Genomic DNA, 57,039 nt, shown 5'->3' on the forward strand with positions numbered 1-57,039 from the left:
TCGCGCCGGGACCGGAGGTGGCGATCGCGACGCCGACTCGGCGGCCTGCGGTCGCGTAACCCTCGGCCGCGTGCCCCGCACCCTGCTCGTGGCGCACCAGGATGTGCCTGATGGCGTTCTGCGCCATGAGCTCGTCGTAGAACGGGATGACGGCGCCGCCGGGGATGCCGAAGACATCCTTGACGCCGAGGTGGGCGAGCGACCGCAGAATGGCGGCCGATCCGGTGATGAGGTCTGGTTTCTCTGAAGAACCGCCGGCCCCGGCAGCACGCGCTGCCGAAGTCGGCACGGCTCGAGGTTCCGTTGTCATGGGGGACGACTTCCTTGAGATGCGTCGAATGGAGGAGCTGAACGAGAACGCGAGGACTACCCCGTGATCGCGCCCTCGGCGGCCGAGTGCACGAGCTTGGAGTACTTCGCGAGAACGCCACGGGTATAGCGCGGAGGAAGGGGCGCCCAGCCTTCACGGCGGGCGGCCAGCTCGGACTCGTCGACAAGTAGGTCGAGGGAGCGAGCCGCGATATCGACCCGTATCAGATCACCATCGCGCACGAAGGCAATGGGACCACCGTCCACTGCTTCGGGTGCTATGTGGCCGATGCACAGACCGGTTGTGCCGCCTGAGAATCGACCGTCTGTCAAGAGTAGTACATCTTTTCCGAGCCCTGCGCCCTTGATGGCGGCGGTGATCGCGAGCATCTCGCGCATGCCTGGCCCGCCCTTCGGGCCTTCATAGCGGATCACCACGACGTCTCCGTGGTCTATGGCGCCGTTGGTCAGGGCGTCCATCGCCTCCCGTTCGCGTTCGAACACCCGGGCGGGTCCTTCGAACACAGCGGCGTCGAATCCCGCGGTCTTCACCACAGCACCGTCCGGGGCGAATGTGCCCTTCAAGATGGTCAGTCCGCCGGTGGGGTGCAGCGGGTTGTCGAGCGAGTGCAGCACCTCGCCGTCCAGTGGCGCCGGGTCGATCTCGGCGAGGTTCTCGGCGATGGTCTTGCCGGTGACCGTGATGCAGTCGCCATGCAGCAGGCCAGCGTCGAGCAGCGCCTTCATGAGCACCGGGATTCCGCCGTGCCGGTCGACGTCGTTCATCACGTACTTGCCGAACGGCTTCATGTCGGCGATGTGCGGAACCTTGTCGCCGATGCGGTTGAAGTCGTCGAGCGTGAGCTCCACCTCGGCTTCACGCGCAATGGCGAGGAGGTGCAATACGACGTTCGTGGACCCCCCGAGCGCCATGGCGACGGTGATGGCGTTCTCGAACGCCTCCTTGGTGAGGATGTCGCGCGCGGTCAGCCCAAGTCGCAGCATGTTCACGACTGCCTCGCCGGAGCGGTGCGCGTAGTAGTCGCGCCTGCGATCCGCGGAGGGCGGAGCGGCGGATCCGGGGTAGCTCATGCCGAGCGCCTCGGCGACCGACGCCATGGTGTTGGCGGTGTACATGCCGCCGCACGCACCCTCGCCCGGCGCGATCGCGCACTCGATGCGCTTGAGGTCGTCGAGGCTCATCGTGCCGGCCTTGCAAGCGCCGACGGCTTCGAAGGAGTCGATGATCGTGACATCCTTCTCGGTTCCGTCGCTGAGCTTCACCCAGCCGGGAGCGATGGAGCCCGCGTAGAGGAAGACGGATGCCAGGTCGAGTCGTGCCGCCGCCATGAGCATGCCCGGGATCGACTTGTCGCATCCGGCCAGCAGCACGGAACCGTCGAGTCGCTCGGCCATCATGACCGTCTCGACGGAGTCGCAGATGACCTCGCGGGAGACCAGCGAGAAGTGCATGCCTTCGTGACCCATGGAGATGCCGTCGGAGACCGAGACGGTGCCGAACTCGAGCGGATAGCCGCCACCCGAGTGCACGCCCTCCTTCGCCGCCTGCGCGAGGCGGTCGAGCGAGAGGTTGCACGGCGTGATCTCGTTCCAGGAGCTGGCGATACCGATCTGCGGCTTGTCCCAGTCCTCGTCGCCCATGCCGACCGCGCGAAGCATTCCACGGCTCGTGGTGGCTTCGATCCCGTCGGTGACCACACGACTGCGGGGCTTCATGTCGATCTCAGGCATGAACTCGAGTTTAGAGGCGCCGCGATTCGCCTGCGCAGGATGCCCGCCGCCGCGTCGAATGCTCAACGCTCGGCGCGCGCGACGGCCAGGCGTGCCAGCAGAGCGGCGACCGCGTCCGGGTCGGAGACCCGATGACCGGCTTTCGTCTCCCCTGGGCCGACCTTGACACCCACATCTCCCCGGTGCAACGCAGCGAATGCGTCTTCGTCGGTGACATCGTCGCCCGCGTAGAGCACGGCGGTCGCACCGACGTGCTCTCTCAACCGCTGAACGCCGTCGCCCTTCGTCGCGTCGCGCACCGCGAACTCGAGGATGTCCTTACCCGCTCGCTCGAGGAATCCTCCGCCAAGCGACGACGCTGCCTCCCGTGATGCTCGGTCGGCGGCTCTCGCCTGCTCGGCAGGCACACCTCGCGTGTGCAGGCCGAGGCCGACGGGCTTGCGCTCCAGCTTGGAGCCCGGCGTTACGTTGACAATGCGTTCGAGCTCGGCGGCAAGCGCCTCCAGCCGTGCGCTTTCCTCTTCGGTGAGTCCGACATCCACCGCACCGCCCGTGAGCCGCACTTCCACCCCGTGCGAGGCGATCAGAAGCGCCTCGTCGTCGGCCTCGGTCACCCGGGCCAGTCCGGCCAGTGGACGACCGGAGACGAATGCGATCCAGGTGTCCGGCATCCGTTCGAGCTGGTTGAGGGCTGCACGTGCGGCCGGCAGCACTCGCGAGTCACGCGGGTTGTCGACCAGGGGACTCACGGTGCCGTCGAAATCGAGCGCGACGAGCAGGCGCGGTGTGGCGGCCAGCCGTGCCATGGCTTCCGCCAGGCCCTCGTCGACGTCGACCGAACCGGTGGGCCGTGAAGTGCTCACGACTCCGCCGGCCCCTCCGAGCCCGGCACCGACCGCGCGACCTGCGGGTTCTGCGCTGCCTCGTGCGCACCGAAGTCGTCCTCTTTGGTGACGTGCGTCAACGCATCGAAGAAGGTCGCCGACCAGCGCTGCACGTCGTGCGTGATGACCCGCTTGCGCAGGGCGCGCATGCGCCGGGAGCGCTCGCGCTTCGGCATCTCGATCGCGCGAACCATGGCATGCTTCAGGCCCTCGATGTCGTGCGGATTCACGAGCAGCGCCTGCTTCATCTCGTCTGAAGCGCCGGTGAATTCGCTCAGCACCAGGACGCCGTCGTTGTCGATGCGGCTGGCGACGTATTCCTTGGCCACCAGGTTCATGCCGTCGCGCAGCGCGGTCACGAGCATGACGTCGGCCGCGAGGTAGAGAGCCACCATCTCCTCGCGCGGATACCCCTGGTGCAGGTAGCTGATCGCGGTGTGCCCGATGGTGGAGTAATCGCCGTTGATGCGGCTGACCGTGAGCTCCACCTCGTCGCGCAGCTGCTTATACGTCTCCACCCGCTCGCGCGACGGGCTGGCCACCTGCACGAGCGTGACGTTCTCGACGTCGATCGACTGATCGCGCAGCAGTTCCCCGTACGCCTTCAGCCGGTGCCCGATCCCTTTCGTGTAGTCGAGCCGGTCGACGCCCAGCATGATGGTCGCCGGGTTGCCCAGTTCCTCGCGGATCTGCCGTGCCCTGGCCTGGATGTCCGGCCGCGACGCGAGTTCCTGGTAGCGCGCGGTGTCGATGGAGATGGGGAACTGCTTGGCCAGTACCGTGCGCACGCGGGTGCCTCGCCGGTTCGTCTTCACATGCCGGTGCCCGACGCCCTCATCGTCGTCGAGCGGCACCTCGATCACCGATCCCCGGGTCTCGTAGCCGAGCAAGCGTCGTACCGCGCGGGCGAAGTTGCCGGCGTCGCCCAGCCTCTGGAACCCGATGACGTCGGCGCCGAGCAGGCCTTCCACGACCTGCTTTCGCCACGGCAACTGCGCGTAAATGCCGTATGCCGGGAACGGAATGTGATCGAAGAACCCGATGACCAGATCCGGGCGAGCGTCACGCAACATCTTGGGAACGAGTTGGAGCTGGTAGTCGTGCACCCACACGACGGCGCCGGGTGCCGCCGACTCGAGCGCGGCATCCGCGAACCGGCGGTTCACCTGCACGTACGCCTCCCACCATTCCCGGTGGAAGCTCGGCGGGGCGATCACGTCGTGGTACAGCGGCCACAGGGTGTCGTTCGAGAAGCCCTCGTAGTAGTACTCGACGTCCTGGGCGCTGAGTGCGACGGGCTTGATGTCGATTCCGTCGGCCTCGAACGGCTCGAACTCGGCGTCCGGAATGCCCACCCAGCCGATCCAGACGCCGTCCTCACGTTTCATCATCGGCTCGAGCGCCGCCACGAGCCCTCCGGGCGACGGACGCCAGACGGCGTTCTCGCCCTCACCAGAGACATGGTCGACAGGCAGGCGGTTCGAGACGATCACGAGGTCGAACTTGCGAGGCCTCCTCCGGCCGGTCCCCGAACCCCGCCTGGGCTTCGGCGACCGGTTCGCGGCGGCCTCCCGGCCGCCGGATTCGGACTCGTCGTGAGCGGACTTCGGAAGAATGAGCGCCTCCTGAGTGAAAGCCTGGTCGGCCTCAAGAACGTTACCAGGCAGGGTAAGCAACGCGCCGGAGAGTCGGGTGGCCGTTGACAGTGCCGAGGGCGGCAGGCTAGGCCGGAGTGAATAGACCGAAACGCGAGGGGATTCGATGCGCAAGTACCTGTTGAACTGGGGCGTCGTGAGCACGGCGCTGGGAGTCGTGTCGGTCGTTCAGACCACGCGCAACGGACCGCGAGACTGGCGGGTGCTGCTGGCGTGGGCGAGTTGGGCGCTGTCGCTCGCCGTTGTGCTCACGAGCGTGCACGACCGCTCCAAGGAGCTCGAGAGCCGGCGATAGGACCGACGATCCGAGAGCCGCCGCACTCTGCGGCGGCGTGTCAGCGGAGGCCGGAGCCGAGCATCCGTCAGACTGTGTCGTGCGGGGTTGATCACGCACCACACGAGGGAGAAACCGGTCATGTTCGGTCGTCGGAGGCACGCTGCTCAAGCGGTGGCCCCCATCGTCGAGGTCGTCGAGACCCCGGCTCCTCTCCCTCGCCTCGCGGAGGAACAGATCTTCGAGCTCGTGCACACGCGCATCGCCGCAGCGATCGGCGAGGGCGGCGAGTGGGTGGTACGCAGGCGCACGCCGGATGACACGGACGACCTCTTCCGCACCGTGCTCGCACATCAGGTTGCCTTGGACGTGACGGCTGCTCTCCGGAGCGCTCAGCTTCAGCTCGAGGCCGGCGAACAGCTCACGGTCTCCACGCGCACGGGTCCCATCGCCCTGCGGTCGGGCACGCACGTGGATGTGGCCGACGTGACTTCGCACCCTGCCCCGCGCGTGGATGAAGACGACTACCGTGACGAGGTCGCGGCGATGGCGGAAACGCAGGCGAGTGCATCCTCGCCCAAGGAAGACGCGGATGCGGTTCCGTCAGCGACTGCCGTAGAGGGCGACGTCGCCGGCATCGACGACTCCGAGCGCGGCCCGGCGCACCGTCACGACGAGCCACAGGGCGACGAGGATGCCGTGCTCGATGAAGACGCCGTGGCCCTGCAGTGGGAGCCCGCACCCATTACGGTGTGGACCGACCTGAAGAAGCCGGTCACCGACTCCATCGCCCTTCAGTTCACCCGCATCTGACCACATCGCGGGGTCCACTCGTCACCTTCTCGATCAGCCGCGCAGCAACGCCCTCAGCGTCTGGATCGTGTCGGCCTCTGCCGCCGTCTTGTCTTCGCGGTAACGCTTGACGCGTGCGAACCGCAGCGCGATGCCTCCCGGATAGCGTGAGGATGCTTGCACCCCGTCGATGGCGATCTCCACCACTGTGACCGGCTCCACCCACACAGTGCCCGCCGTCCGTCGCACTTCCAGCTGCTGGAAGCGCTCGGTCTGCCAACGCAAGAGTTCGTCGGTGAGGCCCTTGAACGTCTTGCCGACCATGACGAACCCGCCGGGCTCACCGAACTCGCCGGTGGGATCGTACGCGCCCAGATGCAAGTTGGACAGCCATCCCTGGCGCCGTCCAGAGCCCCACTCGCAGGCCAGCACGACGAGGTCGTACGTGTGCACCGGCTTCACCTTGATCCAGCCGGAGCCGCGTCGGCCCGCGGTGTAGGGCGAGCCGATCGCTTTCACGACCACACCCTCATGACCCTTTGCCAGCGCCTCCTGGGAGAACGCCTCTCCCGCCTCCGGATCGCTGGTGATCAGGCCCGGAATGAGGAGGTGCGGGGCGACCTCGCTCAGGATGCCGCGACGCACCGACAGCGGCTCGTCGATCAGGTCCCTGCCGTCGAGATGCAGAACGTCGAAGAACCATGGGCTGAGCAGTGCCTCGCGCGACGCCTCCGCGCCGAAGCGCGACATCGTCTGCTGGAAGGGCCGCGGCGCACCCTCCTCGTCGAGCGTCAGTGTCTCTCCGTCGAAGATGGCATCGGTGAGCGGCAAGCGCCGGACGGCATCGACGACCTCGGGCAGGCGATGCGTGACATCTGCGAGGCTCCTCGTGAAGATGCGAACCTCATCGCCACGGCGATGCACCTGGATGCGCGCACCGTCGAGCTTGTACTCCACCGAGGCCTCTCCGGTCTCGGTGAGCGCGTCGGCCACCGTGGCAGCGGATGCCGCGAGCATCGGGCGCACCGGGCGCCCCACCGTCAGCGTCACGCCGGCCAGCGCATCCGCTCCGCCGAACAGGGCGAGCGCGGCCGTGTCGCCGAGGCTTCCGGACAGCATCACGGCACGTCGCACCACCCCGCCGGGTGCGTCGGCCGCTCGCGCTATCGCATCCACGAGTACGCCCTCCAGGGCACCGGTGCGCATCTCGCCGAGCATCGCCCGCACCAGGAACCGCTGCTCGGTCTCCGTCGCGCGGCCCAGGAGCTCGGCCAGAACGGACGCCCGCGCTGTCGCGGAGCCTGCGCCCTCGGTCGCGGCGAGCCGGTCGAGAAGCGCGTCCACCTCCGCCACCGTCAGAGTCGGATCGACCGCCGCCGGTGTAGTGGACGTCGACATGGCGCGCCACCCGACGCCGAGCCGGCCCTGCACCGGCGAGCCGATGAGCAAGCCGACGGCGGTGACCACCTCGTCGCGATCCAGCCGCGAGAGGAGCTCGGCAAGGGCATCCACCTTGGCCAGGCGCGACCTGGTCGACCCCACGGCGGAGTCGGTGGCGACCAGCTCGTTCAGCAGCACGGGTACAGTCTGCGCGTCACCGCCGACATCCTCACGGTATGGCGGGCCAGTCCGTCGGTCCGTCCGAGCCGGCCGCATAGTCCTCGAGCGGCACCTCGTCGTCGCCCCACGCCTTGAGCACGGGGGCAACGATGCGCCAGCACTCCTCGGCCGTGTCGCCGCGCACCGACAGCGAAGGATTCCCGTCGAACAGGTCGGCGAGCACCTCGCCGTAGGCGAGCAGGCTCCCCGGCCCGAAGTCGGCCTCGAGCGATGCCCGGCTCAGGTAGTGCGGGTCGCCGGGCCCATTCGTGTTGAGCTCGAGCTGCATGACGTCGGGTCCGAGGCGGATGCGCAGCCGGGTCGGGTGGGCTGCACCGCGCAGACCCTTCGGCACCCGTTGCGCATCGCGGAACGTGATCACGATCTCGTGGCGCCCACGACCGATCGCCTTCCCCGATCGCAGGGTGAAGGGCACGCCTGCCCAGCGCCAGGTGTCGATGCCGAAGGTGACCTGGGCGAGGGTCTCTGTGCGGCGGTCCGGATCCACGCCGTTCTCATCCACATACGACCTGAGCTCGCGTCCGTCGATCTTCCCCTTCGTGTAGCGGCCGCGGTGGCTGTTCGCGATCGCGTCGTCGTCCAGCACGTGAGTGGCGCGAATCACGATGCCCTTGGCATCGCGGATGTCCGCCGCACTCATCGTCGACGGCGGTTCCATCGCCGTGACGGCCAGCACCTGCAGCAGGTGGCTCTGCAACATGTCGACCAGGGCGCCCGCATGGTCGTAGTACCCGGCGCGGCCCTCCAGGCCCAGGACCTCGTCGTACACGATGTCGACACTGGCGATGTGCTCCGCGCTCCACAGCGGCTCGAAGATGCGGTTGGAGAACCGCAGACCGAAGAGGTTCTGCACGGTCGAGTTGCCGAGGAAGTGGTCGATGCGGTGCACCTGATCCTCGGGCACGAGCTTGGTCAGCCGGCGGTTGAGCGCAGCCGCGCTCCGTTTGTCTGTGCCGAACGGCTTCTCCAGCGCAAGCCGGAGTCCCGCCGGCAGGTCGAGTTCCGCGAGGCCGGCGCAGACCTCCTTGGTCACCGCAGGCGGCAACGCGAAATACAGCGCGGGCGTGCCGTCCGAGCGGGAGAGCAGCTCCCGCAGATGATCCGGATCGGTCACGTCGCCGGCGACGAAATCGGTGCCATCCAGCAGCGCGTCGACCGCGGGGCCCTCGGCATCCACGGTCTTGAACGACGTCTCCACGACGCTGCGCCAGTGCTTCGCATCCCAGTCATGCATGCCTGCACCGACCAGGGTGACCCTGCGGGTGTCTTCTTCGGTCAGCAACTGCCCCAGGGCGGGAAGCAGGAGGCGCGACGTCAGATCGCCGTCCGCGCCCAGGATGATAAGAGTCCGCACCGCCTCAGTCATGATCCTCACGCTACCTGCCAAGATGGCGAGGTGGCGTTGGCGATCGAGGACTATGCACTGATCAGCGACTGTTACACGGGTGCGTTGGTGGGACGAGACGGCAGCATCGACTGGCTCTGCCTGCCGCGGTACGACTCCCCCTCCGTCTTCGGGGCGCTGCTCGGCACGCAGGATCACGGCAGGTGGCTGGTTGCGCCGACCGATCCCGACGCCGTCGCGGAGAGGCGGTACAACGGCAGTTCGTTCGTGCTCACTACCCGGTGGACGACGCCGAGCGGTGTCGTCGAAGTGATCGATGCGATGCCGCGAACGGTGCACGGCGCGAACGTCGTACGGCGGATCCGCGGACTCTCGGGCGAAGTCGAGATGCGCGTCGACCTCCGTATGCGGTTCAGCTATGCGGCAGCAGTCCCCTGGGTGCGGCAGCTTCGCGACAAACATCACGCGCTCGTCGCCGTCGCAGGGCCTGATGCCATCGTGGTCCGAGGCGTCGAGCTGCACGCGACGGATCACGCGCACGAAGCGACCTTCACCGTGCGCGATAGCGACGTCGTGGATCACACCATGACGTGGCACGCTTCGCACAAACCGGTGCCGGAGCCGCTCGACATTTCGAAGGGTCTGCACGAAAGCGAGACCTGGTGGGAGGACTGGGCCGCCACGTTCACTCATCGCGGGGCTTATGCCGAAGAGGTGCTCCGCTCGCTTCTCGTGTTACGCGCGCTCACGCACGCCGATACCGGCGGCGTGGTCGCGGCCATGACCACATCGCTGCCCGAAGAGTTCGGTGGCAGCCGGAACTGGGACTACCGCTACGTCTGGCTGCGAGATGCCTCGCAGACGATCAGCGCTCTCCTGGCGCACGGCTATCGGGACGAAGTCGACCACTGGCGTTCTTGGCTGCTCCGAGCCCTCGCCGGGGACCCGGACGACGTGCAGATCATGTACGGGCTGGGCGGCGAGCGGTTCCTGCCCGAGTATGTGATCGATACCCTTCCCGGCTACCACGGCGCTTCGCCGGTGCGCATCGGGAACGCTGCAGCCAAGCAGTTCCAGGCTGACGTGATCGGCGAGGTCATGATCGCGCTTCACGACGCTCGCCTCGCCGGCGTCAAGGAGAATGACTTCTCGTGGTCGTTGCAGTGCGCCCTGATGGGCCGGCTCAACGCGGTGGCGCACAGAGCAGACCAGGGCATCTGGGAGATCCGGGGTCCCGCTCGCAACTTCACGCACTCCAGGGTCATGGTGTGGGCAGCTTATGACCGCGCGATCCGCGGTGCTGAGGAGTACGGCCTCGAGGGGCCCGTGCAGGACTGGCGCAAACGCCGGGCCGTGCTGCGCAAGGAGATCGAGCAGAAGGGTTTCGACCGCCGCCGCAACACCTTCACCCAGCACTTCGACACAGCCGAAGTGGACGCCTCGCTTCTGCAGCTCTCGCAGGTGGGGTTCATCGCGCCGGACGACCCGCGGATGCTTGGCACGGTCGAGGCGATCGAGAGCGATCTCATGCACAACGGATTCCTGCTCCGTTATCGCTCGCGAACCGATCTGGACGGGCTCCCGCAGGGCGAATACCCCTTCCTGGCATGTTCGTTCTGGCTCGTCGAGCAATACGCACGCTCGGGCCGGCTCGACCGCGCGAACGAACTCATGCAGCGCCTGTGCGCGGTGGCCAACGACGTCGGGCTGCTGAGCGAGGAGTACTCGACGGCGTCGGGTCGACAGGCCGGCAATACTCCGCAGGCGCTCTCACACCTCGCCCTGGTTCGCGCGGCCGACGCCATCGCGCGCGCCGAAGGCCACGGTGAGTCGATGGTGGGCGGCGGCAGTCCGTCGCGTGCTCTCGACGCGCCAGACGGCTGACGGCACCTCCTATGCTGGGGCGGTGCCTGACCCGATCATTCCGCCCTTCCGGAATCCGCACGACTACGACCACCGGCACTCGGATGTCTCAGGCGGCTGGCTGCGCGCCGCTGTCTTCGGCGCCATGGACGGCCTCGTCACCAACATCGCGCTGATCGCTGGAATCGGTGCTGCCGGGGCGCCGCGCGGCACGATCATCCTCACCGGGTTGGCCGGTCTCGTCGCGGGCGCGTTCTCGATGGCGCTCGGCGAGTACACGTCCGTCACCACTCAGAACGAACAGGTCGACAAGGAGGCGGCGGTCGAGCGCAAGGCGCTGGACCGCAACCCGGAGGGCGAGATGTATGAGCTCTCCGGCATGTTCCAGGAGATGGGCATGTCGCTCGAGACCGCGCACCGGGCCGCATCCGAGGTGCACGACAACCCCGACCGCGCGCTGCGAGTGCACGTCACTCAGGAGCTCGGCGTCGATCCCGATTCGAAACCGTCGCCGTGGATCGCCGCCTTCTCCTCGTTCGTGATGTTCTCGGTCGGCGCGGTCATCCCGTTGCTGTCGTTCCTGTTCGGGTTCGGCCAGCTGTGGCTGGGACTCGCCATCGGCGGTCTCGGGCTGATCGTCGCCGGCGCGTTCGCCGCCTACTTCACCGGTAAAGCCTGGTGGCGGGGTGCGTTACGGCAACTGCTGTTCGGCGCGATCGCAGTCGCCGCAACGTACCTCGTCGGCCTCCTGCTCGGCGTGCACGCCGGCTGAATCAGAACCAGGAATTGAACGTCGCGTAGGCCTTGCTGAACGCCCACGTGGGCTGCACGAGACCGTCGCAGGAGTTCGCGCCCTTCACGCCCGGGCATCCGCCGTTGTCCCGTTGCAGCGCCCAGAAGCTCATGGTCTGCACGCCGTGCGACGTCGCCCAGGCGACCAGCGGCGCCGCCTCATCGAGCGTGAACGTCTCCTGCGGCCCGTAGTCGTCGATGCCGATCATCTGGATGATGCCCACCGTGCGCCACAGCTGCCACGCCGGAGCGTGGGGCAGAATCGTCTGCTTCAGCTGTCCGGTGAGAGCCGTCGCGGCCTGCTCGGCATCGGCGAGCATGTCGTGCGTGGCGCCGTCCCAGTAGTCGAACGTCATCACGTTGACGTCAGCGATCTTCGCTCCGTACTTCGCAGCGGATTGCAGCACCGCAACCCCGCTCGGCGCGAGACCGGTCGGGAAGGTCGGCAACGTGTAGGAGAACGAGACCGGCCAGTGGTGGGCCCTCCCCCACTGCTCCACCTCGGCGATCGCCTGGTTGCGCCGGTCGACTCCCGCCTGGTTCGTGATCGAGTCGGCCTCGACATCCAGATCGATGCGGTGCACTTTGTAGACCGCGAACACGTCCTCGTAGGCCAGCGCGATGCTGTGCACGTCGGTGCAGCTGTCGGCGATGTCGGTGCTGGTGGTATCTGCCGCGTAACCGCCGAACGAGGGGATGACGTCGCCGCCGTGATTGCGGATGCGGTCGAACTGCGCACCGTAGACATCCGGAGTCACCGGCTTCGACGTGTCGCCCGCCCAGTACGGCGTGCACGAACCCGGCGCCTGGGTCTGCAGGAACGCGAGGCTGAGGAATCGCGAACCGGATGCCTGCGACAGGTCGGCGAGGTCGCTCACCGCCGTGACGTCGATATAGGGCGCCGCGATCCGCGCCGGCAATGGAAGGCCCGGGTACACGATGGTGTGGGAGTGCGGCGTCGGCAGCCATGGATCCGGGCCCTCCGACCCCGTGGCGGATGCCGGTGCTGCCGTGCCGAGCACTGCCAGCGCAGCGGCCAGACCGGCGCCGACGAGAACGGGCAATCGTTTCATCTGATGCTCCTTTGCATGGTCATGTCGCGATGCGCACGACACGAGATGAGGCGGCTGACAGGATTAGTATGTTTTCCTAACAAACCTGTCGCCCTCCAGCCTACCGATGGCGGCATCCCCCGGACAAGGGTCATGCTCGACGGCGGCCCAAGCTGCTGCTACCTTCGGAACATGCTTCGTTCCGGGCTCCTGCTTCTTCGCCGCCACGGCGGGGCCTGATAGACGACCGGCCTCCCGCCGTGGAGGTCGTCGCGTGCCGGTCGATCAGACCACGAGAAGCAAGGATCACCGATCATGTCCGGCACCGCATTTCCCACCATCTCCACGCCAACGGGCCCCGTTCCCGATGACGCCCCCTCGTGGAACCGTCAACGGCGTTCCCAGATGCCCTCGCACCGCTACACGGATGTCTACAACCGCGTGGCAGTACCGCTCACGGACCGCTCCTGGCCGTCCCGACGGCTCACGAAGGCGCCGCTCTGGGTGCCGGTCGACTTGCGCGACGGCAACCAGGCGCTCGCAGAGCCAATGGACCCCGCCCGCAAAAGACGGTTCTTCGAGCTGCTCGTCGCCATGGGATACAAGGAGATCGAGGTCGGCTATCCCTCCGCTTCGCAGACCGACTTCGATTTCGTGCGCCTCATCGTCGACACGGCCGAAGCCGGAGCGCCGATCGCTCCCGACGACGTCACCATCGTCGTGTTCACTCCTGCCCGGCGCGAGCTGATCGAGCGCACGGTCGAGTCCGTACGGGGCATCCGCAACCACGTCGTCATCCACATGTACGCGGCCACTGCGCCGACCTGGCGCAACGTCGTGCTGGGTCACGACCGGGACGCGCTGAAGCGGGTGATCCTCGGCGGCGCTGCAGACATCCTGCGCCTGACCGGGGATGAGCAGCGTGTGCGCTACGAGTTCTCGCCCGAGGTCTTCAACCTCACCGAACCCGACTATGTGCTGGAGGTCTGCGACGAGGTGACACAGTTCTGGGATGCCTCACCGGAGCGCCCGGTCATCCTGAACCTCCCCGCCACGGTGGAGGTGGCGACGCCGAACGTGTACGCGGACCAGATCGAATACATGCACCGCAACCTGGCGCGGCGAAACGCCGTCATCCTGTCGGTGCACCCGCACAACGACAGGGGCACGGGCATCGCGTGCGCCGAGCTCGCCGTGCTGGCCGGAGCGCAGCGGGTGGAGGGATGCGTGTTCGGCAACGGTGAGCGCACCGGCAACGTCGACCTCGCCACACTGGCGCTGAACCTGCACGCGCAGGGCATCGACCCGATGATCGACTTCAGCGACATCGACGAGGTGCGCCGCACCGTGGAGCACTGCACACGCATGCCGGTGCACGAGCGGCATCCGTATGTCGGCGACCTCGTGCACACGGCCTTCAGCGGCACGCATCAGGATGCCATTCGCAAGGGGCTCGGCGAGCATCGCGCCCGGGCGCAGGAGACCGGTGTGCCTGAGCGCGAGCTCGACTGGCGGGTGCCGTACCTGCCGATCGACCCGGCCGACATCGGCCGCAGCTACGACGCGGTCGTGCGGGTCAACTCGCAGTCCGGCAAGGGCGGCATCGCCTACCTGCTCGAGACCGAGTACGGGCTCTCGCTCCCCCGCCGGCTGCAGATCGATTTCGCGCGGCATGTGCAGCTGCACACCGACGCGACGGGCGAAGAGGTCACGGCCGAGCAGTTGTGGCGGCTGTTCCAGGATGCCTACCTGGCTGCACCCGGTGATCCCGGAATCGAACTGGCCGGGTTCGACGTCAGCGAAGGCGGACGAGGCGAGAGCGACGCCGCGTGGGACGCGGTGGAGAGCACACGCATCCGGTTGCGTGTCGAGGGTGTGGAGCACACGACCGAGCACGCCGGCGTCGGGCCCGTGGAGGCGCTGACGGAAGCGCTGTCGGCACGCGGCATCCGGTTCGAGGTGCTCTCGCTCACCCAGATGTCGACCACAGAGGGGTCGTCGAGCGATGCCGTGACCGTGCTCGAGTACCGCGGGGCCGACGGACCGCACTGGGCCGCGGGTCGTGACCGCTCGGTACTCAAGGCCACCGCTGCGGCAGTGCTTGCGGCGGCTGAGCGGGTGCGTGCATCGGATCACGTCGACCGGCCGGACGCGGACGCATCGGCCTCAGCGGCATAGCCTCGCGCCACCTTCGTGCGGCTTCTCGGTGCCTCGGAGCGATTCGCACCCGACCGTCGGCGGATGCTATCGTTGTGCTTCGGTTCGGCAGTTCTCGTGAAGTCGCACCATGCGCCTCTAGCTCAATCGGCAGAGCAACTGACTCTTAATCAGTGGGTTCAGGGTTCAAGTCCCTGGGGGCGCACTTTCTTTCTCTCCTCCCGTCGATGGCTCGAGAAAGGCTTTCGCCCGTGCCCGACCTCGAAGACGATCTTCGGTTCGCTCTCCGGCTCGCCGATGCGGCAGACGCCATCTCCGGTGCGCGATTCCGTGCGAACGATTTGCACGTGACGACGAAACCGGACCGCACGCACGTGACGGATGCCGATCAGGCCGTCGAGCGTGCAATCCGCGAACTGATCGAGACCGAGCGCGAAGGCGACGACATCCTCGGCGAGGAGTACGGAAGCGCCGGCGGCGACCCTCGAACGGCCCACCGCTTGTGGATCATCGATCCGATCGACGGAACGCACAGCTACGAGCGCGGCCTGCCCATGTGGGGCACCCTCATCGGGCTCGTCGTCGACGGCGTACCGGTGCTCGGCGTCGCCAGTTCCCCCGCGCTGGCCGGCACGGCGGGCAAGCGGTGGTGGGCATCCGTGGGCAACGGTGCATGGGCGAGCGAAGGCGGAGGCGAGCCGACGCGGCTGCGGGTGTCGGGCATCCGCAAGCTCGCGGATGCCGCAATCAGCTTTCAGAGCATTCAGCAGTGGGACCGCTCGGGGCACCTCGATCAGCTCATCGCCCTCAGCAGAACCGTCTGGCGGGATCGCGCTTACGGGGATGTCTGGGCCTACGCGCTGCTCGCCGAAGGCCTCATCGAGGCGGTCGCGGAGTTCGGTCTGCATCCCTACGACATCGCCGCACTGATTCCCATCGTCGAAGAGGCCGGCGGTCGCGTCACGGCGTCCGACGGCTCAGCGGCGCTCTGGGACGGCAGTGCGGTGGCCACCAACGGCGCCATCCACGAGGAGTTCCTGCACCTGTTGCGCGGCTGAACGTCGTTTCGCACGGCTGGCACCCGGGCGCGGGCGATCACCCGGAACCGGCGACGGTGACGGAGCGTGGGTCGTTGCGTTCGGCGCGGAGAGCCGCCCGAGAAGCGGACACGCGCTGACTCCGTCGCCCCGTCGTCTTCGCCTCCGATCGTCGGGACCACGGTGGTTCAGCCTGTCTTAGCTCAGGAGTTAGACTTGTCTAACTTTGCATGACAGGTCGTGAGGCGATGACGCGGGAGTCGGTCGAGCAGTCCACCGCGAGCATCCGCGCCGGCCGGCCTGCAGAACGCCGGCTTCTCTGGCTGATCGGGCCTGCGTTCGTCGCCGCGATCGCCTATGTAGACCCGGGCAATGTGGCGGCGAACCTGACGGCCGGTGCCGAATACCGGTATCTGCTGGTCTGGGTGCTGGTTGCGGCGAACGTCATGGCGGTCGTCGTCCAATACCTGTCGGCGAAGCTCGGCATCGTCACCGGCCGGAGCCTGCCGGAGCTCCTCGGGGAGCGGATGCCGCGCACCGCGCGCCTGCTCTACTGGGCGCAGGCGGAGATCATCGCGGCGGCAACCGACTTGGCCGAGGTGATCGGCGGAGCGATAGCGCTGCAGATCCTGTTCGGACTCCCGCTGCTGCTCGGCGGGGTCATCGTCGGGGTCGTCTCCATGGGCATCCTCGCCGTGCAATCACGGCGGGGGCAGCGCACGTTCGAGTTCGTGATGATGGGCCTGCTGGCCGTGATCACGATCGGATTCGTCGCGTCGCTCGTCGTGAGCCCCGTCGATTGGGGAGCTGCGGCCATGGGCGTCGTGCCACGGTTCGAAGGGGCACGGTCTGTTCTGTTGGCGGCCAGCATGCTCGGTGCGACAGTGATGCCGCACGCCGTGTACCTGCACTCGGCGCTCGCTCTCGACCGGCACGGGGCATCCGATGATCCGGCACGCGTGCGGCACCTGCTGCGCGCCAACAGATGGGACGTGATCTTCGCCCTCATCGTCGCCGGGTCGGTGAACATCGCCATGCTCCTGCTGGCAGCGGCCAGCCTGCCCGGGGTGAGCGGGACGGACAGCATCGAGGGAGCCCACACCGCGATCACGCATGCACTGGGCCCGGCGGTCGGCGTGATCTTCGGCATCGGGCTGCTGGCATCCGGGCTCGCGTCAACCTCCGTCGGCTGCTATGCGGGCGCCTCCGTCATGTCGGGGCTTCTGCGGGTGCAGGTGCCCATCCTCGTCCGACGCACGATCACCCTCGTCCCCGCTCTCGTGGTTCTCGGCCTGGGCATCGACCCGACCTGGGCCCTCGTCATCAGCCAGGTCGTGCTGAGCGTGGGCATTCCGTTCGCGGTGATCCCCTTGGTGTGGTTCACCTCGCGACGCGACACGATGGGAGCGTTCGCGAACCGCACGGCCTTGCGGCTGGCGGGGATCGCCACCGCCGCGGCGATCGTCACTCTGAACGGCGCGCTGATCATACTGACTGCCATCGGGGCGGTGTAGGGCTACTATCAGCGCGTGTCTTCCGTGCAAAGAAGCCTGACAGACGCCCAACGGCGTGAATTCCACGACGCACTCGATGTGCGACGCCGAGAGGTGCTGGCGAGACAGGGCAGGCTGGATGCCTCGCTCAGCGACGCCCGCGAGGCACGGTCGGGCGGACAGGCCGACGACGAGCACGACCCCGAGGGCCCGACGATGGCCGCGACGTGGTCGCAGCTGACCGGGCTGCACGACGATCTCGAACTGGAACTGACCGAGATCGATCACGCGCTCGCTCACCTCGCGGCCGGAACGTACGGTGTCTGCATGAACTGCGGAAAGCCGATCGGCGTGGCCCGGCTGCGAGCCCCGCCCGTTCGCGGAACTGTGCATCGACTGCGCGAAGGCGCTCGAGTCACATTGACACCAGCTCACGCGCCGATCGAAAGATCGGGCTTCGCCGAGATTCCGAATTCACGCTGCAGCGCCCGTAGCGCTGCGTTCCATCCGCCGAGACCATGTACACCGGGTCCCGGCCACGTCGACGCAGAGCACAGGTAGACGCCTCGCACCGGGGTCTGCCACGGGTAGGGCCCGAAGGTCGGTCGCGCGATCAGCTGTCCGAAGCTCACCGCACCGGATGCGATGTCGCCGGCCACGTCGTTCGGGTTCCGCTCGTGGAGCTGTTCGGCACTCTGACCGTTGCTGGCGACGATCGTGTCCCTGAAGCCTGGAGCGTACTGCTCGATGCGCTGCACGATGGCCTCGGTCGGATCGTCGACCGAGCCGGCGGGTACGTGCGTGTACGCCCAGAGCACATGGCGGCCGGGCGCGCGACCCGGATCGAGCAGGGTCGGCTGCGCAGTGAGCACATACGGATGCCTCGCGTGACGCCCCGCAGCGACGGCATCCTCCGCTTTCGCCAGCTCGGCGCGCGACCCGCCGACATGCACCGTCACGGCGCGGCGCAACTCCTCGTTGCGCCACGGCACCGGATCGGAGAGCACGAAGTCCGCTTTCGCGGCGGCGTTTCCGTAACGGAAGGTGCGGTAGGGCCGCGGCGTGCGCACCCGGTCGGCCGCCAGCCGCAGGAAGGCGCGGGGGGTGACATCCAGAATCGTCGCCCGTGCCGGCGGGAGCTCGTCGAGGCTCCGCACCCACACACCGGTCTCGATGCGTCCGCCGTGGGCCACCAGGTCGTCTGCCAGAGCGGTCGCGATCGCTCCGCTCCCGCCACGAGGAATCGGCCAGCCGCCGCAATGTGCGAACGCGGCAAGAGTGAGACCGGGTGCGGCGGAGCCGAGGGAAGGCATCCGTTGAATCGTGTGCGCGAAGACACCGGTCAGCAGCGCCGCGGCCTCCTGGGTCTCGAAAGCTCCTTTCCACAGACGAGTTCCGTGCCTGAGCGAGCGCAGTCCGAAGCGGACGAGCGCGAGCGGATGCCTCGGCACACGCACTAGCGGACGCCCCATCACCTCGGCGAGCGCTCGTCCGTCGTCCCGGGCGAACGGAGCGAACAGTCGTCGCCACGTCTCGCCGTCTGCCGCCAGTCCCGCTGCCGTGCGTTCGAGGTCACGGTAGGCGATCGCCGCACGGCCGTCGTCGAGCGGATGCCCGTAGGAGATCTCCGGCACCAGGAGCTCGATGCGGCGCTCCAGCTCGAACCTCCGGAAGAACTCGCTGGCAAGCGCCATCGGATGCACCGCGGAGCAGACGTCATGCACAACTCCCGGAATGGTGAGTTCGGCCGACGCGCTGCCGCCTCCGACGCGCTCGCTGCCCTCGAGCACCGTCACGGAGAGTCCGGCACGAGCGAGCGTGACCGCGGCCGCGAGCCCATTGGGCCCCGACCCCACGACCACGACGTCTTGCACGGCTCGTCCTCCCAGTGGTGACCGATCAACTCCGTTCTAGCCGATCAGGACGACACATGTCGCCGCTTCCCCGTTGGACTACCGGAATCAATCGTCGGGCGACGTTTCCGCGTGCCAATCGTCCTCGAACGGACTGAAGAGCTCGTCGCGGACCATGCGGGCGCGCTCGCGCAGCTCGCTCACGGCAACCGACGATCCTGCGATGCGCCGACCCGCTGTGTTCGGCAGGGTAAGAGAGCCCGAGATGGCACCGCGTCCAAGGATGAACTCGCACACCGTGTCGCCCTCGTTCACGAAGACCGGAACGATGACGCGCTCCGTGCGGTGATGCTCGGCGAGCGCGAATTCGTAGTCGAGCAGGGCATCCGCCACGGCGTCCTCGGTGCAGACGCGTGTGGCCGCGACGAGCAGTTGTTTCATGGGGCCCTCCGTTCGCCGGTGTTCGGCGCTTCACGCCTTGATATTCAATAGCGGCACCGGCATTCGCATAAGGGCCTGGCGAAGGGCGGCAGCGCGTGGCATGCTTGCGCCCTGGCTCTTTATGGGCGCGCCGTCACCTCGCCCAGTGCGCCTCGGGCAGTTCACGGAAGAGCTGTTCGCGCGACAGCGCCAATTCGATTATCTCGACGATTCCAGGGATCACCGGATGCGCCTGCTCTCCCGCGCCACGCCACCTGACGTTCTCCGGTTCGATCGCATGGACAGGGGCCGCGCCCACGGCTTCGATGACGGAGACGAAAGCGCCCGTGGCGCTCAACGGCGACAGCAACTCGGCGCTTCTCGCGCGGGCATCCATCAGGTTCTGCATGAGGTCGACGCGACCGAATCGCTGCGCCCCGTTCTGTGGCAGGGTGAGCCGATCCTCCGTGTAATGCAGCACCGCGGTGCCCTTCGAGCCTCGAACCATGACGAACGGGCTGTCCTCGCGTGGTCCAGCGAGTGTGAAGGCGCACGTGAGGGCCCCGTCGAACGTGGCCCTCCCCGCTGTGCTCGGAAGGACGCGCACGACAGACGTGTCGTCGACGTCGATCGCGTTCGCGCGGTGCAGGTCGGTCTCGACCGATCCGATGGCATCCGGTGCATTCCAGCCCGCCACGGTCAATGCCGTCATGACGGCATGGGCGAAGGGGTTGGAGACCGCTCCGTCCGAGACACGATGACCGTTCAGCATCCTTCGACCCGCCCAGGGAGCCCTGCCCCAGTAGGCACGGTCTCTCGTCCAGGAGCCTCCCGCTCCGATCGCCTCGATCGTCCCCAGCTGCCCCCTCGCGATGACCAGACGCAGTTCGGCGAGCGCCAGCGATCCCAGGCTCTGGAATCCCACTTGCACGAGCCCACCTGTGCGTCGCTCCACCTCACTCAGAGCCTCGAATGCGGCCAGATCGGTGACCGGCGGCTTCTCGAGCAGAACATCGGCACCCGCGCGGAGCACCCGCGATGCGAGCTCCGCATGCGTGTGCAGCGGCGTGGCTATTGCCACGATGTCCACCGCGGTGGAGTCGAGCAAGTCCTCCAGGCTGGGCAGGATGCGCGGAAGGTCGCCTTCCACTCGCCTTCCCTCGCGGTAGATCGGACCGTCGAACGTGTCGACGAGCCCCACGAGGCGAGCCTTTCCCGACCGCTCAAGCTCCTGCACCCTGAGCACGTGCGCGGCGCCGTAGCCGTGAACACCCACCACCGCGATGCGGGCCGGGCGCGCCACGGCGTCCGGCCCACCCCGCGTAGAGGTCTCTGTCGTCGACGTCACTGTGCTGTTCCGGATTCCGCAAGCAGACGCACCGTGAACGCCGCAGGCGCGATTCCTCCTGCTCGGGCGCGAATCCCGCCGACCGCATCCGTCCCACCGAGAAACGCGTAGTCCTGGCCCGGTTGGTACGGCAGCGGGTCACTGCTGAGCTGCGGCCCATCGACCTCGATGCTGATCGCATCCGCACCGACTCGATATCTGCCTCGTCCTTCGGGTAACACCCACGTGTCATCCGCTCTCCGCTCTCCCCCCTCGAGCACGCCGCCTTCCCGGAAGCCGAATTCGATCGACCACGGCAGCTCAGGCGAGTCGATGGACACCTCGAGAATGAGGCCTTCGTCGAGAAGCCGAGCCCCGATCCGAGTCGTCATCGACACCTGATCCCTGCCTCGCACGGAGAACGCCATCGACGCGCTGAAGCGGCCCTCGTCTTCCAGTCGGTATCCGCCCGCCGCTGCCCGGTCCTCGGCAGCCAGAGGCTGGTAGTACGCGGCCGTGAGCGTCTCCTCGAGCAGGTAGGAGTCGTCCTTCAGGCGGCGCATGCCTTGCGCCCGGAAGGGTCCCAGGTCGAAGAACGAGCGGGACAGCCGCACGGAGTCGAGGATCGCCGCTCCCGCGAACAACCTGCAGAAGGTGGGGTTGTTGGCGAGCCCCGAACGGATGCGTCCCTGCGTTCCGTAGTCCGACCCGCCGTATAGGACGGTTTCGGTTCTCTCGCTTCGCCGTCCGGCCAGCGCGACGGCCTCGAGGAAGTACGAGCCCATCTCGTTCTTCCGCGCCGCTGGCAGCGGCTCGAGCAGTCTCGGATTCAGAAGCGTCTCGGCCAGAAGCTCAGGATCGGTCACCCCGTCGCCTTCGGCGCGCCGAGCCGCGGCGGCGAAATCGCCGCGTCCCGAACGGATGGCGGCGTCGCGGAACGCGGCGAGGTAGTCCCGCAGTGGGAAGTGCGCGGCCTGATCCTGCCGTCGCGACTGGACCGTTTCCACCGTGTCATCAGGCCGGATCAGCGTGAGCGTCGCCTCGAGGTTCCGCAGCACGACGTCAGCAAGATCGGGCCTGTCCAGTACCTCCGCCAACAGGGTCAGCGACGGATTGCTCACGTGCGCCGCGTAGTTCGGGCTGCGCTCCGAATAGAGCCCATCCGGGTCGACATCCACGCCCTCATCGAGCCACTCGTTCGCCCGCTCTATGAGCCGGCGGTCGGAGAAGGAGCGATGAATGCGAGCGAGCGCGGCGCTGATCTCCCAGCGATGGTTCGGCGTGTGCACCCCGCCTGTGAGCAGAGGCGGGGTGACGTCGCGGATGATGGCGGCGAGCACATCGAGAATGTCATCCAGCTCGTTCCGCGGACCATTCGAGTGGAGGAACTCGTAGGTGTCGCATACGTCGTTCACCGTGAACGCGCTGTCGGGCGGTGACTCCAGGTTGTCACCGCCGGCGAACAGCCCGGAGCGCGATTGCCGAGCGCGCAGCAGTTCGACGCGTTCGATCGCAGCGGCCAGATACCGGCCGCGCTCCTGCTCGCTCACGTCACCGGACGCCACCAACGAGAGCAGCACCTTAGCGTCTCGCATCAGCTCACGGTGCGACTGCGCCGAGATGGTCGGGCCGCCCCGCGCAAGCAGCACGGCGGCCCGTCGCGTGGCCGCCGCTACGACGGCGTCGTGAAAGTGCGTATCGAACACTGGAACCTTTCCTCGATGTGGTGCTGAGCTGCGGGTCCGGTGGTTCACACCTTCGTATCCGTCTGACTGTGCACGAACTCCTCGATCTCGAACGGCAGCCGGCCTATCGCCGCGGCCATGAGCCGCTGCCCTGCGACCACCTCGACCGCGACGCGTGCCAGCCCGTCGGCTCTGCCGGTATCGAAGTCCGCGAGCTCGCCGTCGTGAGCGCGACCGATCGTGATGCATGTCGCACCAGATCGGCCAAGCGAATCGGGGATCGCACGTTCACGCGAGTCTCCGATGAGGATGACCGTCGTACTGCCATCCACCGACTCCATCGGACCGTGCAGGTACTGGTGCGTCGAGTACGCGGATGCCGGAATGCGCAGGCATTCCCGGGACAGCAAGGCGATCTCCGCCGCGGCGGCGAAGGAGTCGCCAGCTCCGATGACGTCGATCCAGGATGCGCCGGCCAGCACGTGCGCGAAGTCGTCGGCCGGACGGACGAAGCGCTGGAGAGCGTCACCCACTTCGGCGGCGATGGATCCGCTGCCTGAGGCGATTCCGAGGGCTCGCGCGAGTCCCCGGTATGCGACCAGCATCGCGGTGAACCCCACCGTGTACGCGCGGGAGTCGGGGAAGTCGCCCAGCTCGATCACGGCATCAGCGATCTCGGCCACGGGTGCGGCGGGATCGTTCGTGATCGCCATTCGCCTACCGGCCGCGAACGCACGCGCGAACTCGATCGGCTCGGGGCTACGACCGGATTCCGAGACGACCACCACGTGATCGCCGAGGCTCGCGGCTTCGAGACCCCTGCCCTCTGAGGCGATCAACGGCAGCGCCCGGATTCCCGCCGCGCGGAGCAGCCGAGCGAACGCGTGGGTGGAATGGTGCGCGGCTCCCATGCCGGCGAGCACGACCGTCTCCCCCGCGCGCCACGGAACGATCTCTGCGGGAAACTCGGCGAGGCGGGCATCCAGCTCCGATTCGAGCCTGGCGAGTCGGGCGGGCTGTGAATCCATCGCCTCCGCGAATGAGACGAACTCCATCAGTCCTTCAGCCCAGCGTTGATGTTGGCGTTCATCACATACTTCTGGAAGACGAGATAGATGAGGATCAGCGGGATGATCGATATCACCGATGCCCCGAGCAGCACCGACCAGTTGATGTTCTGCGCGCCCACGATGCTTTCGATGCCGATCTGCAGCGTAAACTTGTTCGGGTCGTTGAGCACGAGCAGCGGCCAGATGTAGTCGTTCCATCGCCACTGGAACGAGAAGATCGCCAGCGTGAGCATGATGGGGCGTGACACCGGAACCATGATGCGGAAGAAGATCGACAGCTCCTTGGCTCCGTCGATGCGCGCCGCCTCGACGATCTCGTCAGGCACCGTCAGGAAGAACCCGCGGAACATGAGCACGCCAGTCGCCGTGAGGATCGACGGCACGATGATGCCGGCGAGCGAGTTGTAGAGGCCGAGGTCGCGAACGACAAGGAACGAGGGCGCCAGCATGACCTCGGTGGGCAGCATCGTCGTGGCGAGGATGCACACGAAGAACACCTTGAGCCATCGGTTCGAGTACTTGGCAAGCGCGTAGCCCGACGCGCAACTCGCGGCGACGGTCAGCACAGTCGTGACGACGGCGACGATGATCGTGTTTGCGAAATACTGGGCGAAGTTGAAGCTCTGCCACGCCGTCTGGTAACCGGTGATGGTCCACTGTTTCGGGAACAGGGTCAACGGGTAGGAGAACAGGTCGCCCGACGGCTTGAACGAGCTCAGGATGAACCAGAGGAGCGGGAAGGCGAATCCGATCGCGAAGACCCACAGCAGAGTCGTCGCCGAGAGATGTCTCCCGAGTTCGCCAGGCGCCATGCCCTTCTTTCTGCTCTTTCTGCGAGACGGGCGACTCTTCATCGAACCAGCGCGTGCACCCTGACGGTCGTTGAGGACTTCTGCCTGCGTCGTCATCGGGGACCTGCCTTCCGGTTCACAGCCAGCTGGATGAGTGCAACGGCCATGAGGATGATCATCAGGATGAAGCTGGCCGCGCTCGCGTAGCCGATCTGGCCGCGCTGGAAGCCCGTCTGGTAGATGTACTGCACCAGGAGGTTGTTGTCGGTCCCGGGCCCGCCGTTGTTCAGCGAGAGGAAGAGTGCGTACTCCTTCATCGTGCCGATCGTGGTGAGCAGGATGACGATGAACGAGGTCGGCGCGATGTTCGGCAGGGTGATCGAGAAGAACAGCCGAACCGGACCTGCACCGTCGAGCGATGCCGCCTCGTAGTACGAGGTCGGAACGTTCTTGATCGCTGCGATGAACAAGAGCATCGAGAACGCCATCCCGGCCCATGTGGCCGCAAAGACCACCACGAGGAGCGAGAGGGTCGCGTTCGACTGCCACGGAACGGCCTTGCCCCCGAGCGACTCGACGACGAAGTTGATGAGCCCGAAGTTCTCACCGAACAGCCAGCGCCAGACGACACCGGTGATGATCGGCGAGACGAGCCAGGGGATGAAGAAGATCAGTCGTGCGGCGACCTTGCCCTTGGCGTACTTGCTCACCATGAGGTTCGCGATGAACAAGGAGAGCGCGTAGCTGATGGGCACGACGAGCACCGTGTACTCGAACGTTCGCAGCAGAGCGGCATAGAAGCCGGGGTCGGCGAGGAGCTGCGTGTAGTTGCTCACGCCGACGAATTGCGGGTCGCCTACTCCCGTGTAGTTCGTGAACGAATAGCCGAGGCCGATGGCCGCCGGCCAGACGAAGAAGAGCCCGAAGAGAACGACGTTGGCGGCGATGAGCGCGAGCGGCGCCGCCGTGTAGTGGTTGAGGCGCACACGGCGACGCCCCTTCGGAGCAGGGACTCGGCGTCCCTGCTCCGAAGCGGGTCGAGCTGCCGCCGTTCCGGTGATCGTCATCGTGGATCGCTGATCGGTCGGCCTACTTGCCGACCTGCTGGTTGTAGCTGTCCACGATGTTCTTGAGTGCGACATCCACCGTCTCCTGGCCGTTGATGGCCTTGCCGATCTCCGTAACGCTCGGGTCCGTGGTCAACGACTTGCCCGCAAGAACCCACTTGGTCTGCGCCTGGTTGAAGTAACCCGAGATGGAGGCGTACAGCGGGAGCTCCTCGTTGTACAGCTTGAAGGCATCCTGCGCGGCCGTCGACGTGAAGGGGTACTGCGGGTTGAGTCCGCTCTCCACCGGGAGGTACCCGTTCACCTCTGTGAGCTTCTTGTACTGCGCGGGCTGGTACATCCAGGTCAGGAAGTCCTTCGCCGCCGTGGCCTCGCTCGAGTTGTTGTTGAAGCCGACGACCAGTCCGCCCGAGTTCACATCGCTGGCCTGCACGGGCTGCGCCGGTGTCGGCACGCTGGCCCAATCGAACTTGGTGATGGTCTCTGCGAACGAGGAAACCTGCCACACGCCCGACCAGTAGGCGACCACCTGGCCGCTCTGGAAGAGCGCCGACGGGTCGGCGCCGCTGGTCCAGACCGATTTGGGCATGGTGACGTCGTTGTTCAGACTCACGAAGTACTTGACGGCCTTCGCCGTCGCGGCGTCGGTAGAGAAAGTGCCGCTCGAGTCGGCGTGCACGTACTTGCCGCCCATCTCGTAGACCATCGCGCGAAGACGCGAAGGCGACGCATCGTAGGTGAGGTCGTACTTGGCTCCTGTGGCTTGGCGCACCTGGTCGGCGGCCTTGATGAACTCAGGCCAGGTCCACGTCTTCCCTGGCGAGGTCGGGTAGGACACCCCTGCCTTGTCGAAGAGGCTCTTGTTGATGAAGAGACCGGATGCCGTGACATCCGATGGGATCGCCAGAACCTGTCCCTTGGACGTCTTGGCGATGAAGTTCTCGTTGATGTGATTCGCCTTCGTCTTCACGATCGAGGACAAGTCGATGAGCTTGTTCGTCCAGATCGGATCGAGGGACGGAACGCTCGCGATGTCGGGCAGCGCGTTCGCCTGTGCAGCATCGCGAAGCTTCGTCGTGTACCCGCTGTACGGGATGTTCACGATCTTGATCGATACGCCCGTCTTCTTCTTATACTGCGCGGCGAGCTGGTCGTAGCCCGCCTGCTGAGCAGCACTCGACGACAACCACAGCGTGAGCTTCTTCGTATCGCTCGCCGAGCTCGAACCGGAGGATGAGCACCCGGCGAGCACGAGTGCTGCGGCGGAGACCGCCGCCACCGCACCAAGGAGGCGGCGCGTACGCGACATCCCGGCCAGCGATTTCTTGAGAGTCATCATTGATTCCTTCGATGGGGCAGAGCCTTTCCGCTTGGTCCGGAACGGCCTGCGAGGGTTGTTGCAGACATTCATATCACTATGATGGATAAGTGGCAATGCGCAGCCTCATATATTGTCGCCTCACGTCAGAACGCGTGGATATTCGGAGTCTTCACTCTGATACGAAACCGTCCACGCAGAGGCGGGGTATCGAGATGATTCCCGCCGAGCGGCCGCGCGAGTCGACTATCGGCTGCACGGCGGTGCATGCTGCAACCATTGGTGACCGGAAGGGAACGCGATCGTGACGTCCACGGACGAGGGGGGCAACAGGACGCCCGCACGGGCTGGATCCGGCCGGCGCAGGGATCCGTCCGCCCCGGTCCCGCACAGATCGGGCCACTCCCGGCTCTCGCCGCGAACCGCTACTACCAGGGATGTGACCGCCATCAACCGCACGGCGATCCTCGATCTCCTGCGTTCGAACGGACCGCTCTCACGACGAGCCATCGGGCAGAACACGGGGCTCAGTTCCGCCACGGTGGAGCGACTCTGTCAGGCCCTTCTCGAGGAGGGCGCGATCGTGCATGGCGGGGTGGACCGTTCCTCCACCGGCCGGCCATCGCACCTCCTGAAGTACGTGGCGGGCATCCGCACCGTCGCCGCCGTCGACATGACCGAGAACAACGCGCGCGGCCGCATCATCGACCTCAGCGGCAATGTGCTCTACGAGACCTACGAGCCGTTCAACTTCCGAGACGTCGACGCTTCGACGGCACGACTCGAGGGACTTCTGACCCTGATCGATCGCATCACGTCAGGCGATTCCGGAACGGATGCGCCGCTCACTGGTATCGGCATCGCCCTTCCCGGCATCACCCACGAGGGCGTCGTGGTCAACGCCATCGAGCTGGACTGGCGCGATGTTCCCGTTGCGAGCATCGTGACGGAGCGCACCGGACTTCCCGTGCTGGCCGAGAACGACGCCAACGCCACTGCGTACAGCGAGCTGCTGCACGGCGCAGCACGGGATGCCGAAAGCGCCGTCGCTCTGGTGCTGGGCACCGGAATCGGTGCGGGCATCGTCAGCGAAGGGCGCATCCACCGAGGCTCGGGTTCCGTCGCAGGCGAGTTGGGGTATCTGCTCACTTCGACGAAGTCGTTCTCGCGCTACTTCACCGACATGGGCGATGTCGAGGGCCGCATCTCCGGCGAGATCCGGCCCTATATGCAGCACGGCGACGGCCACCTCGATCGCCGGATCGGTCCGGCCTTCCGCGCGATGATGAAGCTCGTCGAGGAGGGAGACGCCGACGCGGTGCGGGCCAGAGATGAGTTCTTCGACAACATCGCTCTGATCTGCGCGGCCACCGCCGTCGTCGTCGCACCGAGTGTCATCGTGCTCGCGGGCGCCTTCGCTCAGTACAGCGCACTTTCTGCGGAACAGATCACGAGGCGGCTCGTCGGTCGCATCCCGTCGGTGCCCCGCATCGTGCCCAGCCGGTTCGGCTTCGACGCCGCGATCACCGGCATCGGAGATCTCGCAATCGAGCGAGCGCGCACGGCCACTTACCTGGCATGAAGGGGCATCCGGATCGCCTGGTAGGTGTCGACGTCGGCGGAACGAAGACCCACCTGGCCCTCGTCGATGCTCGCGGTGCACGACGAGACGTCGCGCGAGCGTCGTCTGAGTGGCGCAACGGGCACCTCTTCGCCGACGACCACAACCTCGTCGCTCTCGCATCGTGGATCGCTGCCCACGCCGACATCGGGGTGGGGACGAGCGTGGTGATCGGGCTGCGTGACTGCGACACCGAAGACGCACTCGAACTCGCTCGCGATGTCGTCTCCCGTGCCCTGGGCATTCCCGTGCGCATCGAGAACGACGCGGACCTCCTGGCTCCCGCCATGGGGATGGAACGCGCTATCGCGATGGTGGTGGGTACCGGATCGATCGTGAGCGCCCGGGATGCGACCGGAACACGGGTCACGGCCGACGGTCACGGCTGGCTTCTGGGCGATTGGGGCAGTGGACCCGGCCTTGTACGAGACGCCTTGATCAGGACGCTCGCCGCAATGGACACGGGTGCCGACGCAAGCGATGACCCGCTCATCGCAGCCCTCCTGACTCATCATGGGGCGCACAGCGCGGCGGAACTCGCGGCGTCGGCGACCGTTTCCGCCTCGCCCGATAGCTGGGGTTCGGCCGCCGCGCTCGTCTTCGAGGCGGATCGCCTCGGATCGGCACTGGCGCGGGACTCGATCGGATTCGCCGCGGAGCGCTTGGTCGGCGGAGTAGCCTCCGTGGTGCGTCGCGGAGGACTCGGTGATCACGTCGTGGCCGCGGGCGGGGTGATCGTCAATCAGCCGGTTCTGCGCCGGGAAGTGAGACGGCGTCTCAACGAATTCCGTCGCCCGCTCGAGCTGAGGCTCCTCGACGTGTCACCGGTGGAGGGCGCCCTGCGTCTCGCCGCCGAAGCAACGCCACAGGCTCGCAGCCGGCCCTCGACGTCAGCGTTGAGATCCTGAGGCCTCGAACAGTTCCAGCTGAGTGAGCGGAAGCGGTCGTCCGCTGCAATTCTCGATCGTGAACCGGCGGACGGCGCCGGCCGCGGGTACGGCGAACGCTCGCGTCCGATTAGCCAGATCCCATTCAGCAGCGACCTCGAGCGTGCGGTGGCCGCCATCGACTGACTCCGCGCTGACGCGCCAGCGATAGTCCCCGGCAGACGCAATGGTCACGGTGTATACCGACGCCGGAAGTGCCTGGGCGGGTTCGATGGTGCAACTGCCGCCGGGAGCGAGCGATACGACGGATGCCCCGCGGTCGTCGATCAGAATCTGGCAGCCGGGAACGCCGAAAATGCGGGATCCACGGGTCAGGTCCCGCCGGGCGGAAGGCGGCTTCGGCTCGTCGCCGCTCGGCGCTCCCCAGCCGCTTGGCGCCTCGCCGAGCGAAAAGACGATGCGGGTCGCGGTCGCCAGCACTGCCGCCGGGACCGCGGGCCGATCCCACGGTTGTCCGTCGACGGTGACGCCCTGCACGAACCGGTCGCGCCGCGAATCCCCCCGGGCTTCGACCACGAGGTCGCCGATCGGACGGTGTAAGCGCATCAGCGGGAGCAACGGCGTCGTGAGCACGAACTCCGCGCCGGGCATCAACGGGTACAGCCCGAGGGATGAGAGCACCAACCACGCCGACATCTCGCCGTTGTCCTCGTCTCCCGGGTACCCTGCGCCGATATCCGAGCCCGTGAATCGCGTGCGCACAGCGGCACCGACGATCTCCTGGGTGCGCCAGGGGCGGTCCGTGGCCGCGTACAGATAGGGGATGTGGTGCGCGGGCTGATTGGAGAGACCGAACATCCCCATCCGCATGTTCCGTGCTTCGACCATCTCGTGGATCACCGTCGGATAGCTGCCGCGCCACCGCGGGTGCGCCGTCTCGGGGGTGGAGAAGAACGTGTCGAGGGCGCGGCGCAGTCCCGCACGACCGCCATGCAGAGCCGCCAGACCGTCCGGGTCCTGCGGAACCGCGAAGGCCATTCCCCACGCATTGGTCTCGGTATAGTCGCCGCCCCAGCGTCGCGCGTCGAAGCCGTCGCGCATCCTTCCGTGCTCGTCCCGCCCCCGGAAGAATCCCGTCTCGGAATCGAACAGGTTCACGTAGTCGCGCGATCGCAGGGCGAAGTAGGCGGCGTCGGCTGCGAACTCGTCCGCTCGCGGCCCGTGCGGGTCGCGCTCGTGCAACGTGCGAGCCATCCGCGCGATCGCTGCGTCGCAGGTCGCACCTTCGAGCGTCCACGAGACGGATTCGGGGACGGAGTCGTCCACCCATCCGCGGAACCGCGAGCGGTCGAGACCGCGGCGCCCGACTGCAGACCTGGCTGGCGGCACGGTGGCGTTGCGAACCGCGAGATCGTACGCCGCCTCCGCGCTGCTCCAGTTCGGATCGGCCTGCAGAATGGTGGCGGCCACAATGTCGGAGCTGGTTCCGACCATCGCGTCGGCATAGCCGGGTGCGCTCCATCGAGGCATCCATCCGCCGTCCCTGCCGTGCGCCAGCATGCCCTCGAACAAGCGTGCCGCCTGCTCCGGGTCCCTCAGAGCGAACCACGGCCAGATTGTGCGGTACGTGTCCCAGAAGCCGTTGTTGACCACGGCCGCTCCGTCGAGCACGCGGCGTGAGGTGCTGCGAGCGCCGTCCGGAGACGGGCTCGGGCTCACGTTGTCGACATGCACGATGCGGCCGTCGGCCAGCGGTTCGCCGACGTCGTTCGGGTAGACATGCATCCGAGCGAGTGAAGAGACAAGGCTCACTCGCTCCTCGTCCGTAGCGCCGCCGAGGTCGAGAGCCGTGACGTACGGCTCCCAAGCCCTGCGGCCGCGCTCGGCGATGTCCGCGGAGCTCACCGACCACGGCATCTCGCGCTCCGCATGCATCTGTGCTGTCTCGACGCCGACGTAGGAGACTCCTATCCGTACGCGGACCGCCGTCGCCGGCGCGGCTAGTTCGAGTACCCGGCAGGTGCGAGGGTGCGGTGAATCGGGATCGGCGCGGATCGCTCGAACCTCCGCATCGCAGGTGATCCAGACGAAGCGCGCCGGTGCGCCCTGCGAGGTTCGAGACGTCCCATCGACCCGGGCGGCCACGACGAGCCGGCCGTGGCCGTCGAGTTCCTCGGCGATGTGGCCATCGTCGGTGAGCTGGTCGATCACGAGCGTCGAGATCCCCGTCGGGTCGGTGAACTCGAATTCGACGGCGTGCCTTCCGGCACGAGCGGCCGCGCTGGAGCCGTCGTCGAACACAACGGAGTACTCGTGAGGTCGCGCCGACTCCGCGTCGTGCCGGAATATTCGTCGCCGGGCACGGCGATCCGAGGCGCCGTCCCTGGCGACGGGGAACACCTGCAGCGAGCCGCGCTCCCCGACCCATGGGCTCGGGATGCTCGAGATCGCGAGCGCCTCGAGTCCCGTCCGCCCGTGCTCGTCAGCGTGCGCTGACCAGGTGTAGACCCAGTCATCGCGGGATGCGTCGGTCACCGGAACGGCGAAGACGGAACCGTGCGGATGCGACGCGATGGGAACGGTGTTCCCGCGAGACAACTCGCTCGTCGAACGCGTGCCGCGACGCGTGTCGGCCCAGTCGATCGGATCGGGGCCCCGGCGTGGAGATGCGGCGATCCCGACGTATTCGACCCAGCCGCTCGCCAGAGGCCCGCCCGGCAAAGCAGTCGTGGGCGCGGGTGCGGCCCAGACCAGCTCGATCGTCGTCGCACGCGCACCGGCCCACGACGACAACGCGAAGCGCTTGAGCGTCCACTGGAAGGGCGGAAGCGTTCCGGAGTCGCCCTGCGCCTGTGGCGAGGCGGCGATACCGTACTGATCCAGCAGATCGTCGCCGGTCGTCGTGCCGTCGGCGAAACGCACGCGGATGCCGACATACGACCCGGCGACGTCGAGCTCGTCTCCGACGGGCTCGCCCCACTCGGGGAAGAAGGCCACCCGCACCTCGTCTTCGGCGAGAACCAGGTGATCGACCGAGGCGATGATGACAGCGTCGTGATCCGCCGACGCAGGCGAGACGGAATATGCCAGGCAGGGCCCCCGGTCGAAGCCGACGCCCGCCCTGTCCGCTGGTGCCACCCCGGGCCCGTCGCCCTCCCTGATGCGCAGCCCATCGCCCGTCTCGGTCTTTCGATCGAAGTCGCCATCACGGTGACGATCTCGAACGAGGGCTTCGTCGCTCACTGTGCGTTCTCCCGATCTGCGGACCTGCCGCCCTGTGTCAGCGTTGGTACTCGAACCAACGCTGACACAAGGGATCCGCTTTCAGTCCTTCGTGAAGTCGACCTTCACGAGCAACTGCTGACCGGTCGAGGAAGTGTAGTACGTGTAGTAGCGGGTCAGCCCGTCGTTGGTCGTGTACTCCGGATGCGCGAAGGCCGCGTACTCGACGCCACTGGTCGTCGGAGCCGTGTACAGGACCTCCGGTGAGCTCCACGGCCCCCACGGGGTCGGGGAGGTCTGGTAGTAGACCTGGTGGCTGAGGAAGGGCATGTAGCTGTTCATGTAGAGCTTGGTCGCCGGATCGTACTGAACCGTCTCCCCCGCGGCGCCGCCGGTCATGACCGCAACCGTGGCCGCCGCGTCACCCGACCACACCGGCCGTCCATTGGATGTTCCCGCGTAAAAGCTCCAGGCGGCCCTGTCTTGCACACGGTCGATCCGCACGCGCGCGACGCCGCACGCGTTCGCGCTCGAGCAATTGCCGTAGGCGTAGAGCTCGTTTCCTACGAGCACCGTCCCGCCGTTGCCGAAGTTCTGCGAGGGCCAGAAGAGGAGGGTGCGATCGGTGCCTTCGGGGCTGGTCAGGGAGGTGTCCTGGTTCTCGATGTTCAAGCGAGTGATCTGGTGCGTGCGCATGTCGACCGAGACGATTCCGCTGCCGAGAGCCTGACCGACGAATCCAGACGCGCACGGGCCGGTGTCGAGCCCACCGCGGCAGAGTTTGCCGTAGAAGACGAGGATACGGTGGTGCGCCGGGTCGGCGACGGCAGAACCCGGCCAGAACGCGAACTGCGTGCCGCAGAAGACGTCCGTCGAGCCGGTGCAGTCGCTGGAGGCGTGGTCCTTCTGGAACTGCACCTCGGCGGCGGAGTACGGGACGAACTCGGTCGGAGAACCGGCGTCGGTCAGGTCGAACGGGTTCGCCGACTGCAGGCTGATCCCGTCGCCGGCGTTCAGATCGGTGGTGACGGCGGCTGTGCTGGAGAGGAAGCCCGTCGGATTCTGGAGCATCGTGTCATCGAAGAACCAGTAGGACTTCCCCTGATACTCGACGCTTTGCCCGTTGTCGCGCGCGACGACGTGTGCGTTCTGATCGACCGGGCCGAGGAACTGAACGTCCTTGACCACCAGTCCGCCGTTCGGATCGGCCGCCTGCCCGCCGGAGTGGGATGAAGGCGGTGCCGTCGCCAGGGCGGGGGAAGCCACCAGCAGTGTCAGGACGGTGCCCAACACTCCTGCCGCGCCGATCAATTTCCGTAATTTCATCGCGATCGTCACTCCTCACTGAGCGCTTACGGCCACGTTCGTACGTGGCCGCCGCCCAGTATGTCAACGATGACATTCGATTGTCAACGATGACATCATTGATCGCGCCTCAGAACCTGGTGCGGCCGCGACATCTCGGGATTCTCCCCGCGTCGACAGCGGGAGGAGCGCAGCGGTCGCATCCGCCTCCAACCGGCTATCCGGCGGCTTGCGCTTGCCGTGAATCACGCAACGCCACACCGGTCGCGATCGCCAGTATGACGATGCCCACCGACTCGACGACCACGGTCTCGGGAACGAGGGTGAACGTCCACACCTCCCGGATGCCGAACAGGCCGACGGTCAGCGCCAGCCAGAGGGCGAGCAGGCTTGCGATGAGGAACAGCAGACCGAGCGCGAGCGCCGCCTGCAGCAGGCGATCGCGAAAGACGAGTATGGCGATCGCCAGCACGAACGCCGCCACGGAGTTGAGCACGAAGAGCGTGCCGAGTAGTCCGCCGACGCCGTCGAAGACGAGGAAGAGATGGATGCCTCCCACGAAGACCAGGACGATGACGCTCAGAATGCGCCACAACCATTGGATGCTCTGCCTGCTCGCGGCCATGACCCTACCTGCTTTCGATCGTTGCCCCCGTCGAGGGCTCTCTGCTTCAGACACGACGGAGGAGCTTCGCCGGTTCACGTCACGGTCAACTGTGCGGTCGCACCCGGGCAGGTTCCTCGACGGCAACGCGTTGCCTGGCGCGAACTAGCCACACCACGTCCCTCCCGAACGATTCGATGAGCAACACGAGTGCGATCCCGGCCAGGACCGAGTCGAGCCATCCAGGAAGCGAGCCCGTCGCCACCATCGTGAGGGCGATGCCGCAAATCGCGGTGACGACCTTGCGCCAATACCGAGGTGGCAAGGATGCGCCCATCCAGGGAAGCAGCCACGCCGCGCCGACGAACGCGTATCGCATCAGCCCGATCGCGAGAACCCAGACACCCACGTATCGCAGGTCGTACGCGCACAGCACGAGTAGCAGGAACGCGTCGACCTCCATGTCGAATCGTGCCCCGAGCTCGGTCACGGTCCCCGTTCGGCGCGCGACATAACCATCGACCGCGTCGAGCGCAAGCGCGACTGCGACGGTCGAGACCAGGATCGATGCCTGGACCGGCGTGCTGAACGACGAGACGACCATCGCTGTCACGATCGCTACGAGCACGGAGCGGGTCGCCGTCACCGCGTTCGCCGGACCGAAGCGTGCCGCTTCACCCCGTCGGAGGCCGAGCGAGAGCAGGACGGATGACGCAAGCAGGTACGCGAGCCCTGCCGCGAAAGCAGCAGGAGAGAGCCGCGTGACGGAGTGCACGACGCCGATCGCGGCCAGCCCGGCCGCAGCCCACCACCAGGGAGCCGACTGAACCGTTCCCATATGCCCTCCGTGTACTCATCATGGTTGTCATGGACACCACGTGGCCACGGCCCTCTGCGGTTCAGCCCGACGCGAATTCCGCCGTCGCGTTGTGGACGACCGGTGTGGGAACGGCAGAACTCAGGAGCGAACCCCTGACGACCGCGATCGAGGGCGAGGCGACGGTGCGCACCCTGTGGACCGGTGTCAGCCGCGGAACGGAAACGCTCGTCGCGCGTGGAAGGGTTCCGGTGCGCGAGTGGCAGCGGATGCGCGCTCCCTTTCAGGCCGGCGACTTCCCGTTTCCGGTGAAGTACGGCTATCTGGCGGTGGGCGTGGTAGACGCCGGTCCGGACGGGCTGAAGGGCCGGACCGTGTTCGCGCTCCACCCGCACCAGTCCCGCTTCACGGTTCCCGTAGCAGCGCTCACACCCGTTCCCGACACTGTTCCCACCCGGCGCGCGGTGCTCGCCGGCGCGGTCGAGACCGCGATCAACATCGTGTGGGATGCCCGCCCGCAGGTCGGGGATCGGATCGTGATCGTGGGCGCCGGTCTGATCGGATGTGCCGTCGCCGCAGTGCTCAACGGCATTCGCGGCATCCAGGTCACCCTCGTCGAGGTCGACGCCGCGAGAGCGCCGGTCGCTGCGGCGCTCGGCGCAGATCTCAGGAGCCCGTCTGAGACGATCCCGGATGCCGACGTGGTGATCGAGGCGAGCGGAGCGGCGTCGGGATTGCAGTGGGCATTGCGCGCCGCACCGACCGACGGCGAGGTGATCGTCGCCAGCTGGTACGGCGACGAACCGCTTCCACTCGATCTCGGAGCCGATTTCCACTCCCGCCGGTTGACCATCCGCTCCAGCCAAGTGGGCGCCGTCGCTCTGAGCAGGCGGTCGCATCGTACGACGAACGAGAGGCTGGCACTCGCAATGCACCTCCTGCAGGACCCGATCTTCGACGCGCTGCTCGGTGAGACCTCGAGTTGGAGGGCACTTCCAGCGATCGTCGCGTCGCTTGCCGAAGGCACGGGATCCCCGCTGTGCCACACCATCGATTGGAGTGCCGAATGACCTTCAGCGTGACGGTGCAGGACCACCTCATGATCGCGCACAGCCTGCGCGGCGAAGTGTTCGGACCCGCCCAGAACCTGCACGGTGCCACCTATGTCGTCGAGGCGAGTTTTCGTGCAGCGGAACTGGATGCCGACGGGGTCGTCGTCGACATCGCCCAGGCGACGAGCGAACTGGCAGCGATCGTCGCGTCATACTCGTACCGCAACCTCGACGACCTCCCAGAGTTCGCAGGGGTGAACACCACGACCGAGCGCCTCTGCCAGGTGATCGGAGATCGGCTGGCAGAGGCAGTCCGCGAAGGAGCACTCGGATCGAACCCGTTGACCGGGATCTCCGTCACCCTGCGCGAGTCGCCTGTGGCCTGGGCCGCGTACGACGTGGAGTTCGAATGATCGCCCGTACGGTGCACGTGCTCGTTCCCGCGTGGATCGACGATGTCGACCGCGTCAGCGGTGGAAACGTCTACGACCGCGAGCTGATTGCCGGATTGCGCTTGCGCGGCTGGACCGTGATCAGCCACGAGGTCGTCGACGCTGCCACAGGCGCCGACGCGCTCCTCTCCGTACCGGATGGGGCGCTGGCACTCGTCGACGGCCTCGTGGCGGGCTGGATGCCCGGCGCGATCGAGGCGGTGAGCGATCGCATACGCATGGTGCTGCTTGCTCACATGGTGGCCTCGGCATTCCCGGGCGCGTCATCCGAGACGACCTACGCCGAACTGCGTGCGGTGCAGAGCGCCCGCCGGGTGGTCGTGACGAGCCGCTGGACGGCTGACGAGCTGACGAGACGCACGCCGTTGACCTGCGATCACACCACGATCGCCCGTCCCGGAGTGCACGCTGCGCCGACGGCAGTGCCCTCGCGCGACGGCGACCTCATCTGCGTCGGCGTCATCGCGCCGCATAAGGGTCAGGATCTTCTTCTTCAGGCGCTCGCGCGACTGCACCGGACCGATTGGACATGCTTGATGGCCGGCTCGATGGTGCCATTCGACGTGTTCGCTCGCCGGGTAGCCGAGAACGCGGCCGCATTCGATGGCAACGTGACGTTGCCCGGCGTGCTCAACGCCGAAGAGCTCGAGGCCGCGTATCGACGCAGCTCCCTCCTCATCGCCCCATCGCGACTGGAGAGCTCCGGCATGGCGATCGCAGAGGCGCGAGCACGTGGCATCCCCGTGCTCGCCGCGGCAGTCGGAGGCATCCCGGACACGTTGTCCGGCGGTGGGGCGATTCTCGTGGATCCCGACGACGAGGTGGCACTCGCCGGCGCCATCCGATCCTGGCTGACAGACCCGGCGCTCAGGGATCGACTCCGCCGCGAAGCCCGGAACGCGCGCCACCAGCTTCCCCGCTGGGAAGAAACCGCCGCAGAGGTCGAGAAGGCGCTGATCGCAGCATGACCACGACGACTGTCACAGCCGAGTGGCTGGCCCGGCGAGCCGCGGCCGACGATGCGGCTCGCTCGAGGAGACTCGCCGCAGCGCTCTCCAGACTCATCGGGCCGGGCCCGGTGACGGTGCACGACCTCGGATCAGGAACAGGCTCGATGGCGAGATGGACTGCTCCCCGGCTCCCCGGTCCGCAGCGGTGGGTGCTGCACGACCGCGATGCGGGCATTCTGGCCCAGTCGGATCTCCGGTCGGTCGTCGATGGTGCCGGCCGGCCGGTCGTCTCGGACGTGAGGATCGCCGACCTCGCCGACCTCGGAACCGACGCGTTCAACGGCGCGTCTGCAGTCACGGCATCCGCTCTCCTCGACGTGATCACGGAAGCAGAGGCCGAGCGTATCGCGATGGCGTGCGTGGCCGCAGGCGTGCCCGCTTTCATGAGCCTGACCGTCACGGGACGTGCGAGTCTGAGCCCAGTCGATGAGCTCGATGCCGAGTTCAATGCTGCTTTCAACGAGCACCAGCGCCGCAACGAGGGCGGGCGCCGGCTTCTCGGACCACAAGCCGTACCGGTCGTGACCGGGCTCTTCGGTGCCGCCGGATGGCACGTCGGCATCGCCCATACGCCATGGCGGCTCGGCCCGGGGCAGACGGAACTGGTGCTCGAATGGCTCGACGGCTGGCTCGGCGCCGCCGTCGAGCAGCGCCCGGAACTGGCGGGCGCCGCCGAACAGTTCTCTCGGCTCCGTCGGTACCAGGCCGCGGCCGGCGCGTTGCGCGTGACGCTCTCTCATGAGGACGTGCTGGCATGGCCCCATTGAGCAAGACCTCCGTACGGCTCCGTGTCGCCGTCCGCATTGCCGTCCCACTGGCGATAGTCGCGGCCACCCTTCTCGCGGTGGGCGCCGGCCCGTTCGTGCGCGGTTTCGCCTCGGTCTCGGCTCCGACGATTCTCATCGCGTTCGCGCTCGTCGGCGTCGCGACAGCGGCCGCTGCCTGGAGGTGGCGAGAAATCGCCCACGGGCTCGGGATTCGACTCACCTGGCGTGCGGCGTTCTTCGCCTACTACCGCTCGCAGTTCCTCAACACGGTTCTCCCGGGCGGGATTCTCGGTGATGTGCACCGTGCGTACGACCACGGACGCCAGGCGGGCAACGTGCGAACCGCAGCGCGAGCCGTGGCGACCGAGCGCGTCCTCGGGCAGTTCGTGCAGATCGCTCTGGCCTTGGCCGTGCTGGTCCCGCTGGGGATGATCTCCGCACTCGGAGGGCTCGCGCTGGCAAGTGCGGTGCTGTCCGCGGTCGCTGTGACAGTCGTGTGCCTGACAACGCTGACGACGCCGGGGCGTCGCGTGCTCCGGCGCGAGCTTCAGCTGCTCTCGCCGCTCCTTTCTCGACCCCGCACCATTGCGACCGTGGTGATTTCCTCGATCGTCGTGACGGGCTCGTTCTGTGCGCTGTTCATCGTCGCGGGGCTCGCCGCGGGAGCGACAGCCGTTCCAGGCAACTTAGGAGCGGTTGCGCTCGTCGTGCTCGGCGCATCCGCGATCCCGATCAACGTCGGCGGTTGGGGCCCGCGCGAAGCGGCAAGCGCATCGGCCTTCGCCTTGATCGGATTGGGCGCCTCGACGGGACTGACGGTGTCGGCGGCATTCGGGATGCTCGCCATGATCGCCGTCGCACCTGGTGCACTGGTGCTGGTCGGCGATCGCATCCGTGCCCGCGGGGGCCGGACGCGTTCCGGGGAGAATGCAGGTGGACGCGCCGTAGTAGGTGATTCCCAGCCACCGCTGGATGCCTCGCTGAGCGTTCGGCAGGGGGAAGCCCTATGAGTGATCGCCCGTACGTGACCGTGAGCTGCGCGATGTCGATCGACGGCTACCTCGACACGGCGCAACCGCACCGGCTGGTGATGTCCAACGCGGCCGACCTGGACCGGGTCGACGCTGTTCGCGCATCCAGCGACGCGATCATGGTCGGCGCCTCGACCGTGCGCCGCGATGATCCGCGCCTGCTCGTGCGCGACGGCGCTCGTCGTGAGCGGCGCATGGCCGAGGGCCTCGGCTCCTCGCCGACGAAGATCACCGTCACAGCGAGCGGCCTCCTCCCCCCGAACTCATCGTTCTTCACCACAGGCGACTGCACTCGCCTGGTCTACTGTCCCGCATCGAGCGAGAGCCTCGTGCGGGCGAGCCTCGGTGAGCTGGCCACCGTCATCGGACTGGGAACGCACGTCACGATGACCGCGCTCCTCGACGATCTGGGCGCGCGACGCGGCGTTCGCCGGCTCATGGTGGAGGGCGGCGGCATCCTTCTCACGCAGTTCCTCACGGAGGGCCTTGTCGACGAGCTGCAACTCGTGGTCGCGCCGTTCTTCGTTGCTGAAGAGGGAGCGCCACGTGTGTTCGGGCCCGGCCTCTACCCGTGGACAGCGACGAACAGGGCGGACCTCGTCTCCACCAGGCAGATCGGGGACGTCGTGTTGCTGCGATACGCCCTCTCCGAGAGGTTCGAGGACCGGCGATGACAGGCCCCATGCCGCGGACCGTCGCCGCGCATCCTCGGCGGGCGGCGATGCTCGCGCTGGCGATCGTGCTTCTCATTGCCGCACCATTGGTCCCCGGTATCGTCTCCACCGGCTCGGCTCTAGGGTTCGCCCGGATTCCGTTCGAATCGCTCGCCGTGCTGTTCGTGCTCTACATCGTGCCCTGGAAGCCGGTTCGGGTAGCCTGCGCGTCGCTGTTCGGCGCTTTCGTCGTGGTGGCCATTCTGCTCGCCGGAATCGATCTCGGGTACGAGCAAGTACTCGACACCCACTTCGATCCGGCCGACTGGCAGCAGTTGAACGATGCCTTCGGCGTCATCTCGGACGCGATGGGAGCGGTGCCCGCTGCTCTATTGGTCGCTGTGGCCCTGCTCGTCGCAGCCGGACTGGCCGTCGCCCTCGCGTTCTCCGCACTGCGGGTCGGCGCCGCCGTCCGCCGGCATCTGCGCATCGGTCCCGCGATCGTCACCACCGCGTCAGCGATCTGGGTCATCGCTGCGTTGACCGGAGCCCAACTCGTGGCGGGCCAGCCCACTGCGGCAGCGGCATCCGTGGATGCCCTGGGAGCCGCGACCTCGGAGGCGTCGAAGAGCCTTGGTGCTCAGTCCGCCCTCTCCAGGGATGCCGCGGACGACCCCTTCGCGAGCCAGCCGGCATCCGATCTCCTCACCTCACTGCGCGGGAAGGACGTCGTCTTCGCGTTCATCGAGAGCTACGGGCAGGTAGCCGTTCAGGGAACGGCCTTCTCCGGCGGGGTGGACAAGGTTCTTCGGGAAGGCGAGGCAGAACTGGCCGGCGACGGATACACCAGTGAGAGCGCCTGGCTCACCTCACCGACCTTCGGCGGGCTCAGCTGGCTCGCGCACTCCACGCTCCAGACCGGCCTGCGGATCGACGAACAATCGCTCTATAACACCGTGATCCGCAGCAGCCGCTTCACATTGAGCGATGCGTTCCGCAAGGGCGGCTGGCGAACGGTCAGCGACGTGCCGTCCGACGCTCGGCCTTGGCCGTACGGCACGTCGTTCTATCACTACGGCACCCTGCTGAACTCCGGGAACGTCGGGTACACCGGCCCGAGGTTCGGATATGCGCGCATCCCCGACCAGTACACGTGGAAGTACTTCGCCGACCACGAGCTCGCGGGCGGGCACACCCCGGTCATGGCAGAGATCGACCTGGTCTCCTCCCACACCCCCTGGGCCCCACTGCCTCAGATCGTGCCGTGGTCGCAGATCGGTGACGGTTCGATCTACGACTCCCAACCAGCCCAGAGCGAGTCGTCCGAACAGGTTTGGCAGAACGACGCGACCGTCCAGCAGTTCTACGGCGAGTCCGTGCAGTACACGCTGCGCTCACTGTTCTCCTTCCTGCAGCACGTGAACGATCCCAACCTCGTCGTCATCGCGCTCGGCGATCACCAACCGGCCACGATCGTCAGCGGCAAGGGTGCGAATCACCAAGTACCGATCAGCATCATCTCGAAGTCCGCATCGGTGTTTCAGCCGATTGCCGGGTGGCACTGGCAGCCGGGCCTCCTGCCGACGCACGAAGCCCCGCTCTGGCCGATGGATGCATTCCGCGACCGCTTCCTCACCGCCTACGGTTCGAAGGGCTGAGGCATGACGGTCAGAACTGAGAGCCGCATCATCATCGCGAGGCGAATCGACGAGGTGTGGAGCTACCTGTGCGACGTCGAGCGTTGGCGGGAATGGGCGCCGACCGTGCTCGAATGCCGGATGCGCGACCACGGCCCGCTGCGGCCAGGCACCTGGATAGAGCAGAAGGCGAAGGACTACGGCTGGGTCCACCATCGCAGTGAGCAGGTGACCGTGCTCGATCCTCCCCACTTCATGGCGTTCGCCGGAACGATGGGGAGCTCCGCGGCACGCTGGGGAATGGAACTCTCGGCGGAGGGCGACGAGCGGACGAACTCGATGATGTGGGTCGAGATCGACATCGCCAACATCATGCGCGCGATTCCCCGTCGCGCCTTGCAGAGTCAGGTTCAACGCGTGAGCAACGTGGAGATGGCTGCGATCAAGGCCGCAGTCGAGCACGACGCGCACGCAGACGGTGGCCGCCCGTGAGACACCCGATCAACCGGCGGGAGCGTCTGATCGAGACCTACCGCAAGAAGGCCGAGCATTACGACCTCACCTCCCGGTTCTACCCGGTACCCGGCTACCCGCAGAGCGCTCAGCGGGCGCGCGCCGTACGAGCGCTCGACCTGCACCCGGGCGACACCGTCGTCGAGGTCGCGTGTGGCACGGGTCTCAACTTCCCGTTGATCGAAAGGGCTGTGGGCGTGAAGGGCCGCATCGTCGGCATCGACCTGACCGATGCCATGCTCGCGCGGGCCGCGAAACGGGTCGAAGCGAACGGATGGAGCAACGTCAGCCTCGTGCAGGTCGATGCGGTCGAATTCGGCTTCCCGGCGGGGATCGGAGCAATCCTCTCCACTTACGCTCTCACGCAGGTGGAGGGGTGCGCACAAGTCATCGCAAACGGCGCCGCTGCGCTCTCCACGGGCGGTCGTTGGGTGGTGCTGGATCTCAAGATCCCCGACAGGACCCCGCTTTGGCTGACCCGACTCGGCACCGCCATTGTTCCGACCTCTGGTTCCCTCGACGAATGGATCATGCGCCGTCCGTGGGAGACCATCCACACTGCCATGCAGGAATGTCTCGACGACGCATCCTGGACCGAACTGTGCTTCGGCACTGCCTTCCTCGCCGTCGGAACAGGTTCGTAGCACGACGGAAGAAGAGATCTCAACAGCTCGCGACAGCGACCCTTGTCGAGATGCAGCTCGCGCAACTGTCATCACTAATCTCAAAGGCGTGATCATCGCGGTAGACGACCCGAAGGCGACCGACGTGCTCGCGCTGCTTGAGGAGCATCTGCGTGACATGTTCGCGACGTCGCCGGCAGAGAGCGTGCATGCGCTGGATCCTGACGCGCTTGCGCATCCGAGTATTACGTTCTGGTCCGCCCGTGAAGCCGAGACACGACAATTGCTCGGCGTCGGCGCCCTGAAGCAGCACAGCGCAACGATCGGTGAGGTGAAGTCGATGCGCACGAGTGCTGCGGCTCGTGGCCGCGGCGTGGCCAGCGCGATACTGGCGGCGATCCTCGCAGAGTGCCGTACCCGGGGCATCCGTGAACTCAATCTCGAGACGGGGACCCAGGAGTACTTCGCCCCTGCTCGTGCGCTCTATTCGAAGCACGGATTCCGCCGCCGGGGCCCCTTCGCTGACTACACGGACGACCCGAGCAGCGCGTACTTTCAACTCGCGCTTTAAGCACGAATGGCTCTTTCCGAGGCGAAGTCTGGGCACGAGACGCAGTCGGGGCCTCGTCCGTTTCCAGACGAGGCCCCGACTTCCGCGTGATTCCGCGGATTTCAACAGTTCGCGACAACGACCCAAATGGTGTTCGGCGCTACGCGCCTCAACACTCAATCGCTCAGTACGAGAGCAAGCAAGCTTGCTCTCGTACTTCGCTCAATCGTGTGGAGATGGGGGGAATTGAACCCCCGTCCATCGCTGTGGTCATACGCCTTCTACGGGCGTATCCAATGACGGCGCTTTACTCGGTCCCGGAACTTGCCATTGGCAGCTGATCCGACGAACCCAGTCACGGTTGGAGTCCCTCTACGCCCCATGACGATACGTAGAAGCAATCTCTCTAGCTGACGCCAGGATCCGGGTAGAGAGCATTCCCGGACTGACGGTCTCTTAGATCGCTAAGTACGATCAGGCCGCGAGAGCGACCTGGGCCTTAGCGGAGACAGTGCTGTTGGAATTGGCACTTATTTTTTGCAGGGAGCGTTAGCGAGATAACCCTGCATCCTCGACCCGCTTCTCGTAATCTCGCAGACGATGTCGAAACCGATCATCCCCATGAGGCGGGCCGCTGTCGCGCGCTGTTGAGTTTCTGGTGAGGTGCATCCGCAACTGGTGCGGCCTCTCAGGCTACAACACCGACCGCGCGCATGTCATGCCCGGATGTGCGAATCTGGAGGGGTGGCATCCTCGATCCCCGCGCCCAGCACGATCGAACGCACCGATGAGGCGCTCGACCTCACGCCGCGCCACACGCTCGACACACCATGGCGGGCCGTCGTGTGGAACGACCCCGTCAATCTCATGTCGTACGTGGTCTACGTGTTCCGCAGCTACTTCGGCTTCAGCCGCGAGAAGGCGACGCAGCTCATGCTGCAGGTGCATCATGAGGGCCGTGCGATCGTCGCCAGCGGCACCAGGGAGGCGATGGAGGTTCACGTGCACGCGATGCACGGCTACGGGCTCTCCGCAACCGTCGACAGGGCGGAGAAGTGACCCGGATTCGACGTCTCGGCGGCGAATCGCTCGCGGTCACGGTCTCCGACAACGAGTTCATCGCGCTCTCACGGCTCGAGGCCGATCTGCTCGGCGTTCTTGCCGACCGTCTCACGGCCCTGGCCGACGGCGGAGCAACGCGTGATCGCATGTTCCCGGACGCGTACCACGACGACCCCGAAGCTGCGGCCGAATTCCATGCACTCACGGATGTCGACCTCGTCACCGCGAAAAGCGAGGCCGCGCGGAGCGTGATGGATGCCTTCATGTCCGCCGTGGAGGACTCATCCGGTTCGCTCTGGAGACGCGGGACATCGCGCACGGTCACTACCGATGCCGCACTCACCCTCGCGATGCTCCGCAATCTCACCGATCTGCGACTCATGGTCGCCGATCGTCTCGGCATTCAGAACGACGATGACGACGGGAGCGGTGGCGCAGCGGCCGACCGCGTCGTGTACTGGTGGCTGGGCGAGACACAGGAACTGCTCGTGGAGGCACTCTCCGCCGGTGGGTTCGGGATGCCCGATCGGTGACGGCATCCGATCGCCGGAGTGATCCGAACAGTCGTCGGCTCGCGGGGCGACCGTAACGCGCGATCGGCTACTCGCCGAGGTGGTTCCGGTTGGCCATGGCGCGGTCCGCCTCGCGCCTGTCCTGCCGCTCGCGTAATGCCTGGCGCTTGTCGTACTCGCGCTTGCCCTTCGCGACCCCGATCTCGACCTTGGCGCGGCCGTCGGAGAAGTACAGCTGCAACGGAATCAGCGTGTAGCCGCCGTCTTTGATCTTGTTCGCGATCTTCACGATCTGCTGCTTGTGCAACAGCAGCTTGCGCTTGCGGCGTGGAGCATGGTTGTTCCACGTTCCGTCGAGGTACTCGGGAATATAGACGGCGTCCAGCCACGCCTCTCCCCCGTCGATGAACGCGTAGCCGTCGACCAGCGAGGCGCGGCCTTCGCGCAACGACTTCACCTCGGTGCCGGTGAGCACCAGCCCCGCCTCATACGTGTCTTCGATCAGGTAGTCGTGGCGGGCGCGGCGGTTGGTCGCCACCACCTTCTGACCACGTTCCCTGGGCATGGCACACCTCTCAGCTCGACACGAGGCACGGACCTACTCCGCACACGGATGCCGCACCCGGCTTCGGCGCAGCAGCCCACCAGCCTACCGCGCCGCGGTGGGCCGTGTCGCTTTCAGACCCGAAGGTAGCGGCGGATCGCGACGCTGGACGCCAGTGCCGCCAACCCGATGCCGACGATCACGAGGATCGGCGCCACGATCCAGGCGCTGTCGAGCCCGACGAACGAGGTGAGTTGCATCTTCTGCGACAGGTAGCCACGCACGAAGAACTGCACGATCGCGAATACGGCACCGACCGACAGCAGCGATCCGATCAAGGCGGCGAACACACCCTCCAGCACGAACGGTGTCTGAATGAACCCGTTCGATGCGCCCACCAGTCGCATGATGCCGAGCTCCCGTCTTCGCGAGAACGCGGAGAGCCGGATGGTCGTGGCGATCAGCAATGCCGCGGCGACGAGCATCACGACCGCTATCGCTATCGCGGTGAGGCTCGCGGCGTTCAGGATGCGGAAGATCTGATCCAGATAACTTCGCTGGTCTGTGACGGACTGCACCCCGGCCACCCCGCTGAGACTCTGCGCTATCACATCCGACTGCGCCTGATTCTTCAGTTTGATCCAGAACGTCTGGTTCAGCAGCTCGGGGGTGACGTAGTCGGCGACGGGATTGCCCTTGAACTGCTTCTTGAAGTCTGCATACGCCTGCTTGTGGTTCTCGAAGTAGAACTTGTCGATGAACGGCGCCAGCGCCGACGACGACAGCTTCGCCTTCACCGCTGCGATCTGCGCGGGCGTGGCATCCTGCCCCTGACAGGTCGTGCTCACGTCGGTCTCAGTGCACATGTATACGGCCACCTGAGCGCGGTCGTACCAGTACGTCTTCATCTGGCCGATCTGCATCTGCATCAGGATGGCCGTGCCCACGAACGTGAGCGAGATGAACGTCACCAGGACGACCGAGATCACCATGGACAGGTTGCGCTTCAGGCCGCTCCCCGCCTCGGACATGACGAGTGCGAATCTCATGACACCGGTCCCACATCCTGGTTGGAGTCGTCTTCGTGATCGTGCTTGCCCGGCGCACGAAGGCCGAGTCGCTCGGCAAGCGTGAGCTCGGCGACATCGGAGTCCGGACGACGCACCGGTGCCGTCGGCGGATTGGCGAAGTGGCCGTCGAGCACGGATTCCCGGCTCGCGGATGCCTCGCGCGGCACCCCAACCGGCACGCGTTCAGATTCGACACGAGCTGGCGCGTGCTGCGGCGCCGACGAGTGAGCGGGCTCCGAGCGCTCCGGGGCCTGCGTCACCGGCTGCGAGTTCTCGGAGGTGGATCCTGCGACGAGCGGCGCTGCAGCGGCTTCCGCCGGCGCAGCGGCCTCGGGGGCGGCCGGTTCGGCAACGACCGCCTCAGCCGGCGCCGCGGGAGCCGTCTCGGGCGGCGGCTGCACCTCCTGACCGGCAACGGATGCCGCCACGGGCGCCGTCGTGACAGTGGGTGCGGCAGCGGGAGGCATCTCTGCGGCCCGCTCCGAGCGGCGCGTGCGCGAGGCATCCTTCGCCGCTTTCTTCTCCGCCTTGCGCTCGGCACGGGAAGACTTCGCTGTGCGAGCACTGACGAGGGTTGCGGATGCCGCAGCGCCGGCTGCGACGGGTTGCTGCGCAGGATCATCCTCCCCGCCGAATGCGCGGGGCACCTCGGCGCGCCCGTGCTCGTCCAGCACCGGAATCGCTGCGGTGAAGCCGTATCCGCCGTGCCGCTCATCGCGCACGAGCTTGCCGCCCACGAGCTCGATGACGCGTTTCTGCATGCGGTCGACCAGCCCGGCCTCGTGCGTGGCCATCAGCACCGTCGTGCCCGACGCGTTGATGCGCTCCAGCACCGCCGTGATCCCCGCGCTGGTGGCGGGGTCGAGGTTTCCGGTGGGCTCGTCGGCGAGCAGGATCTGCGGCTTGTTCACCACGGCGCGGGCGATGGCCACGCGCTGCTGCTCTCCACCGGAGAGCTCGTGCGGGAAGCGCTGCCCCTTGCCCTCGAGCCCGACCATCGCGAGCACGTCGGGAACGGCCTCGTGGATGAAGCCCTTCGACTTGCCGATCACCTGAAGGGTGAAGGCGACATTGTCGAAGACGGTCTTGTTGGTGAGCAGGCGGAAGTCCTGGAAGACCACGCCGACGTTCCGCCGGAAGTAGGGCACCTTGCGGTTGGAGATGCTGCTGAGGTTCTGGCCCAGCACGTGCAACTTGCCGCGGGTGGCGCGTTCCTCACGGAGGATGAGGCGCAGGAAGGTGGACTTCCCCGATCCGGACGCGCCGACCACGAACACGAACTCCCCGCGGAGAATCTCGGTCGTGATGTCGTCGAGGGCCGGGCGGGGGGTTCCCTTGTAGCTCTTGCTGACGTGGTCGAATCGGATCATGACCCGCTCAGCCTAAGCACTCGCCCCGCCGATGCGACCGAGCGACTCACCTACGGTCGTCGTCAGTCCGTCGGCTTTTGCTTGCGCCAGCGGATGCCCGCTGCAATGAACCCGTCGAGGTCGCCGTCGAAGACCGCCTGCGGGTTGTTCACCTCGTGCTCTGTGCGGAGGTCTTTCACCATCTGGTAAGGGGCCAGCACGTAGGAGCGCATCTGGTCGCCCCAGCTCGCCGTGATGTTGCCTGCGAGCTCCTTCTTGGCCGCAGCCTCGGCTTCACGCTGCAGCAGCAGCAGTCGCGACTGCAGCACGCGCATGGCGGCGGCACGGTTCTGGATCTGCGACTTCTCGTTCTGCATCGACACCACGATGCCCGTGGGCAGGTGCGTGATGCGCACGGCGGAGTCCGTCGTGTTCACCGACTGGCCGCCGGGCCCCGACGAGCGGAAGACATCCACCCGGATGTCCGCCTCCGGAACGTCGACCTCCTGCGCTTCCTCCATCAGTGGAATGACCTCGACGGCGGCGAAGGATGTCTGCCGCTTGCCCGCCGAGTTGAACGGGCTCATGCGCACGAGACGATGCGTGCCCGCTTCGACCGAGAGCGTGCCGAACGCGTACGGAGCGTCCACCTCGAACGTGGCCGACTTGATGCCGGCCTCCTCGGCGTAGCTGGTGTCCATGACCCGGGCCGAATAGCCGTGCTGCTCGGCCCACCTCAGGTACATGCGCAGGAGCATCTCGGCGAAGTCGGCGGCATCCACCCCGCCCGCGCCGGCGCGGATGGTGACCACCGCCGGCCGCTCGTCGTACTCGCCGTCGAGGAGGGTCTGCACCTCGAGGTCGCCGACGGTCTTCTGCAGCTCCTGCAGTTCGTTGCGGGCCTCCTCGGCCGACTCGTCGTCACCCTCGGAGTTGGCGAGCTCGACAAGCACCTCGAGGTCGTCCAGACGCTGCTCGATGCCGTTCAGTCGGGTGAGTTCGGCCTGACGGTGGCTCAGCGCGCTCGTCACCCGCTGCGCCTTCTCCGGGTCGTCCCACAGATCGGGGGCGCCGGCCTCCTCGCTCAGCCGCTCGATGTCGGCACGCAGCTGGTCCACGTCGGAGACGGCGCGGATCTCTGCGAAGGTCGCACGCACTTCGGCGATCTGCGCGCTCAGGTCCAGTTCGATCATGACCGCACAAGCCTAGCGGCGACCGAGGCGAGAGCCGTGAGAGCTCGCTCTCACGGCCGAGCCGACCGAGCCGCTGAGCGCCGCAGCCGCGATACTGGCGATTGAGATGAGAGCTGGGCGAGCTTGCTCGCACAGCCGAGTCGATTGAGTCAGTCGAGCGGCGCAGCCGCGAACAGCGGCGACCGAGGCGAGAGCCGTGAGAGCTCGCTCTCACGGCCGAGCCGACCGAGCCGCTGAGCGCCGCAGCCGCGATACTGGCGATTGAGATGAGAGCTGGGCGAGCTTGCTCGCACAGCCGAGTCGATTGAGTCAGTCGAGCGGCGCAGCCGCGAACACCGAGCGGGGCTTGGTATACCAACTGCCCTAGGCTGGAAGCCGACATGACCTCGAGCGACGCGAACTTCAGCATCCGCGATATCGCGCTCGCCGCGTTCCTGCCGACGGCGCTGTTCTCGATCGGCGAGGGCGCCGTCATACCGATCATTCCCGTGCTCGCCCACAACCTGGGCGCGGGACTCGCTCTCGCCGGGTTCATCGGCGGCATGATCATGGTCGGCGAGATGGTGGGCGACATTCCGAGCGGCTGGGTCGTCTCCCGATTCGGCGAGCGGCGTTCGATGATCGGTTCCGCCCTGCTTTGCGTCGTCGGCCTCGTGATCTGTCTTCTCGCGCCGGGCGATCTCATGCTGACGATCGGCGTGTTCCTCATCGGTCTCGCGACGAGCGTGTTCGCTCTCGCGCGGCATGCCTTCATGACCGGTTATGTGCCCCTGCAGTATCGAGCACGCGCCCTGTCGACCCTCGGTGGTGTCTTTCGCGGCGGTTGGTTCGTCGGGCCGTTCATCAGCGCAGGCGTGATAGCGCTGTTCGGCAATGCGCACGCCGTGTTCTGGGTGCACATCGTCATGTGCCTCGCGTCGACGGCTGTGCTGATCATCGTTCCCGACCCCACCGAGAAGATCGTCGCCTCGCGTCCCGTCTCGAGCGCGACGACCGGTGGCGTCGCCGTGCCCGCTTCCCAGGCGCCCGATATCCGGGATGCCGGCCGCGTGGAGGCGGAGCAGCGCACGGAAGGCCTCTTCCGCACCATCTGGACCCACCGCGCCGTGCTGCTGCGCATGGGAACGTGCGCCGCCCTGATCTCGGCACTGCGATCATCCCGCACCGTGATACTGCCCCTGGCCGCCGTCGCGATCGGGATGTCCGCCACCAATACCGCGCTGATCATCGGCATCGCCGGCGCCGTCGACTTCGCATTGTTCTACACCTCCGGGCAGATCATGGACCGCTTCGGACGCCTGTGGTCCGCGCTGCCCTCGATGCTGGGACTGAGCGTGACGCACCTCGCGCTCGCCTTCGTCTCCGACCAGACGTGGTTCACGGTGGTCGCGATCGCGATGGCCGTCGTGAACGGCGTAGGCAGCGGCATCCTCATGACGCTCGGAGCGGACCTCGCGCCGCGGTCCGACCCGGCCCCGTTCCTCGGCGCGTGGCGTTTCACGAACGACGTCGGCCAGGCGGGAGCACCCATGTTGGTCTCCGGCGTGACGGCGCTGTTCTCCCTCGCGGCGGCCTCCGTGTCGATGGGTGTTCTGGGGCTGGTCGGCGCCTGGATGCTCGTGCGCTATGCCCCCAGATACATCCCGCGAAGGCGCGTTGCCACAAACGGGTGACCTTCGACCGGAGCGACGCTTGTCGCGGTCGGAGCACAAGAGGATCCTGGAAGCGAAAGCGTGGATCTGACGGGAGGTGGCCCTCCTGCTGCGCACATCGCGACTGAAGGCCGGTGCCCTCGCCGTCGTGTTGTTCGGCACGACGGCCGATTTCGTGCTGGCATTCGCCCCGATCGCATCCGCCGCATCAGCCCGCACGATCAGCGTGAACAGCGGAGGCGACGTGAATGCCGCTATAGCGCAAGCCCGTCCAGGCGACACCGTCGCATTGCGACCCGGGATCTACCGAGGAACCGTGCTGATCGACAAGGCCATCACACTTTCCGCCGATCAGGCGACCGTGAAGGCGCCGGACGGCGGCGCGGCGATCGCCGTCACCGCCGGCAATGTCACGATCGACTCCGTCGCGACCAGTTGTTCCGAGGCGAGGGGGTCGCCGATCGGCGTGGAGGTGACAGCGCAGCACGTGCGCATCGTGGGCTCTCCCGTGCTGCAGTGCGCCACCGGCATCCGGCTCGACGGCGCCGGCGACTCCTATCTGCAGGGCGACTCGTTGCTCGGCAGTCGATCACCCGACCGCCGAGGGGTCGGCGTGAGCGCGACGGATGCCGACGGTGTGACGATGCTGGGCAACACGTTCGAGGACGACGACACCGGCGTGGTCATCCAGGGAACGGCGACGCCGCTCCTCGACTCGAACACGTTCTCCCAGGTCGGCACCGCGGTGGCGCTGGATGCGGTCAGCGAGGCGGTCGTCAACGGCACTCTCGTAGTAGGGGCGACCGGGCCGGCGGTGCTCGTGACAGGCAGCCATGGCGCCGAGATCGCGCGACTGAATCCGTCTGGCAACGGAAGCGGATCGGGTCCGACTATCCAGCTCTCGGCGGCATCCGGCCCGTCGTCCGTCGTTGATGTCGAGGACTCAAGTCTCGCCCACTTCGGCACGGGACTGAAGATCGACGCCGGATCGGTGACCGGCAGCGTGATCGTGATCGGAACGACCTTCGACGGAGTCACGCAGGCGGCCATTGTCATGGCAGCCGGCGCGGGCGGCACCGTGAACGCCACGATCGGAGACTACTTCGGCGGCTGCGGGCCGCGTGCTCCAGACCACGGCTACGACGGAGGGGGTGCCGCCGTCGTCGATCCCGAACTCATGGTCTCCTATACCGAGAACAACTGCCATGCCCCGGCCTCCCCCGCGCCACCCGCAATGCCGGGCGGCGGCGCTACGGCCCCGCCGGTGGCGAACGACGGCAGTGGCCGCTCCGATGGCATAGATCTGCCGTCGGCGGTCGGCTCCGCTCTTGTCACGGCAGGCGTCTCCCTGCTTCTGGTCGTGTGCGCCGGCGGTGTGCTGTACGCGATACGGAGGAACCGCCACGTTCACTGAGCCGGGAGCAAAGCGAGCTTGCTCGCGCGGCCGAGACCATGGAGCCGGTTGAGCGCGAAGCGCGAACCCTGACGACTTCAGGGTGAGAGCAGAGCGCGAAGCGCGAACACTAACGCTCACCAGAAGACGCTGCGCGCTGTGGAGGTGACACCGATGCGGATGCCCGCTGGCACGAGCACCGAGACCACCGGCGGATGCCACACCGCCGACAACTCCACAACGGCGCTGCGTCCGTCGGCGCTTCCCGCCCGTTCGACCTCGAGCGCATCGAAACCGTCGGTGACCGCCGTCGAGAGGAATTCAGCGACCGCGGCCCGCACCGCCGGTGCCTCCAACGTCGGGCGGGGCTGCCCGTCGACCACGGCGACGCTCTCGAGGTCGTAGGACTCGGCGCCGGCGAGCGCCGCGCCGTCCGCCACCGCATACAGGCGCTCGCGTTCCAGATACAGCGACGTGATCGAGGAGACCAGCAAGACGACGACGAGGCAGAGGAACGCATAGAAGATCACGAGCGGCAGGATCGACCCCGTATCGTCAGTGAGCCTGCGGGCCAACGCCGGCGAACGCGGGCTCCCATGGAACAGGATCGCGAGTCGTGCTTCACTCATCTCGCACCCCACAGTCGCGACACCCGGTTGGTGCTGGTCGCCTGCACCGTCACTGACGCGTCGTGTCGCAGATCGAGCACATCCGGAACCAGCGGAAGTGGCGCACGCACCTGCACGGTGATCGTGACGGTGCCGAGTCGCGTGAGGCAGGCATCCGGTCGCGGCGCGCACCGCACACGAACCGTAGCGGCGTCGGTAGGCAGCCCGAAGTCGGCGAGCGCGAACGCGACAGCAGCGGACGCCTCGGCCGAAGCCTCCGTCTCGCTCGGAGCCTGCACGAACACCCGTGTCGCCTGGCGCGCTGCACCCGCAGCCGCGAGTTCCGCGCCCTGGATGCTCGCCAGCGCGACGACGAGGTACACGGTGGGTACGAGGAGGATGAGTCCAGCGGTCACGAACTCTAGGGCTGCGGTACCACGGTCGCATGCCACAAGGCGCGCGAGGCGGGCCCCGGCCGCCCGACCCTCGGCTGACGGATTCTCAGCCGAGCGATTCCGCGGGCGCATGACCGCTCACCTCCAGCGCTCGACTCGGCCCGAACAGACCTGCCAGTGGCAGCGGTGCGCGAACCGTCACGATCACCGATCGCGTGCCCCGATACGTTCCGTACGTCGCGGATACGCCCTTCGCGTAACCGTCTCCGAGTGCCGAACCGATGAGCTCGCGAGTGCGCTGCTTGCCGTCGCCGAGGGTGTTATCGGCCAGCGCGGCGATGTGTGCGCCCTCGGCAGCCGCGTCGATGAGCGTGTTGCGCACGAGCAGGGCGAGGCCGAGCTGCAGCACCGCGACCGTCAGAACGGTCAGCAATGCGCCGACCATCACGAACTCGGCTGGGGCGGAACCTCGTTCCTGACGCCACCTCCGCATATCAGAACGACGTGACGCGTTCGATCGCCTGCTGGAACACCCCGCTCAGCGCCGGTCCGGCCAGACCCCAGATGATGATGACCAGACCTGCTGTCATCAGGGTGATGAGCACCCAACCCGGCACATCGCCGCGTTCGTCCTCCACCAGGGACACCGTGCGTTCTCCGCTCCGCCACAGAGCATCCCTCCAGCGCCTTCTGCTCATCGACCCCGTCCCTCCTTCTTCACGTCTCTGGTTCTCTTCCCGCTCTTCTCGCCGCTTCAGCGCGCGTCTTCGTCCACTCATCAGAAGCCCGTTTCCAGCACGACGATCCCGGGGAACACGGCGAACAGCACGGTCACGGGAAGAATCAAGAACACGAGTGGAACGAGCATCCCTATCTCCTTCTTGCCCGCCTGCTCGAGGAGTCCACGCTTCGCCGACTCCCTTGCATCGGTCGCCTGTGCACGCAGCACCTCCACCACCGGAGTGCCGCGCTCGAGAGCGGTGATAACCGCGTCGACGCAACGCGTGAACTGCGGCAGGCGGATGTCCCGGCTCGCCTGGTTCAGCGCCGTCGCCAGCGGCACGCCCATGCCCGTCTCCGCGACCACGCGACCGAGTTCCGCTGCCAGCTCACCGGAGCCGCTGCGTGCTACACGTCGCATCGCATCGAGGATGCCTTCGCCCGCGCTCAGCGACAGCGTCAACAGTTCGAGAACGGTCGGGAACTCCTCTGTCATGCGGGTCAGCCGTCGCGTCACCCGCCTGGACAGCAGGCGATCCGGCAGAAGGAACCCGATCGCCGCCAGCACGATCGGCAACGCAACAAGTACGGCGGGAGGAAGCGGCCGCAGTGAACCGGCGACGGCAGCGAGCGCTCCACCCGTGACAAGGGCACCCAGCGACCATGCCACCTGATGCAGGCGGAACTCCTCCACAGTGAGAGGGCTCGCGCACTGGCGAAGGCGGGCCGCGATCGCTTCGCTGCCGCCGAGCATCCTGGACGCCGCGTTACGTAGCGCGCCCAGCGCCGGAGCGAGCACGGAGCCGATCACCGGGAGCGGCTGCACCGTGCTTCGTGCGGCATGTGCCCGCGCAGCCTCGGAGACGTCCACGAGGTACGGCGCCACCCGATCGGCCAGGCGCGGCCGCCGCATGCGCGGGAGCAACGCCACCAGCGACCACATTCCGAGTCCCAGGCCGATGCCGCACAGCACGCCCCATCCGAGCTCGCTGGTCATCGGAACCACCTGTGCTCCTCGGGAAGCCGGCCGATCGCCAACATGACACGGTACGCCACCAGCGAGACCACGAGGCCGACCACGATGACCACGGCACCAAGCGGCGTGTTGTACGCGACGGATGCCTCGGGGCGGGTGGCCAGCAACGCGAGCACAAGCCACGGCGCGGCGACTCCGAGGCGCGCGGCACCGACCGTCCAGGATTGCCGGGCCTCGATCTCGGCCCGCACCGCCGCATCGTCGCGCAACGACGCGGCCAGCGCCTTCAGCACGCCGACGAGCTCACCGCCGCCGACCTCGCGCGCCATCTTCAGGGTCTCGATGATGCGATCGGCGACGGGATCGGCCAGGGCGGCCTTGAGGCGGTCCGCCGCGGGTGCGAAGACTCCGCTGGACCGGTAGTCGCGTTCGAAGGCGGCGAACGCGTCCCGCGTGGACTCGGGCGCCGTGCGGGCGAGGGCCGCGACACCGTCCGGGAGGGCGAGTCCGGAGCGCACGGCTGAGACGAGTTGGTCCACCACGTCCGGCCACATCGTGCGATTGGCGCGCGAGCGGGCCGCAGCGCGCCAGGAGACAAGACTCCACGGTAACCAGGCGCCCACCGCGGCCAGCCCGACGGACAGCGCGACGAGGCCGAACACCGCTTGCGCAATGGCGAAGAAGACGAGTGCGAGCAAGGTGCTGACGGCGACGAACGCCGAAGGAGGGAGCGCTGGCATGCCCGCGAGCACCAGCTTCCGGCGCAGCCCGCCCGCACGCGGCGCCTTCCGCATCGTCACGCGCGAGGGCCACAGGAACGGCGAGGCTGCCAGCAACAGGCCTACGCCGAGGGCACCGCCAAGGCCGATCCCCGCGATCATCGTGCGAGCACCACCGCGGGATCGAGGCCCGCCGCTTCGAACTTGGCCCGCTTCGCCGGGTATCCGCCGGTGGCGACGAGCTCTCCGTTCCGGGTCGCGAACACCTGGCTCGCCTCGATCACACCGCCGGTCACACTCCCGGTCGGTGCCAAGATCTCGGTCACGCGTCGTCGCCCGTCGCGCTCCAGCGAGCAGAACACCACGATGTCGACACAAGAAGCCACAGTGGGGACGACGAAGCTCGAGTCGATGTTGCGACCGGCCAGCAGTGGCAGGGTGCACAACTTAGCCAACGCCTCGCGTGCGCTGTTCGCATGAATGGAGCACGCGCCGGGCAGTCCGGAGTTGAGAGCAAGGAGCAGGTCGAGACTCTCCGCCTCACGCACCTCGCCCACGACGAGCCGGTCGGGACGCATGCGCAACGCCTCCTTGATGAGGCGCCGCAGGGTGATCTCACCGGTTCCCTCGAGGCTGGGCTGCCTGCATTGCATGCTCACAACATCGGTCGCCGTGAGGTCGAGTTCGAACGTCTCCTCCACGGTGACGATGCGCTCACCGGGGCGCGCCGCCGCCAAGAGCGCACCGAGCAGTGTGGTCTTGCCGCTCTGGGTCGCACCGGAGATGAGCACGTTCTGGTTCGCGAGCACGCACATCCGCAGGAATTCCGCGGCCTGCCTGGTGATGGAACCGAGTGCCACCAACCGACCGAGGTCCCTGATCCGTTGCGAGAACTTGCGCACGTTGACCGCCCAGTGCGCCCTCGTGACATCCGGGATCACCACGTGCAGTCGCGACCCGTCCGGCAACGAGGCGTCGACGAACGGGGACGAGACGTCGACCCTGCGGCCGGATGCCTGCAGCATCCGCTCCACCAGGTCGTGCACCTGCGCGTCGGTGAGCGCGAGATCGATCCGCTCCGAACGCCCGTCGCGCGCGATGAAGACACGGTCTGGAGCGTTGAGCCAGATCTCCTCGATCGTCGGGTCGTCGAGATAGGGCTGAAGCGGTCCGAAGCCGGTGAGCGAGGCGAGCACCTCCCGCTCCGTACGCACCTCGTCTGCCACCAGGGGCAACGATCCGCCGAGCGCGTGCTCCGAGTACCGGCGCACCTCGTCGCGCGCGTAGGCCATCGCTCGCGGAGCATCCGTCGTGAGGTCGACTCCGTCGCGTCGCACCCGGTCTCGCACGCGGTCGGCGATGAGGCGCACGGGATCGTTCATGCGGTCATGATGCCGCCAGTGCCGGATGCCTCGCCGAAGTTATCCCCAGGCATCGGGCCACCGGCGGGAATCCACGAAGGATGAGCGACGGAACGCGCTGCGGCTATGCTGATGGGCGCCCTCGCGGGAGTGGTGAAATTGGCAGACACGCAGGATTTAGGTTC

General features: G+C 67.0%; 53 protein-coding genes, 2 tRNA genes and 1 other RNA gene (2 of these 56 running past the window's edge). 25 read left to right on the forward strand and 31 right to left on the reverse strand.

Annotation, left to right across the window (positions count from 1 at the left end; translation table 11 throughout):
- The 4 genes from ACYVI5_RS10410 to otsA form a co-directional block, all read right to left on the reverse strand.
- Positions 1–310, reverse strand: the 5' portion of a protein-coding gene (locus ACYVI5_RS10410; RefSeq protein WP_460580110.1) for an acetolactate synthase large subunit. 1,511 nt of this gene lie to the left of the window's left edge; only the first 310 of its 1,821 coding nucleotides appear in the window; the start codon lies at positions 308–310; its stop codon lies off the left edge, out of view.
- Positions 311–366: 56 nt separating this feature from the next.
- Positions 367–2,061, reverse strand: a complete 1,695-nt coding sequence (gene ilvD / locus ACYVI5_RS10415) for a dihydroxy-acid dehydratase (protein ID WP_460580111.1) — start codon at positions 2,059–2,061, stop codon at positions 367–369.
- 62 nt (positions 2,062–2,123) lie between these two features.
- Positions 2,124–2,924 (reverse strand): trehalose-phosphatase, encoded by an 801-nt coding sequence (gene otsB / locus ACYVI5_RS10420; protein WP_460580112.1) that lies wholly within the window; start codon positions 2,922–2,924, stop codon positions 2,124–2,126.
- Positions 2,921–4,438, reverse strand: coding sequence for an alpha,alpha-trehalose-phosphate synthase (UDP-forming) (gene otsA, locus ACYVI5_RS10425; RefSeq protein ID WP_460535950.1), 1,518 nt, complete (start codon positions 4,436–4,438; stop codon positions 2,921–2,923). The genes otsB and otsA overlap by 4 nt, the downstream gene beginning before the upstream one ends.
- A 268-nt stretch (positions 4,439–4,706) precedes the next feature.
- On the opposite strand from otsA, the gene ACYVI5_RS10430 reads away from it, so the two are divergent.
- Both ACYVI5_RS10430 and ACYVI5_RS10435 read left to right on the forward strand, forming a co-directional pair.
- The gene (locus ACYVI5_RS10430) at positions 4,707–4,895 is read left to right on the forward strand and encodes a hypothetical protein (protein ID WP_460535949.1); all 189 of its coding nucleotides are present in this window, start codon (positions 4,707–4,709) and stop codon (positions 4,893–4,895) included.
- Between the two features lie 153 nt (positions 4,896–5,048).
- Positions 5,049–5,687 carry a hypothetical protein gene (locus ACYVI5_RS10435; RefSeq protein ID WP_460580113.1) on the forward strand — a complete coding sequence of 213 codons (639 nt, stop codon included), beginning with the start codon at positions 5,049–5,051 and terminating at the stop codon, positions 5,685–5,687.
- A gap of 33 nt (positions 5,688–5,720) precedes the next feature.
- On the opposite strand, the gene ACYVI5_RS10440 is transcribed toward ACYVI5_RS10435, so the two are convergent.
- Positions 5,721–7,244 (reverse strand): ATP-dependent DNA ligase, encoded by a 1,524-nt coding sequence (locus ACYVI5_RS10440; RefSeq protein ID WP_460580114.1) that lies wholly within the window; start codon positions 7,242–7,244, stop codon positions 5,721–5,723.
- A gap of 31 nt (positions 7,245–7,275) precedes the next feature.
- Positions 7,276–8,652, reverse strand: coding sequence for a glucose-6-phosphate dehydrogenase (locus ACYVI5_RS10445; RefSeq protein WP_460580115.1), 1,377 nt, complete (start codon positions 8,650–8,652; stop codon positions 7,276–7,278).
- A gap of 30 nt (positions 8,653–8,682) precedes the next feature.
- Here ACYVI5_RS10445 and ACYVI5_RS10450 point away from each other — a divergent pair, with 30 nt between their 5' ends.
- Positions 8,683–10,515 (forward strand): glycoside hydrolase family 15 protein, encoded by a 1,833-nt coding sequence (locus tag ACYVI5_RS10450; RefSeq protein ID WP_460580116.1) that lies wholly within the window; start codon positions 8,683–8,685, stop codon positions 10,513–10,515.
- A 22-nt stretch (positions 10,516–10,537) separates the two neighbouring features.
- Positions 10,538–11,266: a VIT1/CCC1 transporter family protein gene (locus tag ACYVI5_RS10455; RefSeq protein ID WP_460580117.1), complete on the forward strand. Its 729-nt coding sequence runs from the start codon at positions 10,538–10,540 to the stop codon at positions 11,264–11,266.
- A gap of 1 nt (position 11,267) precedes the next feature.
- On the opposite strand, the gene ACYVI5_RS10460 is transcribed toward ACYVI5_RS10455, so the two are convergent.
- Positions 11,268–12,359: a chitinase gene (locus ACYVI5_RS10460; protein ID WP_460580118.1), complete on the reverse strand. Its 1,092-nt coding sequence runs from the start codon at positions 12,357–12,359 to the stop codon at positions 11,268–11,270.
- A gap of 294 nt (positions 12,360–12,653) precedes the next feature.
- Here ACYVI5_RS10460 and ACYVI5_RS10465 point away from each other — a divergent pair, with 294 nt between their 5' ends.
- From ACYVI5_RS10465 to ACYVI5_RS10480, 4 genes are all read left to right on the forward strand, one after another.
- Positions 12,654–14,516, forward strand: coding sequence for a 2-isopropylmalate synthase (locus ACYVI5_RS10465; RefSeq protein ID WP_460580119.1), 1,863 nt, complete (start codon positions 12,654–12,656; stop codon positions 14,514–14,516).
- Positions 14,517–14,627: 111 nt separating this feature from the next.
- A tRNA-Lys gene (locus ACYVI5_RS10470) sits at positions 14,628–14,700 on the forward strand.
- A 22-nt stretch (positions 14,701–14,722) separates the two neighbouring features.
- Entirely contained in the window at positions 14,723–15,553 is an 831-nt protein-coding gene (locus tag ACYVI5_RS10475; RefSeq protein ID WP_460580120.1) for an inositol monophosphatase family protein, read from the forward strand.
- A 227-nt stretch (positions 15,554–15,780) separates the two neighbouring features.
- Entirely contained in the window at positions 15,781–17,046 is a 1,266-nt protein-coding gene (locus ACYVI5_RS10480) for an SLC5/6 family protein (RefSeq protein WP_460580585.1), read from the forward strand.
- Positions 17,047–17,456: 410 nt separating this feature from the next.
- Here ACYVI5_RS10480 and ACYVI5_RS10485 read toward each other — a convergent pair whose 3' ends face one another.
- From ACYVI5_RS10485 to ACYVI5_RS10520, 8 genes are all read right to left on the reverse strand, one after another.
- Positions 17,457–18,899: a phytoene desaturase family protein gene (locus tag ACYVI5_RS10485; RefSeq protein ID WP_460580121.1), complete on the reverse strand. Its 1,443-nt coding sequence runs from the start codon at positions 18,897–18,899 to the stop codon at positions 17,457–17,459.
- A gap of 87 nt (positions 18,900–18,986) precedes the next feature.
- Positions 18,987–19,319, reverse strand: a complete 333-nt coding sequence (locus ACYVI5_RS10490; protein ID WP_460580122.1) for a hypothetical protein — start codon at positions 19,317–19,319, stop codon at positions 18,987–18,989.
- A 133-nt stretch (positions 19,320–19,452) separates the two neighbouring features.
- Positions 19,453–20,646, reverse strand: a complete 1,194-nt coding sequence (locus tag ACYVI5_RS10495) for a Gfo/Idh/MocA family protein (protein WP_460580123.1) — start codon at positions 20,644–20,646, stop codon at positions 19,453–19,455.
- The gene (locus tag ACYVI5_RS10500; protein WP_460580124.1) at positions 20,643–22,331 is read right to left on the reverse strand and encodes a hypothetical protein; all 1,689 of its coding nucleotides are present in this window, start codon (positions 22,329–22,331) and stop codon (positions 20,643–20,645) included. The genes ACYVI5_RS10495 and ACYVI5_RS10500 overlap by 4 nt, the downstream gene beginning before the upstream one ends.
- 44 nt (positions 22,332–22,375) lie before the next feature.
- A complete protein-coding gene (locus ACYVI5_RS10505) occupies positions 22,376–23,365 on the reverse strand; it encodes an SIS domain-containing protein (protein WP_460580125.1) in 990 nt (329 codons plus the stop codon).
- Positions 23,365–24,192 (reverse strand): carbohydrate ABC transporter permease, encoded by an 828-nt coding sequence (locus tag ACYVI5_RS10510; RefSeq protein ID WP_460535918.1) that lies wholly within the window; start codon positions 24,190–24,192, stop codon positions 23,365–23,367. The genes ACYVI5_RS10505 and ACYVI5_RS10510 overlap by 1 nt, the downstream gene beginning before the upstream one ends.
- Positions 24,193–24,284: 92 nt before the next feature.
- Positions 24,285–25,238 (reverse strand): carbohydrate ABC transporter permease, encoded by a 954-nt coding sequence (locus ACYVI5_RS10515; protein WP_460580126.1) that lies wholly within the window; start codon positions 25,236–25,238, stop codon positions 24,285–24,287.
- Between the two features lie 22 nt (positions 25,239–25,260).
- Positions 25,261–26,574, reverse strand: coding sequence for a type 2 periplasmic-binding domain-containing protein (locus tag ACYVI5_RS10520; RefSeq protein ID WP_460535914.1), 1,314 nt, complete (start codon positions 26,572–26,574; stop codon positions 25,261–25,263).
- A 421-nt stretch (positions 26,575–26,995) separates the two neighbouring features.
- Between ACYVI5_RS10520 and ACYVI5_RS10525 the strand changes: the two genes are divergently transcribed.
- Positions 26,996–28,138: an ROK family protein gene (locus ACYVI5_RS10525; protein WP_460580127.1), complete on the forward strand. Its 1,143-nt coding sequence runs from the start codon at positions 26,996–26,998 to the stop codon at positions 28,136–28,138.
- Positions 28,135–29,085 carry an N-acetylglucosamine kinase gene (locus ACYVI5_RS10530; protein WP_460580128.1) on the forward strand — a complete coding sequence of 317 codons (951 nt, stop codon included), beginning with the start codon at positions 28,135–28,137 and terminating at the stop codon, positions 29,083–29,085. The genes ACYVI5_RS10525 and ACYVI5_RS10530 overlap by 4 nt, the downstream gene beginning before the upstream one ends.
- Here the strand turns inward: ACYVI5_RS10530 and ACYVI5_RS10535 are convergent.
- The 4 genes from ACYVI5_RS10535 to ACYVI5_RS10550 form a co-directional block, all read right to left on the reverse strand.
- Entirely contained in the window at positions 29,068–32,307 is a 3,240-nt protein-coding gene (locus ACYVI5_RS10535; RefSeq protein ID WP_460580129.1) for a GH92 family glycosyl hydrolase, read from the reverse strand. The genes ACYVI5_RS10530 and ACYVI5_RS10535 overlap by 18 nt on opposite strands.
- Positions 32,308–32,388: 81 nt before the next feature.
- Positions 32,389–33,612 (reverse strand): DUF4185 domain-containing protein, encoded by a 1,224-nt coding sequence (locus ACYVI5_RS10540; RefSeq protein WP_460580130.1) that lies wholly within the window; start codon positions 33,610–33,612, stop codon positions 32,389–32,391.
- Between the two features lie 196 nt (positions 33,613–33,808).
- Positions 33,809–34,216 (reverse strand): hypothetical protein, encoded by a 408-nt coding sequence (locus ACYVI5_RS10545; protein WP_460580131.1) that lies wholly within the window; start codon positions 34,214–34,216, stop codon positions 33,809–33,811.
- An 85-nt stretch (positions 34,217–34,301) separates the two neighbouring features.
- Positions 34,302–35,033 (reverse strand): CDP-alcohol phosphatidyltransferase family protein, encoded by a 732-nt coding sequence (locus ACYVI5_RS10550; RefSeq protein WP_460580132.1) that lies wholly within the window; start codon positions 35,031–35,033, stop codon positions 34,302–34,304.
- A gap of 29 nt (positions 35,034–35,062) precedes the next feature.
- On the opposite strand from ACYVI5_RS10550, the gene ACYVI5_RS10555 reads away from it, so the two are divergent.
- From ACYVI5_RS10555 to ACYVI5_RS10600, 10 genes are all read left to right on the forward strand, one after another.
- The gene (locus ACYVI5_RS10555; RefSeq protein WP_460580133.1) at positions 35,063–36,082 is read left to right on the forward strand and encodes a zinc-dependent alcohol dehydrogenase; all 1,020 of its coding nucleotides are present in this window, start codon (positions 35,063–35,065) and stop codon (positions 36,080–36,082) included.
- Positions 36,079–36,477 (forward strand): 6-pyruvoyl trahydropterin synthase family protein, encoded by a 399-nt coding sequence (locus tag ACYVI5_RS10560; RefSeq protein ID WP_460580134.1) that lies wholly within the window; start codon positions 36,079–36,081, stop codon positions 36,475–36,477. Before ACYVI5_RS10555 ends, ACYVI5_RS10560 begins: the two co-directional genes overlap by 4 nt.
- The gene (locus ACYVI5_RS10565) at positions 36,474–37,484 is read left to right on the forward strand and encodes a glycosyltransferase family 4 protein (RefSeq protein WP_460580135.1); all 1,011 of its coding nucleotides are present in this window, start codon (positions 36,474–36,476) and stop codon (positions 37,482–37,484) included. Before ACYVI5_RS10560 ends, ACYVI5_RS10565 begins: the two co-directional genes overlap by 4 nt.
- Positions 37,481–38,293: an SAM-dependent methyltransferase gene (locus ACYVI5_RS10570; protein WP_460580136.1), complete on the forward strand. Its 813-nt coding sequence runs from the start codon at positions 37,481–37,483 to the stop codon at positions 38,291–38,293. The genes ACYVI5_RS10565 and ACYVI5_RS10570 overlap by 4 nt, the downstream gene beginning before the upstream one ends.
- Entirely contained in the window at positions 38,281–39,303 is a 1,023-nt protein-coding gene (locus tag ACYVI5_RS10575; RefSeq protein WP_460580137.1) for a lysylphosphatidylglycerol synthase transmembrane domain-containing protein, read from the forward strand. The genes ACYVI5_RS10570 and ACYVI5_RS10575 overlap by 13 nt, the downstream gene beginning before the upstream one ends.
- Positions 39,300–39,998 carry a RibD family protein gene (locus ACYVI5_RS10580; RefSeq protein WP_460580138.1) on the forward strand — a complete coding sequence of 233 codons (699 nt, stop codon included), beginning with the start codon at positions 39,300–39,302 and terminating at the stop codon, positions 39,996–39,998. Before ACYVI5_RS10575 ends, ACYVI5_RS10580 begins: the two co-directional genes overlap by 4 nt.
- Positions 39,995–41,635, forward strand: a complete 1,641-nt coding sequence (locus ACYVI5_RS10585; RefSeq protein WP_460580139.1) for an LTA synthase family protein — start codon at positions 39,995–39,997, stop codon at positions 41,633–41,635. Before ACYVI5_RS10580 ends, ACYVI5_RS10585 begins: the two co-directional genes overlap by 4 nt.
- A gap of 3 nt (positions 41,636–41,638) precedes the next feature.
- On the forward strand, positions 41,639–42,106 hold the full coding sequence (locus ACYVI5_RS10590; protein WP_460580140.1) for an SRPBCC family protein: 468 nt from the start codon (positions 41,639–41,641) through the stop codon (positions 42,104–42,106).
- Entirely contained in the window at positions 42,103–42,771 is a 669-nt protein-coding gene (locus tag ACYVI5_RS10595) for a class I SAM-dependent methyltransferase (RefSeq protein ID WP_460580141.1), read from the forward strand. Before ACYVI5_RS10590 ends, ACYVI5_RS10595 begins: the two co-directional genes overlap by 4 nt.
- An 88-nt stretch (positions 42,772–42,859) precedes the next feature.
- Positions 42,860–43,321: a GNAT family N-acetyltransferase gene (locus ACYVI5_RS10600; protein WP_460580142.1), complete on the forward strand. Its 462-nt coding sequence runs from the start codon at positions 42,860–42,862 to the stop codon at positions 43,319–43,321.
- A 207-nt stretch (positions 43,322–43,528) separates the two neighbouring features.
- On the opposite strand, the gene ssrA is transcribed toward ACYVI5_RS10600, so the two are convergent.
- Positions 43,529–43,921: a transfer-messenger RNA gene (gene ssrA / locus ACYVI5_RS10605) on the reverse strand.
- Between the two features lie 105 nt (positions 43,922–44,026).
- On the opposite strand from ssrA, the gene clpS reads away from it, so the two are divergent.
- Together clpS and ACYVI5_RS10615 are read left to right on the forward strand one after the other, a co-directional pair.
- The gene (gene clpS / locus ACYVI5_RS10610; protein ID WP_460535879.1) at positions 44,027–44,359 is read left to right on the forward strand and encodes an ATP-dependent Clp protease adapter ClpS; all 333 of its coding nucleotides are present in this window, start codon (positions 44,027–44,029) and stop codon (positions 44,357–44,359) included.
- The gene (locus tag ACYVI5_RS10615) at positions 44,356–44,895 is read left to right on the forward strand and encodes a DUF2017 family protein (RefSeq protein WP_460535876.1); all 540 of its coding nucleotides are present in this window, start codon (positions 44,356–44,358) and stop codon (positions 44,893–44,895) included. The genes clpS and ACYVI5_RS10615 overlap by 4 nt, the downstream gene beginning before the upstream one ends.
- A gap of 67 nt (positions 44,896–44,962) precedes the next feature.
- On the opposite strand, the gene smpB is transcribed toward ACYVI5_RS10615, so the two are convergent.
- The 4 genes from smpB to prfB all read right to left on the reverse strand — a co-directional run bounded on the left by smpB (position 44,963) and on the right by prfB (position 49,030).
- Positions 44,963–45,439: an SsrA-binding protein gene (gene smpB / locus ACYVI5_RS10620; protein ID WP_460535874.1), complete on the reverse strand. Its 477-nt coding sequence runs from the start codon at positions 45,437–45,439 to the stop codon at positions 44,963–44,965.
- Between the two features lie 113 nt (positions 45,440–45,552).
- Positions 45,553–46,467 carry a permease-like cell division protein FtsX gene (gene ftsX / locus ACYVI5_RS10625; RefSeq protein WP_460535872.1) on the reverse strand — a complete coding sequence of 305 codons (915 nt, stop codon included), beginning with the start codon at positions 46,465–46,467 and terminating at the stop codon, positions 45,553–45,555.
- The gene (gene ftsE / locus ACYVI5_RS10630; protein ID WP_460580143.1) at positions 46,464–47,858 is read right to left on the reverse strand and encodes a cell division ATP-binding protein FtsE; all 1,395 of its coding nucleotides are present in this window, start codon (positions 47,856–47,858) and stop codon (positions 46,464–46,466) included. Before ftsE ends, ftsX begins: the two co-directional genes overlap by 4 nt.
- A 62-nt stretch (positions 47,859–47,920) precedes the next feature.
- Positions 47,921–49,030, reverse strand: coding sequence for a PCRF domain-containing protein (gene prfB, locus ACYVI5_RS10635; RefSeq protein WP_460535868.1), 1,110 nt, complete (start codon positions 49,028–49,030; stop codon positions 47,921–47,923).
- Between the two features lie 380 nt (positions 49,031–49,410).
- Between prfB and ACYVI5_RS10640 the strand changes: the two genes are divergently transcribed.
- Positions 49,411–50,703 carry an MFS transporter gene (locus ACYVI5_RS10640; protein ID WP_460580144.1) on the forward strand — a complete coding sequence of 431 codons (1,293 nt, stop codon included), beginning with the start codon at positions 49,411–49,413 and terminating at the stop codon, positions 50,701–50,703.
- Between the two features lie 76 nt (positions 50,704–50,779).
- On the forward strand, positions 50,780–52,096 hold the full coding sequence (locus ACYVI5_RS10645; protein WP_460580145.1) for a right-handed parallel beta-helix repeat-containing protein: 1,317 nt from the start codon (positions 50,780–50,782) through the stop codon (positions 52,094–52,096).
- A 116-nt stretch (positions 52,097–52,212) separates the two neighbouring features.
- Here ACYVI5_RS10645 and ACYVI5_RS10650 read toward each other — a convergent pair whose 3' ends face one another.
- The 7 genes from ACYVI5_RS10650 to ACYVI5_RS10680 all read right to left on the reverse strand — a co-directional run bounded on the left by ACYVI5_RS10650 (position 52,213) and on the right by ACYVI5_RS10680 (position 56,875).
- On the reverse strand, positions 52,213–52,704 hold the full coding sequence (locus tag ACYVI5_RS10650; RefSeq protein ID WP_460580146.1) for a pilus assembly protein TadG-related protein: 492 nt from the start codon (positions 52,702–52,704) through the stop codon (positions 52,213–52,215).
- Positions 52,701–53,099, reverse strand: coding sequence for a hypothetical protein (locus ACYVI5_RS10655; protein ID WP_460580147.1), 399 nt, complete (start codon positions 53,097–53,099; stop codon positions 52,701–52,703). The genes ACYVI5_RS10650 and ACYVI5_RS10655 overlap by 4 nt, the downstream gene beginning before the upstream one ends.
- Before the next feature lie 85 nt (positions 53,100–53,184).
- On the reverse strand, positions 53,185–53,571 hold the full coding sequence (locus tag ACYVI5_RS10660; RefSeq protein WP_460580148.1) for a TadE/TadG family type IV pilus assembly protein: 387 nt from the start codon (positions 53,569–53,571) through the stop codon (positions 53,185–53,187).
- 1 nt (position 53,572) lies between these two features.
- Entirely contained in the window at positions 53,573–53,776 is a 204-nt protein-coding gene (locus ACYVI5_RS10665; protein ID WP_460535854.1) for a hypothetical protein, read from the reverse strand.
- Between the two features lie 80 nt (positions 53,777–53,856).
- Entirely contained in the window at positions 53,857–54,795 is a 939-nt protein-coding gene (locus ACYVI5_RS10670) for a type II secretion system F family protein (protein ID WP_460580149.1), read from the reverse strand.
- Positions 54,792–55,655 (reverse strand): type II secretion system F family protein, encoded by an 864-nt coding sequence (locus tag ACYVI5_RS10675; RefSeq protein ID WP_460580150.1) that lies wholly within the window; start codon positions 55,653–55,655, stop codon positions 54,792–54,794. The genes ACYVI5_RS10670 and ACYVI5_RS10675 overlap by 4 nt, the downstream gene beginning before the upstream one ends.
- The gene (locus tag ACYVI5_RS10680) at positions 55,652–56,875 is read right to left on the reverse strand and encodes a CpaF family protein (protein ID WP_460580151.1); all 1,224 of its coding nucleotides are present in this window, start codon (positions 56,873–56,875) and stop codon (positions 55,652–55,654) included. Before ACYVI5_RS10680 ends, ACYVI5_RS10675 begins: the two co-directional genes overlap by 4 nt.
- Before the next feature lie 123 nt (positions 56,876–56,998).
- Here ACYVI5_RS10680 and ACYVI5_RS10685 point away from each other — a divergent pair.
- A tRNA-Leu gene (locus ACYVI5_RS10685) sits at positions 56,999–57,039 on the forward strand; it runs 41 nt beyond the window's last position.

Source organism: Humibacter ginsengisoli, assembly GCF_054780095.1.

Coding starts and splice junctions, on each gene's coding strand:
- ilvD (WP_460580111.1), bottom strand. CDS start 2,061: ATGCCTGAGATCGACATGAAGCCCCGCAGTCGTGTGGTCACCGACGGG.
- ACYVI5_RS10430 (WP_460535949.1), top strand. CDS start 4,707: ATGCGCAAGTACCTGTTGAACTGGGGCGTCGTGAGCACGGCGCTGGGA.
- ACYVI5_RS10445 (WP_460580115.1), bottom strand. CDS start 8,652: ATGACTGAGGCGGTGCGGACTCTTATCATCCTGGGCGCGGACGGCGAT.
- ACYVI5_RS10460 (WP_460580118.1), bottom strand. CDS start 12,359: ATGAAACGATTGCCCGTTCTCGTCGGCGCCGGTCTGGCCGCTGCGCTG.
- ACYVI5_RS10465 (WP_460580119.1), top strand. CDS start 12,654: ATGTCCGGCACCGCATTTCCCACCATCTCCACGCCAACGGGCCCCGTT.
- ACYVI5_RS10475 (WP_460580120.1), top strand. CDS start 14,723: ATGGCTCGAGAAAGGCTTTCGCCCGTGCCCGACCTCGAAGACGATCTT.
- ACYVI5_RS10480 (WP_460580585.1), top strand. CDS start 15,781: ATGACGCGGGAGTCGGTCGAGCAGTCCACCGCGAGCATCCGCGCCGGC.
- ACYVI5_RS10490 (WP_460580122.1), bottom strand. CDS start 19,319: ATGAAACAACTGCTCGTCGCGGCCACACGCGTCTGCACCGAGGACGCC.
- ACYVI5_RS10505 (WP_460580125.1), bottom strand. CDS start 23,365: ATGGAGTTCGTCTCATTCGCGGAGGCGATGGATTCACAGCCCGCCCGA.
- ACYVI5_RS10510 (WP_460535918.1), bottom strand. CDS start 24,192: ATGGCGCCTGGCGAACTCGGGAGACATCTCTCGGCGACGACTCTGCTG.
- ACYVI5_RS10515 (WP_460580126.1), bottom strand. CDS start 25,238: ATGACGATCACCGGAACGGCGGCAGCTCGACCCGCTTCGGAGCAGGGA.
- ACYVI5_RS10520 (WP_460535914.1), bottom strand. CDS start 26,574: ATGACTCTCAAGAAATCGCTGGCCGGGATGTCGCGTACGCGCCGCCTC.
- ACYVI5_RS10530 (WP_460580128.1), top strand. CDS start 28,135: ATGAAGGGGCATCCGGATCGCCTGGTAGGTGTCGACGTCGGCGGAACG.
- ACYVI5_RS10540 (WP_460580130.1), bottom strand. CDS start 33,612: ATGAAATTACGGAAATTGATCGGCGCGGCAGGAGTGTTGGGCACCGTC.
- ACYVI5_RS10545 (WP_460580131.1), bottom strand. CDS start 34,216: ATGGCCGCGAGCAGGCAGAGCATCCAATGGTTGTGGCGCATTCTGAGC.
- ACYVI5_RS10550 (WP_460580132.1), bottom strand. CDS start 35,033: ATGGGAACGGTTCAGTCGGCTCCCTGGTGGTGGGCTGCGGCCGGGCTG.
- ACYVI5_RS10555 (WP_460580133.1), top strand. CDS start 35,063: ATGGACACCACGTGGCCACGGCCCTCTGCGGTTCAGCCCGACGCGAAT.
- ACYVI5_RS10560 (WP_460580134.1), top strand. CDS start 36,079: ATGACCTTCAGCGTGACGGTGCAGGACCACCTCATGATCGCGCACAGC.
- ACYVI5_RS10565 (WP_460580135.1), top strand. CDS start 36,474: ATGATCGCCCGTACGGTGCACGTGCTCGTTCCCGCGTGGATCGACGAT.
- ACYVI5_RS10570 (WP_460580136.1), top strand. CDS start 37,481: ATGACCACGACGACTGTCACAGCCGAGTGGCTGGCCCGGCGAGCCGCG.
- ACYVI5_RS10575 (WP_460580137.1), top strand. CDS start 38,281: ATGGCCCCATTGAGCAAGACCTCCGTACGGCTCCGTGTCGCCGTCCGC.
- ACYVI5_RS10580 (WP_460580138.1), top strand. CDS start 39,300: ATGAGTGATCGCCCGTACGTGACCGTGAGCTGCGCGATGTCGATCGAC.
- ACYVI5_RS10585 (WP_460580139.1), top strand. CDS start 39,995: ATGACAGGCCCCATGCCGCGGACCGTCGCCGCGCATCCTCGGCGGGCG.
- ACYVI5_RS10590 (WP_460580140.1), top strand. CDS start 41,639: ATGACGGTCAGAACTGAGAGCCGCATCATCATCGCGAGGCGAATCGAC.
- clpS (WP_460535879.1), top strand. CDS start 44,027: ATGTGCGAATCTGGAGGGGTGGCATCCTCGATCCCCGCGCCCAGCACG.
- smpB (WP_460535874.1), bottom strand. CDS start 45,439: ATGCCCAGGGAACGTGGTCAGAAGGTGGTGGCGACCAACCGCCGCGCC.
- ftsX (WP_460535872.1), bottom strand. CDS start 46,467: ATGAGATTCGCACTCGTCATGTCCGAGGCGGGGAGCGGCCTGAAGCGC.
- ftsE (WP_460580143.1), bottom strand. CDS start 47,858: ATGATCCGATTCGACCACGTCAGCAAGAGCTACAAGGGAACCCCCCGC.
- prfB (WP_460535868.1), bottom strand. CDS start 49,030: ATGATCGAACTGGACCTGAGCGCGCAGATCGCCGAAGTGCGTGCGACC.
- ACYVI5_RS10640 (WP_460580144.1), top strand. CDS start 49,411: ATGACCTCGAGCGACGCGAACTTCAGCATCCGCGATATCGCGCTCGCC.
- ACYVI5_RS10650 (WP_460580146.1), bottom strand. CDS start 52,704: ATGAGTGAAGCACGACTCGCGATCCTGTTCCATGGGAGCCCGCGTTCG.
- ACYVI5_RS10660 (WP_460580148.1), bottom strand. CDS start 53,571: ATGCGGAGGTGGCGTCAGGAACGAGGTTCCGCCCCAGCCGAGTTCGTG.
- ACYVI5_RS10665 (WP_460535854.1), bottom strand. CDS start 53,776: ATGAGCAGAAGGCGCTGGAGGGATGCTCTGTGGCGGAGCGGAGAACGC.
- ACYVI5_RS10670 (WP_460580149.1), bottom strand. CDS start 54,795: ATGACCAGCGAGCTCGGATGGGGCGTGCTGTGCGGCATCGGCCTGGGA.
- ACYVI5_RS10675 (WP_460580150.1), bottom strand. CDS start 55,655: ATGATCGCGGGGATCGGCCTTGGCGGTGCCCTCGGCGTAGGCCTGTTG.
- ACYVI5_RS10680 (WP_460580151.1), bottom strand. CDS start 56,875: ATGAACGATCCCGTGCGCCTCATCGCCGACCGCGTGCGAGACCGGGTG.